Here is a 57,671-nt window from a genome sequence, read left to right on the forward strand (position 1 = left end):
AGCGAGCAACACAGAGCAGGATGCGTTTAGATGAACCCGTAGGGCAGCGCTTGTAGTGCATTTCTACTGTGTTGTTACATGCTTATGTAGAATAACTACACCACACATGTGCCGCCTTGTATAAATACACTACAAGCTGCTGCAGAAACGAACAACAAAGGTCAACAGACCCTAGTAACCGGCGGCTTGGCCATCCTTTCTGGATTCGGAAGCGCCATAATAAACGCCGCTTTGCGGGTCTTTGAGAATCGCCTGATAGCCACCATAGGGCCCCACGGCTTCTTGCAGAGTATGGCCTTTTTTCATTAATTCACGGCGCGTTTCCATGCTAAAACCGGACTCCAGGGACACTACACCACCATCTGTCATGATCTCATCGGTGGGCTGAGTTGAGCCCGAGTGCAGAATACGCGGCGCATCCCCCGCCTCTTGCAGATTCATACCAAAATCAATCATGTTGATCAGGATCTGCGCATGCATTTGCGGCTGCGTCGCACCGCCCATCACCCCATAACTCATATAAGGTTTACCGTCTTTGGTGACAAACGCCGGGATAATGGTGTGAAAGGGCCGCTTACCGGGCTCATACTGATTGAAGTGCCCCTCTTTAAGGGAGAACAACTCACCACGGTTTTGCAGCACAAAGCCGAGTTTTTCCGGGGTCATACCCGAGCCCATACCGCGGTAATTACTTTGGATCAGCGACACCATGTTGCCGTACTTATCCGCCGTGGTCAGATAGATGGTATCTCCTTCCACCGGTCCGGCATGGTCACGCTTGGCCGCCTTATTGGGGTCGATGAGTTTGCGACGCTCGGCGGCATACTCCTTGGAAATCAAACGCTGCACCGGAATATCGTTAAAGGCGGGATCGGCGTAGTACTTGGCCCTATCGGCAAAGGCGAGCTTTTTGGCCTCAACAAAGGTGTGAATATACTCGGGGCTGTCAAAGCCCATGGCGGCAAGATCATAGTCTTCGAGGATATTCAGGATCTGCTGGGCGGCGATACCCTGGCCATTGGGCGGTAACTCCCACAGGGTGTGTCCGCGATAGGTGGTGGCCACCGGCTCAACCCATTCGCTGGTGTGGGCCGCTAGGTCTTGATAGCGGATATAGCCGCCATTTTCCTGCATATAACGGTCGATTTCCTTGGCGATATCGCCCTTGTAAAAGGCATCGCGACCACCTTCTGCCAGTTGCTTGTAGGTGTTGGCCAGCGCCGGGTTTTTAAATATCTCCCCCTTTTTCGGCATCGCGCCGTCGGCCATAAAGACCTCTTTAAAACCCGGATATTCGCCCCGAGCACCGACACTACGCTGCATGTAATAGGCGATCAACTCGCTGACGGGAAAGCCCTTTTCGGCATACTCGATGCTGGGCTTTAAAATTTGCGCCATGGGCAGTGAGCCAAACTTTTCGTGTAACTCAAACCAACCATCAACGGCACCGGGAACTGACACCGGCAGCGGTCCATAGGCAGGGATCTTCCCCTCGTCCTTGGTTATTTTCTTAAGCTCTTCAAAGCTCAAACCAAGCGGTGAGCGACCCGAGGCATTCAAGCCATGCAGCTTGCCGTCCTCGGCGGAATAAACAATGGCAAAGAGATCACCGCCAATACCACAGCCGGTAGGCTCAACCAAACCCAGCATGGCATTGGCGGCGATGGCCGCGTCAATGGCATTGCCGCCCTGGCGCAAGATATTCAGCGCAACCTGGGTGGCTAAAGGCTGAGAGGTGGCGGCCATGGCCTCGCTGGCAATGACTTCGGAGCGGGTGGCAAATTCCTTGCCGGTAATGCGGTCGTGGGCAAGCGTGGCTGGTGGTGCCAGTAGACTCAGCGAAATCCCTGCTAGAAAAAAACCTCGTTTTATTCGCTTCATAATTCTCTACTCTTTGCTTTTATTTATTAGATAACAAAGTTAGTAGATAAATAACGACCAAGGCAATGGGTTTGCGTTAACGGGGGAAACAAGTGCGATAAAAAACAAAGGCGCCGCCCCATTACCCTTGCCCTTATTTGGCGAGGATAACAAGACTGGCGCCTTGGCAGTAATTAGCCGAACCTACCAGATCTTAACGCGATCTTCCGGCTTAATGTACATTTCGTCGCTTTCTTTCACGTCGAATGCCTTATAGAACTCAGGCATATTTGGCAGCACACCGATAACACGGTAGTGACTTGGTGAGTGCGAGTCCGTCATCAGGCGGTTGCGCAGCTCTTCATCACGGTACTTACGACGCCAGATCTGCGCCCACCCCATAAAGAAGCGTTGATCGCCGGTGTAACCATCCAGAACCGGGGCTTCTTCGCCACCCAGTGATAACTGGTAGGCTTTATAGGCTACGGTTAGGCCGCCTAGGTCACCGATGTTCTCGCCCAGCGTCAGCTGGCCGTTCACATTAGCGTCTTCAAACGGGGCATATTCGTTGTACTGCGATACCAGTTGCTGACCACGCTCCTGGAACTGCGCCAAATCTTGCTCGCTCCACCAGTTACGCAGGTTACCGTCACCATCGTATTTTGAACCCTGATCGTCGAAGCCATGACCTAGCTCGTGGCCAATTACCGCACCGATGGCGCCGTAGTTCACCGCGTCGTCCGCTTCCAGGTTAAAGAATGGCGGTTGCAGGATGGCCGCAGGGAACACGATTTCGTTGTTCACCGGGTTGTAGTAAGCATTCACCGTTTGTGGTGTCATAAACCACTCGCTGCGATCCACCGGCTTGCCCAGCTTGTTACGCATATCATCGTATGCCCACTCACTGTGACGAATAAAGTTACCCGCCAGGTCGTCCGCTTTGACCTCTAACGCCGAGTAGTCTTTCCACTTGTCTGGGTAACCAATCTTAGGCGTAAACTTGTTCAGCTTCTCTTTTGCTGCCACTTTGGTTTCGGCACTCATCCACTCAAGACCGTCGATGGCTTGGTCGAAACCTTTGATCAGGTTGGCAACCAACTCTTCCATGCGTGCTTTTGCTTCAGGTGGGAAGTTATCTTTAACGTACACCTTACCAAGCAGCTCACCCAGTACCGAGTTGGCTGAGTCTACCGCTTTTTTCCAACGCGGTTGCTGCTCTTCAACACCACGTAAGGTGGTGCTGTAGAAAGCAAATTTACGGTCAACAAATTCCTTGCTTAGCTCATCGGCGTAGTTGCTAACAAAATGGAATGTTAGGTAATTCTGCCAAGTAGCCAGGTCGGTTTGCTCATAGATACCACCTAGCTTTTCAAAATAAGAAGGCTGACGTACAACTAAATCTTCGGTGTTGATTTTTGATTGCTTTAAGAACTGGGCAAAGTCGAATGCACCGGTTAGCTCATTGGCTTCGGCAACCGTCATCTTGTTGTATGACTTGGTGGCATCGCGGCTTTCTACTCGGCTCCACTGCGCCGTAGCCAGCTCGGTTTCAAGAGCAAGAATACCCTTTGCCGCTTGGTCTGCGTTTTCAACGCCGGCCTTGGTTAGCATGTCCGTGATATAAGCCAAGTATTGCGTGCGGATGGTAGAGAACTTCTCGTCATCTTTAAGGTAGTAATCACGATCCGGTAAACCTAAGCCCGACTGAGACACATAAAGGGCATACTGGCTTGAGTTCTTGGCATCGTTATTGACATACCAAGCGAACGGCGTGGTGCCGCCCTGAATGCGCAGATCAGCCATCAGCGATACTAGCGCTGATTTATCGGCAACCGTGGCAATCTTTTCCAGGTAAGGCTTCAGCGGAGCGATGCCTTTTTCTTCCAGGGCATCGGTATTCATGTAGCTGCTGTAGAAGGCGCCCAGCTTTTGCTCATCGCTGCCCGCTGCCGCCTTGGTGTTTTTAGCCGCCGCTTCGATCACTTCTTTCAGTGCCGCTTGTGACTGATCGTATAGGGCGGTGAAAGAGCCATAGTTAGACTTGTCGCCCGGAATTTCGGTGCGCTCTAGCCATTTACCATTGATGTGGTAGTAAAAATCATCTTGTGCACGCACGGCTGTATCGATGTTTTCCAGCTCAATACCCGAGCTAAGTTGTTGCACTTGTTTTGTTTGTTCTGCAGCAACGCTTTGCGCCTGAGTTTCGGTCTTTGCACTTTGTGCTTGTTCACTACAACCGGTAAGTCCTAGTGCCAGCGCCGTTGCGGCCGCTGCTAAGGTTACTTTAAACATATTGTTATCCCATTTTTAATTATGAAAGAGGTGATCCCCAACTAGCCCATATTAAACCTATGGGCGCAGAGCGAGAAACGCAGTTTGTAACAATTTATGAACATAGTTTTTCTAGGATGGCCTGGTTTGCTTTGGGGAAGGCATAACGCTGTAAATCGCTGAGTGCCACCCACTCCCCCTGCTGGCCTTCGGCACCATGAGGCTCACCACTAAAGTCGCTGACCTTATGGATATCCAGGCGCACCTGCTTATCTCCATAGTCATGCTCAATCAGCATAAAGGAGTCGCTGCTGTGCACCTCAATGGCGACTTCTTCCAACAGCTCTCTGGCCAAGGCCGCCGTTGTGGTTTCACCGGCTTCGATTTTACCGCCAGGAAACTCCCACAAGCCGCCTTGGTGTTTGTCGTCCGGGCGTTTACATATGTAGGTTTGCGCGCCGCGAAGAATAATGCCTACGGCAACATTGACCACTTTCTGACTCATTAACTGCTCCATAAAAAAAGCGGCATAGGCCGCTTTTTATTTAACTAAGAGAATGCTTAGCTTAGTTTGCCACAGCATTGCTTGTATTTCATACCCGAGCCACATGGACAAGGCGAATTACGACCCACCTTAGGCTCGACGCGCGCCGATACCGGAGCAGGCGCTTCACCACCAACCTGCTCGGCTTCAGCGTGTTGATACTGACGCGGCGCTTCTTCAGACTTGCGATGTTGTTCTTCAACTCGTTCAACATCTTCCTCGGCACGTACCTGAACCTTGCTTAGGATGTTTACTACATCTGTTTTCAGGTTCTCTAGCATGGCTGAGAATAGCTCGAATGATTCACGCTTATATTCTTGCTTCGGATTCTTCTGCGCATAACCACGTAGGTGGATACCCTGACGTAGGTGATCCATGGCAGCCAGGTGATCTTTCCAATGCTGATCCAGGCTTTGCAGCATAACCGCTTTTTCGAACTGGCGAAGCACCTGTGGACCCACCATTTCTTCTTTTGCTTTATATGCGTTAGTTGCTTCTTCGACGATGCGCTCACGCAGTTTTTCTTCAAACAACTTGTTGTCTTCGGCAAGCCATTGCTGGATAGGCAAATCAAGCAGATAGTCTGCTTTCAAGCGATCTTCCAAAGCAGGCACGTCCCACATTTCCGCCAGCGATTGCGGTGGAATATACTGATCGATTACGCCGTTGATCACGTCGTTGCGAATAGCATCTATGGTTTCTGAGATATCACCCTCTTCCAGCAGTTCGTTACGCTGAGCGTATACCACGCGGCGCTGGTCGTTGGCCACATCATCGTACTCAAGCAACTGCTTACGAATATCGAAGTTACGGGCTTCCACCTTACGCTGGGCGTTTTCAATGGCACGGTTAACCCAAGGGTGTTCGATGGCTTCGCCACGTTGCATGCCTAGTTTACGCATCATGTTAGTCATGCGCTCACCGGCGAAGATACGCATCAGGGCATCTTCCATCGACAGATAGAAGCGGCTTGAACCGGCATCACCCTGACGACCCGAACGACCACGTAGCTGGTTATCGATACGACGAGACTCGTGACGCTCGGTACCTATGATGTGCAGACCACCGGCAGCGATGACATCGTCATGACGCTTTTTCCATTGTTCTTTAATTTTTGCGATTTGCTCTTCACTTGGATTATCAAGCTTTTCGGCTTCGCTCTGCCAGTTACCGCCTAGCATGATATCGGTACCACGACCGGCCATGTTGGTGGCGATAGTCACTTTACCCGGTAGACCCGCATCGGCAACGATGTCGGCTTCCTGAGCGTGGAACTTGGCATTCAATACGTTGTGCTGAATTTTCTCTTTACGCAGGAACTGCGACAGGTATTCCGAGCTTTCGATTGAAATAGTACCCACTAGCACCGGCTGACCGCGCTCTTGGCAGTCTTTAATGTCGGCCAAAATCGCTTCGTATTTTTCTTCCTGAGTCAGGTAAACCAGGTCGGCACGATCATCACGGATCATCGGCTTGTTGGTTGGAATAACAACCGTGTCCAGGCCGTAGATAGACTGGAATTCGAACGCTTCGGTGTCCGCCGTACCCGTCATACCAGCTAGCTTGTCGTAAATACGGAAGTAGTTCTGGAAGGTGATTGAAGCCAGAGTTTGGTTTTCGTTCTGGATCTTCACGCCTTCTTTGGCTTCTACCGCTTGGTGCAGGCCTTCAGACCAACGACGGCCTTCCATGGTACGACCCGTGTGTTCATCAACAATGATGATTTCATTGTCTTTAACCACGTAATCGACGTCTTTTTGATACAGTTTGTGCGCACGTAATGCAGCGTACACATGGCTAAGCAGGGTAATGTTACCCGCCGAGTACAGTGAGTCGCCCTCTTCAATCAAGCCGCGCTCGGTAAGAAGCTCTTCAACCTTGATCTGACCGCGCTCGGTCAGGTGAACCTGCTTGCCTTTTTCGTCAATAGTGTAATCACCGTCGCCTTCAACGCCTTCCTCATCTTCTTTTTCCTGCTGTACCAGCTCAGGAACTATCTTGTTGATTTGCGTGTAAAGCTCAGATGAATCTTCCGCAGGACCGGAAATAATCAGCGGCGTACGGGCTTCATCGATAAGGATGGAGTCAACCTCATCCACCACCGCGAAGTTAAGCGGACGCTGCACGCGCTCATCAATACTGAACGCCATGTTGTCGCGCAGGTAGTCGAAGCCAAATTCGTTGTTGGTACCATAGGTAATGTCGGCGCTATAGGCGTCTTTTTTCTGCATTGGCATCATGCCAGGCACATTACAGCCCACGGTTAAGCCCAGGAATTCAAACAGCGGACGGTTGGTTTCGGCGTCACGCTTGGCCAGGTAGTCGTTCACGGTAATTACGTGTACGCCCTTACCCGATAGACCATTAAGGTAGGCTGGTAGGGTTGCGGTCAGGGTTTTACCTTCACCGGTACGCATCTCAGCGATACGGCCTTGGTGCAACACCATGCCGCCTATCATCTGCACATCGAAGTGGCGCATGCCATACACACGCTTTGATGCTTCGCGTACCACCGCGAAGGCTTCTGGTAAGAGGTCATCTAAACTTGTGCCGTTGTCATAACGCTCACGAAATTCAGCGGTTTTTGCTTTTAGTTCTTCATCGCTGAGTGATTCTAGTTGGCCTTCTAAGGCATTGATTAGCGCGACCGTTTTACGTAAGTTTTTAATTGTGCGGTCATTGCGACTACCAAAGATTTTGGTAAATATTTTCGTGATCATGATTTAACCGTTACATTCTCATCTGCGTTAAGCGCTCTGGTTCATCCCCTGGGGTTACCCTTTGGGACACTGCCAAGTCACTTGCGAACTTCGTTTATCCAATTTATACCGCACTCAAGTTACATAAGAGCGACTATTGTGGAGCTATTGAGTGTGACTGCTTGAGCGGTGTACTTTTGAGCGACATCATAACAAACTCAATGAATTGCAGCACCTAATAATACCAATTCCATTAGCACTTCCGGTAACTTGCCTTTACAGCAGAAAGCCTATTAAAAACTAATGGCATTGGTATTATCGCTGGCCTATCATAACGTTCAGAGAAATCTTTGCAAACTTAGCAATATAAAGTGGGTCTAAAGTACAGCAATAGAGACTCAAGCATTGCAATAGAAGTGGTGACGATTCAGTCAAATTCAAGAGGTGGATGCCGTTTATGGCAAAAGATCGCTATGCGCCAAAACAACTTAACGAAGTGCTGGGGCAATTAAACCCGCGGTTCGGCTCGCGCATCGCCAACTATGGCGCCAAAACTCAGGAGCTGGCCTCGCAACAGCAGACTCTGCACCAAGCGGTGGGGGAAAACCTGGCGAAGAAATGCCGGGTAGCCAATATTCGCGACGGCGCCCTGATCATCGAGGCCCATAGCGCCACGGTGGCGATGAAGCTGAACTATATCAAGATGGATATTCTCTCGGCCTTTCGCCAGCAGGGCTTGGTGGATTTATGCCAGGTGAAAATAGTCACCTCTCCCAATGCGGCGCAGCGCGCACCTTTGGCGCAGGCACAAACGCAAGCTAAAAAGGCCAGCCAGGAACCCAGTAACAAGCGCGCCATGAGCGAGCAAACGGCTCACAATTTAGAATTGCTTGCCGAGCATGCACCACCCTCGCTACAGCAAAAATTAATGCGCTTGGCGCAACACGGCAGACAAAAAAAATGACGCTCTAAAGCGTCATTTTTTTATTCGATAGTTTTCTATCTGCAAACTTAAGCCGTATGCAGTGCCAGAGCCGGAGCTGGCATGGTCACTGACTCTTCAAATGTTGCCCATTCCCATGCCGACTCGGTCGCCATGATTTTGCGCAGCAATTTGTTGTTCAGGTCATGACCCGACTTATAAGCGGTAAGCTTACCGAGAATGTTGTGGCCGGTCATAAACATGTCGCCCACACAGTACAAGATCTTATGCTTAACGAACTCGTCCGCATAACGTAAGCCGTTTGGATTTAACACCTTAAACTCGTCAAGAACAACGGCATTATCCATGCTGCCACCTAGAGCCAGGTTATTGGCATGCATATACTCGATGTCTTTCATAAAGCCGAAGGTACGGGCACGACTGATCTCTTCGATAAAGTTCTGTGCCGTAATATCCAGGGCAATGCGCTGGCGACTGTCGTTAATAGCTGGGTGATCAAAGGCGATTTCGAAATCGATATGAAAACCATCATAAGGTTCGATCTCGGCCCACTTATCACCCTCTTCTACGCGTACCTTTTCTTTGATACGAATAAAACGCTTGGCTACATTCTGCTCGGCGATACCGCCTTTTTGTAGCAGATAAATGAATGGCAAGGCACTGCCATCCATAATAGGTACTTCACCGCTATCAAGCTCAACAATCAGGTTGTCGATGCCTAATGCGGCTACCGCAGCAATCAGGTGCTCGGTAGTAGATAAGCGAACGCCGTCTTTATTAGTTAAACAGGTACACAATTGCGTATCGCCCACCGCTTCCGGGGTCGTTTCGAAATCCACAACCGGATCAAGGTCCACGCGACGAAATACTATCCCAGTATTCGCGCTCGCTGGTCGGAGAGTTAAGGAAACCTTCTCACCCTTGTGGAGACCAACACCCGTGGCTTTGACTACTTCTGCAATCGTACGCTGTTTGATCATAGGCTTTCGCTCACTTACTAAACTAAAATTAGACGGCGGATTCTACCACACATCGCACCAGTTAACAAATTAGTTTGTTTTTTAAACTAGTCTGCTTGCTTACGCAGAAACGCCGGGATATCGAAATAATCACCCGATTCTTCCTGCTTCTTCGGTGCAGCGCTGGCCTTGCTCTCTTGGCTAGTCACTACACTTGCCTGACTCGTGGTCGCACTATTACTGCTAAACGATGGCTCATCTACCGGCTTTGACTCTTCAAAGCTGGTTTGAGTTCCTTGGGTAGCAAAGCTTGGCACAAACATAGAAGTGCTTTGTGTGCTCTGCGTTCCTTGGGCGTTCACATCAGAACCCACGGCGCGCTTAAAGCCGTTGTCTACAACACCGAACTGAGGACGACGATCGCCACCTAGACCGGTTGCTACTACGGTTACGCGCAGCTCATCGCTCATTTCCATATCGATGGCAGTACCCACAACCACTGTGGCATTCTCAGAAGCCAGGGCCTTAACATGGTTACCGACGATCTCGAACTCTTCGATAGACAGGTCCATACCCGCGGTAATATTAACCAGGATACCCTTGGCACCGGTTAGATCCACGTCTTCAAGCAGTGGGCTTGAAATAGCCGCTTCCGCCGCCTCTTGTGCACGGTCTGGGCCAGATGCCGAAGCAGAACCCATCATTGCCGTACCCATAGCCGACATAACAGTACGTACGTCGGCGAAGTCGACGTTAATAAGGCCGGCGCGAGTAATTAGCTCGGCAATGCCTTGTACCGCACCGTAAAGTACGTCATTGGCTTTGGCGAAGGCATCAAGCAGGGTCGTGCCCTTACCCAATACTTTCAATAATTTATTGTTAGGAATGGTGATCAGTGAATCAACGATTTCCGCCAGTTCATTAATGCCGTGATCCGCTGCTGCAGCGCGCTTTTTACCTTCGAAATCGAACGGACGCGTTACTACCGCTACGGTCAAAATACCCAGCTCTTTGGCAATGCGAGCGACAACTGGCGCCGCACCTGTGCCCGTACCACCGCCCATACCGGCAGCGATAAAGACCATATCCGCACCTTGCAGGGAGCTTTTAATGGTTTCCGCATCTTCCTCGGCACTCTTCTTACCGATTTCCGGGTTGGCTCCGGCACCTAGACCTGAAGTGATCTGTGTACCTAGTTGCACCGTGACATCAGCCGATGACTTACGTAGTGCCTGCGCATCGGTATTGGCGGTGATAAATTTCACGCCTTCGATGTGCTGCTGCACCATGTGTTCTACGGCATTACCGCCGCCGCCACCAACACCTATTACCTTGATAACAGCTTCTTCGCTGTGCTCTTCCATCATATCAAACATAGTTTACTCTCCGACTTGAGTACTAAAACTCACCTTGGAACCATTTAGTAATACGGCCCCACCAGTTACCCTCGTCTGCTTTCGCTTTTGTTGCGTTGATCGACTGCATGGTCCGACCATATTGTAACAAACCTACGGCGGTTGCAAATGAGGGATCGCTTACATAATCAGTTAATCCCGTTATCCCTAGTGGACTACCGATACGTACCGGCATTTGGAAGATGTCTTCTGCCACTTCCAAAGCACCGGTCATCTTTGCACTGCCGCCGGTAACAACCAATCCAGCAGCAATTTGATCTTCAAAACCGGAGCGACGAATTTCTTCTAGCGCCAGTTCAAATAATTCTCTAAAGCGCGGCTCAACCACCTCGGATAAGGTGTGGCGCGACATAATACGCGAAGGACGTCCGCCCACGCTAGGTACTTCAATTTGTTCTTCATTACTGGCCATTTGGCTGCTGGCACAGGCGTACTGCACCTTAATGGCTTCGGCATGAGAAATAGGCGTACGGAAAATCTTGGCGATATCGCCGGTTACCTGGTTACCCGCCACCGGGATCACCGCAGAATGACGTAAAGCGCCATTGATATAGATGGTGATATCCATGGTGCCACCACCTATATCCAGTACCGCCACGCCCAGCTCTTTTTCGTCTTCGGTCAATACCGAATAGCAAGACGCCAGGGCATTGAAGATCAGCTGATCAACCTGCAGGCCACAACGCTCGACACATTTTTCAATGTTCTTCGCCATGTCGTTGGAACAGGTGATGATATGGGCCTTGGCTTCCATACGCACACCGCTCATGCCGAGTGGGTTCTTAATGCCCTCTTGCATGTCGATGCTGTATTCTTGCGGTAAGGCATGGAGCATTTTGCGCTCCGCAGAAATAGGTACGGAACGAGCAATGTGGATGACGTTGTCTATGTCTTCATCGGTCACTTCGGTGTTGTTAATTGCCACCACACCGGTTTCGTTCTGACATTGAATGTGCTTACCGGAAATACCCAGATACACGGAGCTAATGCGGCAGTCTGCCATCAGCTCGGCTTCGTCTATGGCGCGGCGAATCGACTCGGAAACCAGGTTCAAGTCATTCACGCCACCCTTATCCATACCATGGGATACCTGGCGGCCTACACCAACAATGCTGAGCTTGTTGTCATCGGTGATCTCACCGACCGTAGCCACCACTTTCGAGGTGCCCACATCCAAACCGATAACAAGGTTACGTTCTACTGACTTGGTCATACCTTACTCTTTTGTTCTTCTTCCGTTACTGCCAGCGGCTTAAATTGCACCGCAAGCCCGGTATCATATCGCAAATCAACGACATCTACCTGTACATCTTGACGTTTTTTCAAGTGTGGGTAGACATCAATAAATCTTTGTACGCGTTTTGCTTTATCATCACGCCCTAAATTAAGGCGAATGCCGTTATCTAACCATAATTGCCAGGCGAAACGCTCTGACAGCGCCAGGCTGGATAATTTCAAACCGTTTACCGCAAACAACTCTTCAAAACGATTAAAGGTCTGCCAGGCTTCCAATTCGCTGCCTTCGGGGCCGAACAAGCTAGGCAAGGAGTCCTTTATGCCCTCCTGCGGCGCGGTGAATACCTGCCCCTTGCTATTAAGCAGTTGGTCGTCATTCCAAAGCGCTACCGCCTGATGCTCCACCACATACACCTGCAAGGTATCCGGCCATTGCTTGCGCACCGAGGCGCTGGCAACCCAAGGTAAATCGGTGACTAACTCCTGCACCTGCTTTACATCGAGCTCAAAAAAGCTGTCCAAATCCGCCTGTTTAATGGCGTCGATAATGGCGCGCTCGGCGGTATACTTGGGCTCACCCAACACCTGCAGCTGCTTGAGCTGGGCGTCCTTATCGCGAACCAGCCAGTCGGAGAAGTTGAAGGTCAACTTCAACACCATAAACACCACCAGCAGAAAAAAGCTCAAGCCAAACAGCAGTGACCAATTGGTTCCCTGTTTTAGTCCGCTCAGCTTTTCCCTTAATGTCGCCATTTACAGAGTTTGCTCCAAAATCTTCACTACCAGTGCGGTGAAATCTACGCCCGTGGCCTTGGCCGCCATAGGCACCAAGGATTTCTCCGTCATTCCGGGTACCGTATTGACTTCAAGCAGATAGAACTCACCGTCGGCGCCTTGCATGGCATCCACACGTCCCCAGCCCTTAGCACCCACAAGCGAAAAGGCCTGCTCCGCCATCTCTTGCAACTGCGCCGTTTGCGCTTCGCTTAGATCCGCTGGGCAATAATATTCCGTGGTGCTTGATTGGTACTTGGCCTGATAGTCATAAAAACCGCTCGGCGTGCGCATTTCAATCACAGGCAAGGCCTTATCACTCAAGATAGACACGGTAAATTCGCGGCCGCTTAGCCACTGCTCTACCAAGACCTCGTCGTCAAACTTAAAGGCGGCTTCCAGGGCTTGCGCCAGCTCTTCAGCATTGTTGGCCTCGGCCATGCCGATACTCGAACCTTCGTGCGAAGGTTTTACCATCACATGGCCCAGCTGCGCCATAATCTCAGCACAATCAAAGCCTTGGCTTTGCGACACTACTTTATAAGGAGCGGTGCGCAGGCCAGCCACCTGAAACAGGTGCTTACAGCGGATTTTATCCATCGCCAGGGCCGAACCCAGTACGCTTGAACCTGTGTAGGGCAAGCCCATAAATTCCAATGCCCCTTGCAGGGTGCCATCTTCACCACCGCGACCATGCAGGGCGATAAAGACACGGTCAAAACCCTCTTGTGCAAGCTCATGCAGAGGGCGCTCAGCCGGGTCAAACTGGTGCGCATCGACACCAGCCTCAACCAAAGCCGCGTGCACGGCTGCGCCTGATTTAAGCGATACTTCGCGCTCGGCAGATGACCCACCTAGTAAAACTGCTACTTTGCCAAATGCCTGACTCATGAGGATACCTGCTGTAACTTTTCAATCTGTAATTCGGTTGCGGCCAGCTTTTTCACCAGCTGACCTATGTTGCCCGCACCTTGGGTGATCACCAGATCATCATCGGCCAAGGTGGTGGCTAATACGCTTGCTAACTCGTTGTTGTCGGCCACATGCAAGGGCTCCTTACCGCGCTGGCGCAGACTGCGACACAGGCTTTTCGAGTCGGCACCGACAATCGGCTCTTCACCGGCGGCATAGACATCAAGCAAAATAAGCTGGTCGACGTCGCCCAATACCTTAACGAAGTCTTCGTACAGGTCGCGGGTGCGGCTATAACGGTGCGGCTGATAAATCATCACCAGGCGCTTTTGTGGCCAGCCATCGCGGGCGGCCTTAATGGTGGCGGCAACTTCGCTGGGATGGTGACCATAATCATCCACCAGCATCACCTTACCACGCTCATTGGTAAACTCGCCGTAGTGCTGGAAGCGACGGCCTATGCCTTCGAACTTCTCCAGCGCTTGTAAAATCGCGGTGTCACCTATGCCCTCATCTTTGGCCACGGCAATGGCCGCGGTGGCATTCAGGGCATTGTGTCTACCCGGCATATTCAGGGTCACCTCAAGGCGCTCACCCTGCTTCGAAGTCACGGTAAAGGAGCAGGTGCTGGCATCCTGGCTGAAATCAGCCATACGATAGTCCGCATCTTCATGCTCACCATAAGTGATCACCTGACGGGAAAAGCGCGGGATCAGCTCACGAGCCACAGGTGAGTCGATACAAACCACGGCCAAACCATAAAACGGCAGGTTATGAATAAACTCCACATAGGTGTCCTTCATCTTCTCCAGACTGCCCTCATAGGTGTCCATGTGATCTTCTTCGATATTAGTGATCACAGACACCATGGGCTGCAGATGCAAGAAGGAGGCATCACTTTCATCCGCTTCGGCAATTAAGAAACGACTCGAACCCACTCGGGCATTACTGCCGGCGCTATTAAGCAAACCGCCGATAATAAAGGTGGGATCCAGCTTAGCCTCGGCAAAAATACTGGCGACCAAACTGGTGGTGGTGGTTTTACCATGGGTGCCGGCAATGGCAATACCATGGCGAAAACGCATCAGCTCGGCTAACATCTCCGCGCGACGCACAATAGGAATACGGGCGTTGCGGGCGGCGATGATCTCTGGGTTCTGTTCATTGATGGCGGTAGAAACCACCACCACGGAGGCGTCTTTTACATTATTCTGATCATGGCCGATAAACACCTCGGCACCGGCTTTAATCAAACGCTCCGTCATCGCACTTTGGGCGATATCCGAGCCGGTAATACGATAGCCTTCGTAGGCGAGAACTTCGGCAATACCACCCATACCGGCACCACCTATGCCGACAAAATGAATGGTTTCAACACGGCGCATCGCCGGTCGTTGCCCTTGTTGTTGCGTGCCCTGCTGTTGGGCTGTGCCTGTTGTTACTGTCATTAACTATACTGCTCACATTGTTTTGCAACCGCTGCGGTCGCATCGAGTTTGGCCAGCGCCTTAGCGCGCTTACCCATCTCGGTAATTAATTGGGGCTGCTGAAAATACGGCGCTAGCGCCTCAACCACGGCGGTTTGATAAAAATCGCCTTGCTGCATACACAAGGCTGCATCGCCACCCACCAAATACTGGGCATTGGCGGTTTGATGGTCGTCCACGGCATGTGGAAATGGCACAAACAGGGCCATGCGTCCGGCCGCCGCTACTTCGCTCACGGTCAGCGCGCCAGCGCGACAAATAACCAAGTCAGCCCAGGCATAGGCGGCATCCATATCATCGATAAAGTCGCTCACCTTGGCCTCAAGCTGTTGCGCCTGATATTGCTCCTGCACCTTACTGGAGCGGCCCTTGCCGGTTTGGTGCCACACAGCTAATTCATGCTTTGTCGCCAGTTCGGCAAACACCGTTGGCAAGGTATCATTTAACACCTGTGCTCCCAACGAGCCACCCACCACCAGAATATTGATTGGCGAGCTGACCTCAACCGGGGCAATATTCATCAGCGACTGACGTACCGGGTTACCCACCACCTGAAAATCACTTTGTGGCAGAGCACCGGGAAAGGCACCCAAACAGCTGTTAGCCAGCTTGGCCAAAAGCTTGTTACTCATGCCGGCCACAGCATTTTGCTCATGGATCACTAGGGGGATCCCTAAGCTTTTCGCCGCCAGGCCCACAGGCCCGGTAACATAGCCACCCATGGCCAACACGGCCGCCGGACGACGTTGCTTTAAAATCTTACGTGCCGCAAAAAAGGCCTTGATGATCATCAAGGGTGCTTGGAAGAGACGTTTTAAGCCATTGCCACGCACGCCCTGAGCACGAATAAAATCGATTTCTATGTCGTGCTTAGGCACCACATCCGCTTCCATTCTGTCGTCCGTGCCAATCCAGGAGACCTGCCAATCCTGCTCGCGCAGGTATTGGGCCACGGCGATGCCGGGAAAAATATGTCCGCCTGTGCCACCGGCAACCACTACCAGGGATTTATTCATACTGCCTCCTGTACTGCTGCGGGGCTAGGTACAACACGACGATGACCCCGGCCGTGACCTCTGGAGGTCGCCTGCTTGGTCGCCATCTTGGTTTCAAAGTCGATACGGAATAACACCCCGGCGGCAATGGCCATCACCAACAAGCTGGAGCCACCGTAAGAGATAAAGGGTAAGGTCAGTCCCTTGGTGGGTAAGATCCCGGCGCTGGCGCCGACATTAACCATGGACTGGAACGCAAACCAAATACCAATTCCCAGAGCTAAATAGCCCTCATATTCTTTATTGGCCTTAAGCGCACGCTGACCAATAAGCAAGGCTCTAAATACCAGGGTGCCCAGTAGCACCAGGACGGTAAATACACCGACAAAACCCAGCTCTTCGGCCACCACGGCAAAAATAAAGTCGTTATGGGCGTGTGGCATATATTGAAGCTTCTGTACGCTGTTACCCAGGCCCTGACCAAACCAGCCACCCTGACCGTAGGCCATCAGCGACTGTACTAATTGATAACCTTTACCAAAGGGGTCGTCCCAAGGCTCTAGAAATCCCACAACACGGGCCCAACGATAGGGTTCAAATACGATTAGGGCGATCACCAGACCTATACCAGAAAGCATCAGGACAAAGAACTGCCACAACTTGGCACCGGCCAGAAACAGCAGGCCAACCGTGGTCACAAACATTACTACTACGGTACCAAGATCCGGCTGCAATAGAATCAAACCTGCGTACAGAACAAAGACGCTAATGGGCTTCACAAAGCCTTTAATATTCTCCTGCACCTCGTCGCGCTTACGTACCAGGTAACCTGCGAGGTAACTAAAGAAGAACAGCTTGGCCACTTCCGAGGCCTGAATATTGATGGGACCTAGTGGGATCCAGCGCTTCGAACCATTGATTTCACTACCCAAGACCAATACCGCAACCAAGAGGCCTAGGCCTACAAACAAGAGATAAGTATTGGCTACCTTCCACCACTGCATTTTCAAACTGGTTGCCAGGGTAAACAAGAACAGTGCCATCCCCATAAACACGGCCTGGCGCACCATAATATGATACGGATTGTCGAACAGGCGCTCGCCTTCAGGCATGGAGGCGCTGGTCACCATGACAAAACCAATTCCCACTAAACACAGCAGGGTATAAAGCAAGGGCACATCGTATAGCTGACCCGAGGGCTTCAGATGCAGTAGATCTTTAATGCGATCCCAGCTCATGTCTCCCCCTCATGCACTTGTTGTGCAAAGTCGTTACCGCGCACCATGTAATTGGCATACATGTCTAGGCTGGCACAGGCTGGCGCCAGTAAAACTATGTCGCCATCACGGGCGCAGGCCTTGGCGCAACGTACCGCTTCGGCCATGTCACCGACCTGATGACTACCGGGCTTGAGCGCGGCAATGGCAGCGCCATCTTTACCCAGGCAAATCAGCTCAGCGACCTGATTGAGTAACGGCTCTTGCAAGGGCGTTAAATCGGCGCCCTTGGCATCGCCACCGGCAATTAAAATCAAGCGTCCCGGTTCATCGGCAAAGCCGTTAATCGCGGCTATGGTAGCCCCCACGTTGGTGGCCTTGGAATCGTTGAAGTAGCGCACCCCGTTTAGGGTATCTACATACTGACAGCGATGATCTAAACCTGGGAATTCCTGCAGCGCCCGCTCATACACACCGGCGTCAAAGGCAAAGGAATGACACATGGCCATCACAGCCAATACATTCAAACGGTTGTGACTGCCTGGCAGTAAGCTGCTGGCGCAGGGCAAAATAGGCTGCTGACGAAAGGCAAAGTAGGCTTGACCCTGGTGCATCATAATATGGTAGTCGCCCTGCTCTAACCCAAAGCTGATACGCTCGGCGTTATTGCTCTGCAGCGGCGCCGTGTCGGCGTCTTCACTATTGAAAACGGCCAGCTCACAGCCCTGATAGATACGCTGTTTGGCATCGATATAGTCGCCCATATCCTCGTATCTATCCATATGATCTTCACACAGATTCAAAATACAGGCGCTTTTGGCCGCCAGGCTGGAGGTGGTCTCCAGCTGGAAGCTAGATAATTCTAAAACATAGGCATCGGCGTCCAGGGCCAGTAAATCCAGCACCGCGGTGCCGATATTACCGCCCAAGCCTATATGCAGGCCGCCGCGCTCAAGTACCTTGGCGAGCAAGGAAACCACGGTTGACTTGCCGTTTGAGCCGGTTACCGCCAGCACAGGCTTGGTATTGATACGGGCAAACAACTCGACATCACCTATCACTTCTACGCCGGCGGCAATGGCTTGCTGCACATCGGGGGTGGCTAATGCCAGTCCAGGGCCGATCAAGATTAAGTCGAAGGATGTCAGGTCGGCTTCTGCTAAGGGGCCAAAACGCTGCTCCAGATGCGGCACATGAGAGTCTAACCACAACTGAGTAGGCACCTGCTGACGCGAGTCGACAAGCACTGGCGCCAATTTATGAGCATGCAAAAAACGCACTGTGCCCAGACCGGAAACCCCCAGCCCAAGCACCGCGATACGTTTATTTTTAAGCGTCTTTAAATAGCCCATTTACCTGATCTTCAATGTTGCCAATCCAGCAAGTACCAGCACGATGGAAATAATCCAAAAGCGCACGATCACGCGCGGCTCCGGCCAGCCCTTTAATTCATAATGATGGTGAATAGGTGCCATGCGGAAAATCCGCTCGCCCCGTAACTTGTATGAGCCCACCTGCAAGATCACAGACACCGCCTCCATCACGAAGACACCGCCCATAATCACTAGCACCAGTTCCTGACGTACCAGCACGGCGATAATGCCAAGCGCACCGCCTAGAGCCAATGAGCCCACATCGCCCATAAAGACCTGCGCCGGGTAGGTGTTAAACCACAAGAAGCCCAGGCCGGCACCAACGATGGCGGTACAGACCACAACCAACTCACTGGTCAGTGGCAAATGTGGCAGGTGCAGATAGCTTGAGAAATTCGCATGCCCGGTCACATAGGCCATGATGGCCAGCGCCGACGCCACTAAAATGGTTGGCACTATGGCCAGGCCATCAAGACCATCGGTGAGGTTTACGGCATTGGACGTACCCACCACCACAAAATAGGTCATGATGATGTAGAAAAGCCCAAGCTGTGGCATCACATCCTTAAAGAAGGGCACGATCAATGCGGTTTCCGCCGCCTGTTGTGAGCTGGCATACAGGGCAAAGGCTACGATCAGGGCAATCACCGACTGCCAGAAGTATTTCCATTTGGCAATCAGACCCTTAGGGTCTTTGCGTATGACTTTACGATAATCATCGATAAAGCCGACAACGCCCAGAGAGCCAATCACAAACAAGGTGGCCCACACATATTTATTGCTTAAGTCGGCCCATAACAGGGTGCTGACAAAAATGGCGCCCAAAATAAGCAAACCACCCATGGTAGGGGTACCCGACTTGCTTAAATGAGACTGAGGACCGTCGTCACGTACGGTTTGACCAATCTGCATGCGCTGCAGGGCGGCGATCAGCTTAGGGCCAAAATACAAAGACAGCATCAGCGCCGTCAGAATTCCCAGGATGGCTCTGAGCGTTAAATAAGAAAATACATTAAACCCGCTGTAAAACTGGGTTAGGTATTCAGCCAGCCACACTAACATTACTTCTCTCCCTCGCCGGCTAACTGTTTGCCATGCGCCACTAAATCTTCCACTAAAAGCTCCATGCGAGAACTGCGCGATCCCTTCACGACTACCGTTATTTTTTGTTGTGTCTGTCGTAAGTCCTTCAGCATTTGCTCAAGAAGTTGGTCGCGCCCAGAAAAGTGGCGTCCGGCTTGTTCATAGACATCACTGGCGTAACGGCTTAATACGCCCAGAGAATAGACGGCTTCAATGCCCTTTTGCTTGGCATATTCACCTACTTGTTGATGGTATTGTCGTGCACCTTCGCCGAGCTCATTCATATCGCCGAGGGCCAATACCCGGAAACCTGGCACTTGCGCCAATAAATCAATGGCCGCTTGTACCGATCTCACGTTGGCATTGTAAGTATCATCAATGACTGTAAGCTGACTTGTTACCTCGATAATGTTCACTCGTCCTTTGACCTGCGCCATATTGGCAAGGCCGCTGGCCACATCAGCCAGGCTGCAGCCCAGGCTGCTGGTTAATGCCGCGGCGATAAGCACATTAGTGACATTGTGCTGACCCGGCATGGCCAGAGTCACGGCAACACGCTCATCCTTATTGCAAAGCATAAAGGAAGCACGAGCCAAGGCATCCAGGGTCACCTCTTCGGCCCACACATCCAGATGTTCTTTGGTTGAAAACTGTTTTACCTGGCGAGTACCCAGACCGTCGAGCCATTGTTGTTTAAACTCGCTGTCGGCATTGATCACCGCCACGCCATCCTCGGCCAAACCAGAGAAGATTTCGCCCTTGGCGGTGGCCACCCCCTGCAGGGAGCCAAATCCTTCCAGATGCGCTTCGGCCACATTACAGACCACGGCCACATCCGGCTTGGTCAACGCCGTGGTATAAGCGATTTCGCCAAGGTGATTAGCACCGAGTTCAATCACAGCATATTGATGTTGTGGCTCAAGGCGTAACAAGGTCAGTGGCACGCCAATATCGTTATTGAAGTTACCCTTAGTAGCCAGCACCGGGCCTTTTTGCGCCAAAATGGCGGCACACATTTCTTTAACCGTGGTTTTACCCACGCTGCCAGTGATAGCGATGGTTTTCGGGGCTACCTCGGCTTTGACCGCGGCGCCTATCTGTCCAAGGGCTATACGAGTGTCGGACACCACCAGCTGAGGCAAGTGAGTTTCCACCGGGTGCGCTACGATCACCGCCACCGCGCCTTGGCGCTCGGCAACATCGATAAAGTTGTGGCCATCAAAGTTAGGGCCTTGCAGCGCTAAAAACACCTCGCCGTCGCATAAGGTGCGGGTATCTGTATTGATATTGCTCAGGCTGCTGTTGCTACCCTGATAGCTAATACCTAAGGTCTTAGCTAGCCAATCTAAGTCCATACTGATCATGATGTTGCTCCTTGTGCCAATAACTGCTGCACCAAGGTGCGATCACAAAACGGCAATACCTGATCGCCGATAATCTGGTAATCCTCATGGCCCTTACCGGCGATAAGCACTATATCGCCTGGCTGCGCCTGAGTAATGGCCAAGGCAATGGCCTTGGCGCGGTCAATTTCATACTGCACATCGACGTTAGCGCTAAAACCGGCGCGGATATCATCGAGGATGGCTTGCGGGTCTTCACTGCGCGGATTGTCACTGGTGACCACGATACGGTCGGCGTACTTTTGCGCCGCCTTGGCCATCAATGGACGCTTGCCCTTGTCGCGGTCGCCACCACAGCCGAATACGCAGGTGACCTTACCATGGGCATGCTGATGTAGCGCCTGCAGGGCCAACTCGATAGCATCCGGGGTATGAGCATAATCGACCACGCAGGTCAGGCCATTAGCGGCGCTATAGGCCTGCATACGACCTGCAATAGGTTGCAGCTGCTTGCACGCCGCCAACAACTGCTCCAAGGGGTAACCCAGCCCCAGCAAGGTGGCCAACGCGGCACCCAGGTTATAGAGGTTAAACTCGCCAAACAGCGGTAAGGTGACTTCGCCCTCGCCCCAGCTGCTGTCGATATGCGCCTTTAAGCCGTGAGGCAGGAATTCCACCTTGCTGAAATACAGGTAACGGCCATGGGTTGGCGGCAGCGTTTTACGGCCGTACACCACCAACTCGGGGAAGTCGTATTTTTCCAACCAGGTCTGCGCCACCGCATCATCCTGATTAAGTACCACCAGCTCGGCATCACAGTCACGCATCAGGATCAGCTTGGCATCGCCGTAGCTTTGCATATCGCCATGATAGTCCAGGTGGTCGCGAGATAGGTTAGTAAACACCGCGGCCTTAAAACGGCTGTTGGCAACTCGGCCCTGGATCAGGCCATGAGACGATACCTCCATCGCCACCAGCTGTTTTTGCTGCTCTTTTAGCTGAGCAAAAATCTGTTGTAACTCAACGCTAGACGGCGTGGTATTAGCCAGCTCGTTAAGATTATCCAGCTCACCCCAGCCCAAGGTACCGATAATGGCACTGGGATGTTGGCAATGCTGTGCCAGAGTAGCGATCATCGCCGTGGTCGAGGACTTACCATTGGTGCCGGTCACCCCGACCAAATCAAAGGCGTGACTGGGCTGACCATAAAAGCTCGCCGCCAGCTCGCTCAAACGCAGACTGAGACGTTCAATAACGATAATGCGCTCATCGTCGCAATTAAGTTCACAGCGACTGTCGGCAATCACCGCACTGGCACCCTGGGCGAGCGCTTGCTCGGCAAACTGACCACCGTCGAGTTGATGACCTTTGATGGCCACAAACACATCGCCACGTTGAACGCGGCGACTATCTAATTGTAATTCGTTGACCAAGCCTATCTCGGTATCGATTCCCCAAGGGGCGAGTACTTCGCGAAGATTACGCATCTCCACCTCCCTTTACTGCTAGGTTGGCTACCGGTTCTAAATCGGGCGCCACGTTAAGGATACGCAGCGCATTGGAAATTATTTCGGCAAAGGCCGGACCCGCGGTGGCACCGCCATAATACACATCGCCACCGGGTTCATTGACCATAACCACTACGGCCAGGCGCGGGTCGCTTACCGGACCGACGCCGGCAAAATAGCCGACATATTCGTCGCCGTAACCACCAGCGACCGCTTTCTTAGAAGTACCTGTCTTCGCTGCGACGCGATAACCATCGACCTTCACCTTGTTCGCTGTGCCGCCTTTCTCAAATACGCTTTCCATCATTTCGACAACGGCTTTGGCATCTTGTTCTTGAAAAACGCGCTCTCCGGGTAAGGGTTCTTCTTGTTTTAATATGGTCAGTGGACGTGAAATGCCGCCGGCACCTAAGGTCGCATAAAAACGCGCCAACTGGGCCGTGCTTACCGAGATGGCATATCCGAACGACAAGGTGGCAATTTCAAAATCAGACCAGCGACGGTTAGGATAAAACAGGCCGCTGCTTTCGCCTATCATGCCGGTGCCGGTGTCGCTGCCAAAGCCTACGCGCTCGAACAGGCCGACAAAGTAGTCTTTAGGCAGGTCTTGTGAGATCTTCGCCACACCCATGTTACTTGAAACCTTAAGGATCTCGCGCAGCGACATCTCGCCACGGTTACGGGTGTCTTGTACCAGACTGCCACCGACGCGCATCCAACCCGGGTAGGTGTCTATGGTGTCGTTGGCGTCAATATTGCCATAATCCAAACCGGCCAGGATAGTCAGTGGCTTAATGGTTGAACCCGGCTCAAATAAATCGGTAATGGCGCGGTTACGACGTTTGTGCGGCGCCGCATCTTCTAAATTATTGGGGTTAAACGAAGGACTGTTAACCATGGCGAGGATCTCGCCGGTTTTAACATCCACCACCATGGCGGAGCCTGATGTGGCCTTGTAGGTCAACACCGCAGATTTAAGCGCTTTGTAAGCAATAACCTGGATACGCTGGTCGATAGACAGCTGAATATCTTCCGGTTCCACGCGCTGACGCTCGTCCAGAACGGCAACTTCGCGGCCACGGGCATCCTTACGAATAGTGCGGCGCCCTTCTGTGCCGGTCAGCGCTTCGTCATAGAGCTTTTCAATGCCTTCGATGCCCTGACCGTCGATATTGGTAAAACCAAGCACATGGGCGGTGACTTCACCGGCGGGATAATAGCGTTTGGATTCGTCAAGCAGGTGCACGCCCGGTAGATTCAACTCATTGATATAGTTGGCCACAGCGGGTGTTACCTGACGTTTTAAATAGATAAAGCGACGGTCTTTATCGCCGATTAAGCGGGTGTCGACATTGGTGCGTTCTAAGCGCAGCACATCGGCCAGCTCACGCCAGCGCATATCTTGCTTGTAAAAGGCGGCTTTAAGATCGGCCAGATGCTCTGGACGGTCGAGAATATCCTGCGGATCTTCCCCTTGCTTTTTCGCGCGCTTAACCACCTTGCTTTGCAGGTACTTGTCAATGGCTTTAGGGTCGGCATAAACACTGACCACGGGCACACTTACCGCCAGCTCTTTGCCCTGACGGTCGAAGATCATGCCGCGCTGCACATGCAACTTTTCTACCCGCACGGTGCGCTTGGCATTTTCGCTGCGCGCCTTATCCGGCTCGATCACCTGCAAATAGGCGGCGCGGGCCACCAAAGTCACAAAAACCAGCAGCACAGCAGCGCATACCAGCACAAAGCGCCAGGTAATTAAATTGTTTGCATTGCTTTTGCGTTTCGCTGCTCTCATGGCACTATCACCACTTCTTCATCTTCCTGGTTGGTCTTTTCATATTCAGCTGCTCGGTGGCAATTTGCTCTATCCGTGCATGCTGAGAATAAAATTCTTCTTCTACCAATAAATAACGCCAATTCAGGTCAAGCTCGTCACGTTCTTGCAGCAGCTTGTCTTGAGCAATCAGCTGCGCCCGTGATAAGTGCGTCACCTGGACTATAGCTAACGCACTGAACAGAATAGAAAAAAGCAGCCCCAACGTTAGCTTGTTGTCAATCAATCCCCGTATTATCTCGACGAAGAGGTTTGGTTGGCGTTTTACTGGTTGTTGGCTCATCCCAATCTCTCGGCTACACGAAGGACAGAGCTGCGCGCACGGCTATTGCGAGCGATCTCTTCATCGCTCGGCTTAATGGCTTTGCCTACTGCCTTTAACGTCAGTTCTTTATTTAATTGTGCATCGGTTAATGGCAGACCTCTAGGCACAGCCTCTCCCTTGCTCTGCTTCTTGATAAATTGTTTTACGATTCGGTCTTCCAAAGAATGGAAGGAAATTACCACCAGGCGACCACCGGGCTTAAGCACCGACAAGGATGCCTGCAGCGCGGTTTGAATCTCTTCCAGTTCGCTGTTGATATAAATTCGAATGGCCTGGAAGGTACGTGTGGCCGGATGCTTGTGTTTGTCTTTCACCGGCACCGCCTCGTCAATTAACTGCGCCAATTGCGCCGTGGAGTTAATCTCGGTATGTGCTCTGGTTTCGATGATCTTGGTGGCGATGCGACGGGCGAATTTCTCTTCGCCGTACTTTTTAAACACAAACACCATGTCTTCTAATTCGGCCTCGGCCAACCATTGGGCGGCACTGCGCCCCTGGCTTGGGTCCATGCGCATATCCAATGGACCGTCTTTCATAAAGCTGAAGCCGCGTCCGGCATCATCCAGCTGCGGCGAAGAAACGCCGATATCCAGCAGGATACCGTCGACCTGACCTGTGATCCCAGCCGCCTCGGCGACCTCATCAAGACGCGAAAAGCGACTATGGGCAATGCTAAAACGAGGATCATCGGCAAAGCGCTTGGCGGCGGCAATGGCCGTAGGGTCCTGATCTATGGCCTGCAAGCGGCCCTTTTCTCCCAAACGGGCAAGAATCTCGCTGGAGTGGCCGCCACGGCCAAAGGTACCATCGATGTAAATGCCGTCTGGCTTAATTGCTAAGGCATCAATGGTTTCCGTCATCAGTACGGAGATGTGTTGAAATTCTTCGCTCATGCGTGTGCTCGCGCCCTGTAGAGTTAGAATGAAAAATCGCCGAGATCTTCATCCTGATCAAAATCTTGTTCTAATTCGATGGCAATATCTTTGGCCATCCGCTCTTGCCACAACGTCTCATCCCAGATTTCAAACTTGTTCGATTGCCCTACCAAAACGATTTTCTTATCGAGCTTTGCATAATCGCGCAAATGCGGCGCCAGCAACACACGGCCATTCTTATCAAGCTGATAATCCATGGCGTTACCCAGCACCAAGCGCTGCATGCGTTTGGCCCGTTCTTTCATATTCGAGAGGGCGGCGAGACGCTGTTCAACGATTTGCCATTCACTGAGGGAGTAGAGCAACAAACAGGGGTCGCCAATATTGATGGTGCATATAATTTCGCCGCCATTATCCGCAAGCAGCTGATTACGATACTTGGTTGGTATCGCAAACCGGCCCTTGTCATCAAGGCTGAGTGTGCTTGTGCCGCGAAACATGAGTTAAAAATGCCGTCCGTTTGTTGCTTGTTATTGTTTGCGGGTTATAGATCCATAAAGATCCACTTATACCCACAATTTCCCACTGAACTACAGTCTAGGGCTTGACAAGGCTTTTTGTCAAGCAATGAAAGTGTGGAAAATGGCGTCTAACCCTAGATAAAATGCGGCTTTAAGGGAAGTCCCTGAATTAGGTGGAAAAAAGTGGAGCGGATGATTACAGAGGCATCTTTCGTTCACTTTTTATTCAAGTTTGACACCGAAAAGTTCAGGCTGTCCGCCCTCTAGAGCGGATAAAAGCTAGGTATTTTGTATTAACAATTGAGCGTTTAAAAGACAAAAAACGGCTGTTGTTAGCCGCCATTTCTGCCCTCAAAGTGCCTTTATAAGGGACGGAATTGAATGTAAATAATTTTACTCTCACTGGAGCAAGCGGATAAAAAACAGGCAAGAAAATGTCGCGCCGGACAGTTACGACACGACATAGGTTATCACACGCCTAAGCGAAAAAGCGGCGGTTATGAGGGCGGGTAAAGTCTAGTCTGGGTCCCTTAGGCACCACGCGTGTGGGGTTAATTTGGCCATGGCTAAAATAATAATGACGCTTTATATGGTTGAAGTCTGTAGTGTCGGCCACACCCGGGTGCTGATACAGCTCACGCACATATTGAGATAAGTTCGGATAACTCTCTATGCTGCGCAGATTGCACTTAAAGTGGCCGAAGTACACGGCATCAAAGCGGATCAAGGTGGTAAATAAACGCCAGTCCGCCTCGGTGAGCCTGTTGCCCACCAAGTAGCGCTGTTTACTCAAGCGCAGCTCTAGGTGGTCCAGGGCCTTAAACAAAGCATCAAAGGCTTGCTCATAGGCTCGCTGCGTGGTTGCAAACCCAGCGCGATAAACGCCATTATTGATATTTTCGTAAACAAAGGCGTTGATCTCGTCTATTTCACTGCGCAACTCTTGCGGATAAAAATCCTGTTCGTCCCCGGTCAGGGCGTTAAACGCCGAGTTAAACATGCGTATGATTTCCGCCGATTCATTGCTGACAATGCGGTTGGTTTGTTTGTCCCACAGTACGGGAACGGTCACCCGACCGCTATAATCGGCTTTATTACGCGTGTAGATCTGGTGCATAAACTCACTGGCAAACAATGCATCGCCGCTGCTGCCCTCTCCTTGATTGAAGGTCCAACCGTTTGAGAGCATATCCGGGCTGACCACGGACACACCTATGTAGTTCTCCAGGCCCTTAAGTTTGCGAAATATCAGGGTGCGATGGGCCCAAGGACAGGCCAGAGATACATATAAATGATAGCGCCCCTTTTGTGCCTTAAATCCCGCCTCGCCACTTGGGCCCGCTTCACCTTCGGCCGTGACCCAGTTACGCAACTGAGCCGCTTCACGATTAAATTCACCCTGACTCGATTCGGTGTCATACCATTGATCTCGCCATTGACCTTGTACTAATAATCCCATGCTGCTCTCCTATTCAATTGTGCCAAAACGACCGGCCTGATAATCACGCACCGCTTGCATCAACTCTTCTTGCGTGGTCATCACGAAGGGCCCCATATGGGCGATCGGCTGCTTCAAAGGTTCACCGGCCAAGATCAACGCGCCACCTCCGTGCTCCGAGCTAAGAGCAATGTCACTGCCCGGCTCAAGGATCAAGAGATCACCCGCCTTATATTGGCCCTGCGCCAGGCTGCCCGTATGGATATAGACCATCACCTTAGACTGATGTAGCGGCGCTATATCCAGCCGCCCGCCCGGTTGCAACTCCACATCGGCCAACGCCGCATCTGCCGCCAGATTATTAAGCGGCGACTCGGCAATTTGCTCTGCCACTTGCCAGCTACCACCAAGTGCACGCAAGCGGGCACCAGTGTCATTTTTAATGACCGGCAAGGGTGTAGGAGTAGAATCCTGGTAGCGAGGCGGACGCATTTTCTCGGTACTCGGCATATTGATCCAGATTTGAAAACCATGCAGGCCCTCACTTTCGGCCAAGGGCATTTCACTGTGTATGACCCCACGACCCGTACTCATCCACTGCACATCGCCACTGCGAATGGCCTTTTGATTACCCAGGTGATCCCTGTGCTCAAAGCCGCCTTTTATCAGATAGGTAAAGGTTTCGATGCCGCGGTGAGGATGCGGCGGAAAGCCCCCCATATAATCTTTGCGATCATCGGACTTAAGCTCATCTAACATAAGAAACGGATCAAGATAACGCCCATCAAAACCGGCCACGCGGCGAATATTAACGCCGTCACCATCCTGTGTCGGCAAGGCCTGTAAAACATGTAAAACCTTCATTGAGTCTCTCCAAAGTTCTGTTACAGCCAGTTTAGTGTGCGTTTTTGTGAATTGTAATGCGAGAAATCAGCATGGAGGGTGCTAATTTTTAGCATTCAAATTTAGCTGCCGCACAGGCAAGAGTAATCAGTTGTAACTGCCCCGCTCAAAGCGGCTCACCAGGTTAAAAAGCGTGCCCACAATTGACAATTTGTAACCTAAGTTTGCCATACCCGTGTCGGCCGTTGACAGGCCAAGGCCCTAAGGCTGATAATCCCCTCGCCTTAAGTGAACGTTCGTTTTGTTATGAGATTAAAAGACGATAATAAAAAGCAAGCCATCTATCGCGCCGCCATGAGCGTGGTTACCGAGCAAGGGCTCGCCGGTGCATCCATGTCGAAAATTGGCCGAGCGGCCGGCGTATCGGCATCAACCTTATATGTTTATTTTGAAAATAAGGAAGACATGCTGAACAAGCTGTATGTGATGCTCAAGGAAGAATCGGCAAATGCCTATTTCGGCGACGTGAATAACGACACCTCGGTAAAGAGCGTTTTTTGCCAATATATTCGCAATATGTTTGCTTTTTTTATCGCTAATCCCATTATGTTTTCTTTTCAGGAGCAATTTAAAAATTCGCCCAATGTAAGTGCCCAAGCGCGTGCACGGGGCCTAGAGTGCGATGCACCTTTACATGAACTCTACACCCGGGCGGTAACTGAAGGATTGGTAGTCAGTTACCCGAAACCGGTTGTGCATGCACTGACCATAGCCCCCATCACCTACCTGATCCAGGCTCATCTGAACCGGGAAATCGAGGTGGATGCGCAATTGCTCGAGGCGACGGTCGATATGGCATGGCGGGCGGTAAGCCGCTAACTCTATTTAGAGCCAAATACACAAGCAGGTAATACACACCTGTTTTTTTACACCCTTTAAAAGAACGAACATTCGATTAATTAAATTAAATTGCTTACCAAGTCATCGAAAAGTTTTTAACCGTGGAGACACAGAAGTATGAAGATTCAATATTTAGCACCTATCGCCTTTCTAGCCAGTGGCAGTGCCTTCGCCGATTTAGGTGAGGCGGGCTGGAGTGGCGACGTATCCTTTATGGCCAGTGCCCGCAGCCACAAAAGTAACCTCTACAGCGGTGATGATGAGGTCAAAAATGGCACCTTGAATAGCAAGGGCAACAAAGAAGACGACGTAGTTGCCTTCCCTATCGGGTCGGTCAAATACACCTTTGGCGATACCAATAACCAGCAATTTTTTATTAACGGCGAAACCCGTGATGGTGTGCGCACCGGGTTATTCTCCGTGGCCTTAGGTTACCGCGTGGAAGTGGGCGAGAAATCCACCCTGGCCGTGGCTCTGATCCCCAACGTGATCGCCGATGAAGTATGGCGCGACCCCTATATGACCGACGAGCGCCGCCACGACACAGATATGGGTGATGACGCGGTGCGCATTACTTATAACAACATTCTCGATACCAACTTTTACGCCCAATTAACCGGTTTTAGCCGCGAGGTTGACGATGAGGATTCGGGCCTCAACAGCTACTCGGCGTTTCAAGACCAGCTAGAGCGTGAAGGCGACGGTTACTACCTCGAAGCCGGTTATGTGTTTGATCTAGGCCCACAGTCAAAATTCAAACTAGGCGCCAACTATAACGATTTCGATGCCGATGGCGATGCCATGTCTCTTGATGGTTACGGCGTAGAGCTAACCTACACCGCGGTATTCGGTAATCACTCTTTGGCCCTGTCAGCACGCTACCGCAGTACGGAAAACGATGAAATGAACCCCATTTTCAATCAGGTACAAGAAGACGATCGGTACTCGGCCATCCTGGCTTACAGCTACGACAAAATTGAGGGCTGGGACAATTGGTCAATTGTCGCCTCCGGTGGTACACGTCGCACCGACTCCAATATTGAGTTTTACGATGAAACCGAAAACTTTGCCGCCATGGGTCTGCGCTACCGTTTTTAAAGCTAAGAGCGATGCACAAGGACGTGATTTAAAGCGAGCTAGATGCTCGCTTTTTTCATTTTTATAGCGCCAAAACCTAGTGCTGATCTTGCCTATTTCGCCAAAACCTAAGGCCCGGCTCACACTTAGTCATTTTCCTCACTAAACTCATACTAGAAAAGCGAGTTATTTTGTGAGTTTATTTTATGGCTAAAATTACATTTCATGGCGCGGCGCAAGAAGTAACAGGCTCATGTCATCTGCTCTCCACACCGGCTCTTGGTGAAGTGTTACTCGATTGCGGCATGTTGCAAGGCATGAGAGGCAAACATAAGGTATCCAAAAAGCAGTTTACCTTTAATCCCAAGAGCATAGATGCCGTTATTTTATCCCATGCCCATTTAGACCATTCCGGCCGTTTACCCTCTTTAGTTCATGATGGCTTTGAAGGCCCCATCTATTGCACCGAAGCAACCTCACAGTTACTCCCTGTGATGCTTTTAGACGCCCTGGGTCTGTATGAAAACGATCTGATGCGGGAAAACCGCAGGTTAATGCGCAAGGGCAAGCCAGAAATTGAGCCTCTGTATTCTAAAGCCGACGTCTTAAAGGTGTTCGATTTACTTAAGCCCATCGCTTATAAAGAAAAGAAACAATTAGGGGATGGGGCCTTACTGTGCTTCTACGATGCCGGACATATTCTCGGCTCGGCCATTGTGGAATTAAAATTCGATGATGAGGGTCTACAAAAAACCTTGGTTTTCTCTGGGGATTTAGGCAACAAGGACACCCTGCTGATGAATGATCCCACCTTGCTTGAACATGCCGATATAGTTCTTATGGAAGGCACCTATGGCGATCGGGAGCATAAGTCACTCGGCGATACCCTAACCCAGTTTAAAGAGGTATTACACCAAGCGTTTGAAAATGGCGGTAATGTGATGATCCCAGCCTTTGCCGTGGGCCGTACCCAGGAGCTATTGCTGTATCTGGGTAAATTGCAGATGGCCGGTGAACTGGATAACTGGCAAATCTTTTTAGACAGTCCGATGGCGATAGAGGTCACGCAAATTTACGATCAGTGGCTGCCTACCTTGGATTGTGAAGGGGTTAAACCCTTATGCACGGGGGAGCAAACCCTGCTGAAAAACTTTCTTTCCACCCTGCATTTAATGGTGAGCGCCGAAGAATCCATGTCCATTAATAAGATCAGCAAGGGCGCGCTTATAATTGCCGGTAGCGGCATGTGTACCGGCGGGCGTATTACCCACCACTTTAAGCACCGTATTTGGGACAGTCGCAACACCTTAATTTTTGTTGGTTTTCAGGCCTACGGTACGCTCGGGCGCATACTGGTTGAAGGTGCGCAGCACATTAAACTCTTTGGTGACGATTTTATTGTTAAGGCCAATGTAGAAACCCTGGGCGGCTTTTCTGCTCATGCCGGACAAAGGGAACTGATTAACTGGGTCGCCAATTTTAAAAGCTTTCCCAAGGTGGTGTTGGTCCATGGCGAACCGGATGCCCTCACGGCACTGTCAGAAAAACTGCTACAAGAGCACAATATTAAAGCCGAGATACCCATTTTAGGACAAAGCATCGAGTTTTAATGGGGTTGTAATTTGTCGAACTAAGGTGAGATCCCAAAAGCCGCCTGAATAATCAGGCGGCCATGGAATTTGTTGAGTCAGCGTATAAGCCGGGTTCTGTTCTTTCCCGAGGGAAAGCGATAATCATTCGTCTAGGCCTAAGATCGCTCTTAGGCTCAAGCAACCTACCCGGTTCCGATGTGGGCCACACCATAAGGAACCCTATTTGGTCTTGCTCCGGGTGGAGTTTACCCTGCTGCCAACTGTTACCAGCGGCCCGGTGCGCTCTTACCGCACCCTTTCACCCTTACCGGTCCCGAAGGACTTAGGCGGTCTTCTCTCTGCTGCACTTGTCGTAGGCTCGCGCCCCCCAGCCGTTAGCTGGCACCCTGCCCTGTGGAGCCCGGACTTTCCTCCCCCTGATCATTTTCGTCACAGGCAGCGATTATCTAGCCGACTCGGGCGCTATTATACCTATTTACGCCTAACTAGCCAGCACGATCACTCCTGCTCCAGCATGCTTTTATAGAGGGCATTTTTCTTAAGGCCAAAATAATCGGCGGCAACGCCACAGGCTTTTTTAAGCGGCATATCCGCTTTTAACAGTTCGATAAGGCGAATGGCCTCAGGGTCAATATCTGTTTTGTCCGCCACCTTGCCCGGCAGCATAAGCACTATTTCCCCTTTTTGACGAGCCGGATCTTCTTCTAAGAAGGCGATCAGCTCAACCACAGTGCCGCTGAAAAAGGTTTCAAAGCTTTTGGTCAGCTCCTTGGCCAGTACAACCTGCTGTTGCTCACCCAAAGCCTGCTGTAAATCGTCCAAGCTGGCCATAATCCTGTGCGTGCTCTCATACATTATGCTAGTGATACCCGTGCTATGAGCTTGCTCATAGAACTCTTGGCGAGCCTTGCTCTTAGCTGGTAAAAAGCCAACGAACTGGAATTTATCCGTGGGTAATCCAGAGCAGCTTACCGCGGCAATGGCGGCGCAGGCACCTGGAATAGGCGTGACCCGAGCACCTCTGGCGCGACACAGACTCACTAGGGCATAGCCTGGATCGCTAATAAGCGGCGTGCCGGCATCGCTAACCAAGGCGACATTCAGCCCCTCTTCAAGCCACTGCAGAATTTGCTGTGCTTTTTGCTTTTCATTATGGTCGTGCAGAGCCATAGTGCGCTTACTGATCCCCAAATGCGATAACAGCTTAGCGGTATGACGGGTGTCTTCAGCCGCGATTAAGTCGACCTCGGCTAGGGTTTTGATTGCACGCTGGCTGATGTCATCTAAATTACCTATGGGCGTGGCAACTATATATAAGGTGCCGGCGTTTGTGTGGGGATGATGGGTTGAAATATCCGCATTGGACATTGAGCTCTCCTGCATCAGTCAGTAAGATAAGCGAATCACACTATGGCCAATTGGAACACAAAGACTGTGCGACTCAAATCGATTGCTGGTTTAGTGCTATTGTCAGGCTTATCCGCCTGCAGCACAACACAAAAGCCCCAAGAAAATATAAATACCACGACAAATATCATCGCCCCGGCCGAACCCGAGGTTTTGTCGGCTCAGCAGCTCTATAGTCAGGCGCTGGAATTAAAGGGTGACCAGCAGCGATTTAAACTGGTGGCAGCACAGAAGCAAGCCCTTGCCGAGCAAGATTGGCAAACCTTGCAGGATGTCAGCGATACCCTGCTAAAGAAGCATCCACGCTGGCATACACAAGCCTTACTGGTCCGTGCCTATGCACAAATAAAACTAGGCAATCCGAATAACGCCTTACGCGAAAGTGCCTCGGTGCAAGCTCAGCTCAGCACCCCAGAGCATTTTTATTGGCATCAATTGGTGCAGGGAGCAACCTACGCCTATATGCGTTTAAATAATCAGGCCGTGCCTTTTTTACTACGCGCTTCGGAAAGTGCCGACCGTTACGGTATTGATGACGCCGAAGTTAACCCGCTGCTGTGGCAAAGCCTGCAAGGACTTACCACTGAACAACTGCAAGGCTTTAACAACGGCTCCAGTATCCAGCAAGGCTGGATACAGCTGGCGCTTATTAAACAGCTTTATCTTGGCCAACCGGTGGAATTACACAGCGCTTCCAATAATTGGCAGCGTCGTAATCCAGATCACCCAGCCAGCTTTGCCCTGGATGAGAAAGTTGCCCAGCTAATGCAGGTCGAACCTTATAAGGTTGCCAACCTTGGCGTTTTTCTTCCTCTCAGTGGTGGTAACCGCACCCTGGGGGAAGCGGTTAAAAACGGCGTGATTGCGGCGTTGGACAAGCATAAATTTAATGATGTGTATTTTATTGATGCCAATCTTAGCAACGAAGAAATTCAAGCGGCCATCAGTGCTAATAATATCGACTTCGCCATAGGCCCGCTGTTAAAGGGCAATATCAATCGCTTTGAACAACAGGCGCTGCTCGAAGGCATCCCCAGCATCTACCTAAACCGCAGCGATTACCTGCGCCAGTCATCGCAGCACTTTTATTTTGCCTTGGCGCCGGAGCACGAGCTGGATCAAGCCCTGCAACACTTTATGGCTCAAGGCTTTAAAAAGCCGCTGATTTTGGCCAGCAATGATCGCTCGGGCACGCGTTTAAGTGAATACTTCAGCACTCAATGGCTGCGTTATAACGAGCAGGCTCCCTTGGTGGGCTTGTTCGATGACAATAAGGCCATGGAGCAGGTGATAAGCGATATCCTTGAAGTTGGCCAAAGTGAAGCCCGCATCGAGCTCATTGAAAGCCTGTTTAAGCAAAAGGTGGAAAGCGAAACCCGCTCACGCCGTGATATCGACGTGATCTACCTGCTTGCCGATGCCACACAAACACGCTTGTTAAAACCTTATTTAGATGTCAATGTCAGCACCTTTGTCGATCGCATTCCCCTGTATGCCAGCTCTAAGAGTCATAGCACGCAAATAGACAGCAGCGACAAGCGCGACCTGAACGGCTTATACTTTACCGAGCTGCCCTGGATGCTGCCGACGACAGGCGTAAATAATATGACCAACCGTCAGCTTAAAGAAACTGTGCAAGGGCTGTGGCCAAATCAGGCCGATATAGAGCAACGCCTGTTTGCCATGGGCTATGATGCTATCACTGTTATTCCAGAGCTGCGCCAGTTAAGCATGCTACCGGGTAAAAGCCTGCCAGGATTAACAGGACAATTAAGCGTAAACAGCGAGGGCGAGGTGGTACGTCACCTGGCTTGGGCTCATTATCAGTCGCGGCAAATCGCCCCGGTGAATCTTGAGCATATCAGCCCAACGCCACTGTTAAGGCAAGAGTTAAAGCAGGACCCAGAGCAACAGCCGCAAGAGGAATCAAGCGATGTTTTGGCTACCGAAGGAATGGCGCAACACTAGAGCAAAAGGACAACACTACGAGCTGCTGGCCGAGGACTATTTAAAGAAGCAGGGCCTGACGCCGGTCGCTCGTAATTATAATTGTCGCTACGGCGAGTTAGACCTGATCATGAAAGAAGGGCTAACCTGGGTGTTTGTCGAGGTTAAGTTTCGCCGCCAAGCTGGCTTTGGTGGTGCACTCAATGCCTTAACGGAGCAAAAAAGGCAGCGACTAAGGCGCACCATAGCCCATTATGTACAAAAGCATAACTTGGCGCACTGTATACTCCGCGCCGACTATGTGGCCATTGAAGGCCAGTCGGCACCCCAATTTCACTGGATAAAAAACGTACTATAAATGCAGGAACAAATTAAAGAGCTTTTTACCGAAAGCATCCAAGCGCAAATTGCCGCCGGAGAGGTATTACCCGGAGTTTTGGAATCGGCGTCACTTAGCATTGCCCAAGCACTGATCAATGGCAATAAACTGCTTTGCTGTGGCGCTTCCAGCTGCCATATGCTGAGCGATCATTTTGCCGCCTTGCTGGTAAACTTTTTCGAAACAGAACGCCCTTGTTTGCCAGCCATTTCCTTATCACCACAGGCATTAAACCTAAGCTCACAACCCAGTACTAACCGCAGCCGAGATATTTTTGCTAGGCAGATACGAGCGCTGGGTGAGCAAGGTGACCTGCTGCTGGTACTCGCCATTAACGGTAATGAAAAAACGGTGATCAGCGCCGTTGAAGCCGCCTTAACCAAGGATATGACGGTGATCGCCTTAGTTGGCGATGATGGAGGCGAATTAGCCGGATTACTGAGCGCTAATGACGTGGAAATTCGCATCCCCGCCAAGCGGCCAAGTCGTATTTTAGAATCACACCTTGTCAATCTGCACTGCCTTAGTGAGCTTGTTGACATGACGCTGTTTCCTCAGGGAGAAAACTAAATGAATAATAAGAGTCTTATCGCAGTTCTCGTTGGCACCTTATTGCTGCAAGGCTGTGCCGCCGCCGTAGTCGCCGGTACTGCAGGTGCAGTCACCGCTGCCAATGATCGCCGCACCATAGGCAGCCAGATAGACGATAACAATATAGAAATTAAAGCCACTTTAGCCATCAAGGAGCGCATCGGCCAACGAGATGATGCCAATGTCACAGTGGTAAGCTATAACGGCATCGTCTTGCTACTCGGCCAGGTGCCCAGCGAGCAGATGAAGTCACAGGCCCAAAGTGCCGCCGAGGGTGCCGATGGCTTACGTCGCCTGCATAACCAGTTGCGCCTGGGCTCACCGACCAGCATCAGTACACAAAGCCACGACGCCTGGCTCACCTCTAAGGTGAAAACTCAGCTCTTAGCGGCAGACGATGTCAGTGGTAACAATATTAAGGTGGTCACAGAAAATGCCGAGGTCTTCTTAATGGGTCTGGTTAGCAAAACCGAAGCCGAACGTGCGGTGCAAATTGCCCGTAATATCTCCGGTGTTGAGCGCGTGATCAAGGTGTTCGAGTACATCTAATAGCCTCTAAAATATTCGCCATATTAAAGGCCACTGCAAAGTGGCCTTTTTCATGTCTAACGCTTTATAGCAGGCATAAAAAAAGCCACTCTGATGAGTGGCTTTTTACTAAGCTGTGAGGTTTACAGCGTACTCTCTACCATGATCTTCGGCGTTACGAAGATAAGCAGTTCACGCTTCTCGTTACGCTCACTGGTTGAGCGGAACAGGGCGCCTAGGTAAGGAACGTCGCCCAGTAGCGGTACCTTACGAGCTGAGTTGATGATCTGCTGCTGGTAAATACCACCTAGCACCACGGTTTGACCGTTTTCAACCAGCACCTGAGTCTCGATACGTTGAGTATCGATAGCTACCGCCGGACCCGTTGCCGTGTCTACGGTGTCGCCTCGGGTATCCTGCGTGATAGCCAGGTCAAGGATAACCTTGTTATCAGGAGTGATATGCGGAGTAACCTCCAGGCTTAGCACTGCCTTTTTAAAGGTAACCGTTGTTGCACCACTTGAAGCCGACTGCACATATGGGATTTCAGTACCCTGTTCGATGCGCGCCTTTTTCTGGTTTGCTGTAGTGATACGCGGGCTGGCGATGATCTCACCCTTGTTCTCTTGCTCCAGAGCAGATAACTCAAGGTCAATCAATTGGCCATTTGCTAACTTAGCCACGTGCATACCAATGCTACCCGCAGGATTAGCAATTGGTAGGTTAACGTTTAGGCGGTCACCGAGGCTTGGAGTGCCATTGTAAGCAATGTCGTTTGCACCGATTAGGTTACCCGATACACCTGTTACTGTACCCGTTGCCCCAGGAAATGACGTACCATTTCCCCAGCCGCCATTACCATCACTGAAGCCCCAACGAATACCCAGGTCTTCTTGGATATTATCGCGTACCGTTACCATACGTGACTCGATAACAACCTGCTTCACCGCTACGTCTAGGGTCTCAACCATACGGCGCACGTTTTCGATGCTCTTGGCCGTATCCTTGATTAATAAGGTGTTGGTACGGGCATCAACCGACACGCTACCACGGTTAGATAGAATGCTGTTTACATCGGTTTGCAGTAGGTCAGCAAATTCCTGTGCCTTGGCATAGTTAAGCTGAATATACTCGCTGTATAGCGGCTCCAGGTCTTCAACTTGCTGCTTGGCTTTTAACTCTTTCGCTTCACGAGCAGCCAATTCTTCGGTTGGAGCAACCATCAGAATCGAACCTTCCATACGCTTATCCAGGCCTTTTACTCGTAGTACGATATCAAGGGCTTGGTCCCAAGGAACACCGTCTAAACGTAGGGTGATATTACCTGAAACCGAATCGCTCACTACTAGGTTGAAACCATTGTAGTCGGCGATGATCTGCAATACCGCACGGATAGAGATATCCTGGAAGTTCAATGACATAGGGCGACCTTGGTAGTCTTTGCCATTGCCAAGAAAGCTGCGCTTCGACTCATCTTTTTCCAAGGTAATGGTAAAGATGTTGTCAAGTTGCTGATAGTTATAATCGAATGCGTCTGTGGTGTCGATTTCGATGCGGCTGTTAGAACCTTCTTTAAAGGTTTCTACCATGCTCACCACGGTACCGAAGTCCATAACATCCAATTGATACAGCAGGTCGTCAATGATATCCGTATTGTGGAATTCAACAACTACCTTGCCCGCTTGTTCTTGTACGTCGATAGCGGCCATGTTTTCTTGTAAGAATACCAATACGCGCGCTTCACCCTTTTCGCCGCGACGGAAATCCAAGGCTTGAATACGGTTGATGTAGTTAGCACCTTCGTTTTCTTCAGCAATGGTTTGCGATGCGTCTTGTACTGGGTTATCGGAAACGTGTAAATAGAACAGGTTTTTATCTATACGCGTCTGATAAATCTTCAGGCGATCTAGGAATACAGTTACCTTAAAGCCGTCATTAACGAACTCGCTGGTTACCTTCTCTACGCCGGCCTTATTGATCAGTACTTCTTCAAGGCTTTGCTCATAATCAGCCTCATCAAAGAAAAGCTCAATACGCGCTGGCTCACTGAATACCTGAATTTGCGGTTCGATATAGATTTCTTCATCGAATACAAACTCGACCTCAGTTTCACCTTCCAGCAATGGGTTATAACGAACGTCGTACAACAAGGGTACGGCGGTCGCAAAACTCGACATAAACAGGGTAGCTACTGCGAGTACCAAAGAATAGATACGATTCATTTTGAATGCGTTATTTTGCATTGTGCTGTTACCTTGATTTTTATGAACTGGAATCATCACCTGCCTCCAACATTTCTAGCTTGGTCAGGCGTTCTTTCCAACATCCTGCTCCATCAGGGATTAACTCTAATAATTCTATGTAGTTATTGCGTACCTGAGTCACTTTGCCGTGATACAAGCCAACATAATTGCCTTTTGAAATACGGTGCAATGTTGCGTCCGATGCCTTGACCAGAGCCCAAGTTGCAGGCCCTGAACCGAGTGTGCCTTTCATTGACAGGTTATCTAAAGGATAACGCTCCAAAGGCTCTTTCTTACGCTGTGGATCCGGGTGTAAACAGTTTTGCACCTGGATCAACTTATCCTGAATCAGCTCAGGTTTAGGCGCCACAAACGGGCTACGTAAGTCTGATGCGCTGTAGGCAAAATGCTCAAACTGGGCAATTTCAGGAATTGGCTCCACCTTGGGCTGCGTACTGGCTTTTACTCGGTTGATAAACTCTCTTTGCTCGGTCGTGTCATCAAAACACCCACTCACTAACAGTGTTAACGAGGCGACTGCGAGGAGTTTTTTCATTATTCATCCCCCTCATAACGGTAAGTCTTAGCGACCACACTAAACACTAGCTGGTCATCACCTGTAGCTTCGATGTCAAAGTCGTGCAAGCTGATAATACGTGGTAGCTGCGCTACCTTACCTACGAATTCACCAAACTCGTGGTAGCTTCCTTCAACCTCAATCTTGATGGGTAGCTCGGTGTAGAATTCTTTTTTAATCTCCGGCAACCAACCAATTTTAACAAAGGTCAGGCCACTGGTTGTTCCTACATAAGAAAGGTCATCCAGTAATCCGGGAGTTTCATTCGAAGTCGGCAGCTTTTTCAATAGCTGGGAGAATTTCTCTTCCATCTCTTGCATCTGCTGCTTGTAAAGTTCCAAACGACTGGCTTTGGAATACTTCACTCGGTAGCTGTCGCGCAATTCAACTTCTTTCTTTTGCACGCTTTCAAAGCCACTGACTTTATCTTCCACCAGAAGTTTATAGCTAAAGAACAAGACTAAACCGGCGGCTAATAGACAGACCAAGCCCTTTACCAAGGCTGGCCATTCGCCTATGTTATCGAGCTCCAGCTCACCCCACTCGATATCACTAAAGGCTTTAAAACCTGAACTCATTGTTGCACCTCGCCAATCTCACCGAAGGACTTCACACTGAATTGCATATTGAAATCACTCAACAAACGAGCTTCTTCTTCCCCGGCAACAATGCCTCGTAGGGATGCTCTTTCTAGTAGGTATGAGCCTTCAACTTGACGAATCATGGTTGATAAGCGGTTATTGGACTCACTCTTACCCGATATCTGAATTGCATCACCGCGACGTTCTAAGGTCGTAAAGTAAACGCCAGAAGGAACGATTTTCGCCACTTCATCCATAATGCGGGTACCCAGGTTACGGTTACTCTGTAGCTCTTCAATCAGGCGCATACGCTGTTGCAAGCTTTCTTTTTTCTTATCAAGCTCACGAATTTCGGCGATACGCTGATCCAGCACTTGAATTTCCCGTACTAAAAAGTTGTTACGCACATTCTGACCATCGATCATGGCGCCGTAGACTTGGCTAAGCGCAAACATGGAAGCAAAGGCAATCACAATCACCGCCACCAAGATGGTGACGAAATTTTGCTGCGCTTCCTTTCGTGCGGCTTCACGCCAAGGCAATAAATTTATATGTGGCATGCTGAGAAGCTCCTCAATGCAAGACCCGTGGCGACGGCGAATTGGGCCTTATGCTTGCTGATCAGCTCCTGATCAACACGCGAACCAATTTCCATATGGGCAAAGGGGTCAACAACAACGGTATGAATACCCAGTTCATCGACAAGCAACCTATCCAGGCCATCGATCATGGTCGTACCGCCAGACAAGACAATGTAATCCACTTGTTCTTTACCACTGGTGGTCAAAAACATTTGCACCGCGCGACGAACCTGCTGCAACAAAGAAGTTTGGAACGGAGCCAATACCTCAAAGGTGTAGTTAGGCGGTAAGTCGCCCGTGCATTTAGCACGTTCGGCTTCATCAAAGTTTTTGTTGTAGTAGGAGACTATGGTGTTGGTGTATTGCTCACCACCAAATACCTGGTCACGGGTATAGATGGTCTCACCTTTTTGCACCACGCTGACCAAGGTCATCATCGCACCGATATCAACCAAAGCCACCACCTTGTCTTTGGCATCTTCTGGCAATGCCCCGTAGGCCACATCCAGACTCCTGCTTAAAGCATAGGTTTCCACATCAACCACCTTGGGTGTGAAACCACCGGCCTCAACCGCTCCGGAACGCGCTTCCACGCTTTCCGTACGCGCTGCCGATAGCAACACATTGACCTTTGACGGGTCGGCTTCGTTGATGTCGAGCTTTTCGAAATCAATGCTGACCTCATCCAGGGGATAAGGGATTAAGCTATCCGCCTCGATTTCGATCTGCGATTCCAGTTCAGCATCACTTAATGACACGTCCATAAAGATCACCTTGGTAATCACCGTCTGACCAGACACAGCAACAACGGCATGACTGACAGACTTTGGAATGCGTCTTCTGAGTTTTGCGATTACGCGGCCAATCGCCTCAATATCTTGTATGTTACGCTCGGCCATAGCCCCTTTGGGCATAGGTTCGATCGCAACAGCATCGAGACGATAACCCTGATCCTGCTGTGTTAATAACACTGCTTTAACAGAGTGTGAGCCGATGTCGATGCCCACCATGGCGGGCACTGACTTTTTGAGAAGTCGATTTAACATAAGAGCAACGTGAAACCTTTTTTTATAATTATAATAGACTTATAAATTATTGATGAAAAAATTTTATTCACTTTCTAATCAAGATATACTAGCAACCTCTGCGCTCAATTGGGAGTCCAAATAGGGAATTATCCGTGAAAATATTCAAAAAATTTTTACAAATCCTTTGCATATGTGGCCTCCTGGGCTGTATTACTCTGGTTGCTTTATACCTTTACGTGAAGCCTGACATCCCCAGCGTAGCGGTATTAAAAGATGTAAAGTTACAAACACCAATGCAAGTTTTTACGCGGGATGGCAAACTGATCAACCAGTTTGGTGAGAAGCGGCGAATCCCTGTAAAAATCAACGACGTCCCGGAACCACTCCTAAAAGCATTCCTGGCTACCGAAGATAATCGTTTTTATGAACACTACGGTATCGACCCTATAGGTATAGTACGTAGTGCTTTAGTACTAATATCCACCGGCGAAAAGCGCCAGGGAGCCAGTACTATTACAATGCAATTGGCTCGAAACTTCTTTTTAACTCGCGAAAAAGCATATATTCGAAAAGTTAAAGAAATATTTATCGCCATTCACATTGAACAATTATTAAGCAAAGATGAAATTTTCGAGCTTTATCTTAATAAAATAGAATTAGGAAACCGCGCTTTTGGTATTGGTGCGGCAGCCCAAGTTTATTATGGTAAGTCGCTCGATGAATTAACTCTAGCACAAATGGCGATGATTGCAGGTTTACCTAAAGCACCTTCGGCATTAAACCCTATTCGTAATCCAGAACGAGCAAAAGCACGCCGTAATGTGGTGCTCTCACGCATGTTGGATGAAGGTTATATCAGCACTTCTGAATATCAGGAAGCAACAAGTGCTCCGATCACTGCCACCTTCCATGGTGCCGAGATAGAACTCTATGCGCCTTATATTTCCGAAATGGCCCGTGCAGAGCTGGTTGCCATGTACGGCACCGAGCAGGCTTATAATTCCGGCATCAAGGTATATACCTCGGTAGAATCGACCATGCAGGCGGCGGCACAAACCGCGTTAAGGGATAACCTTTATGCCTATGATATGCGACACGGTTATCGCGGCCCAGTTGCTTACCTGTGGCAAAATGACAGTGAAGAAGCTGTTGCCGAACAAGAGTTAGCGCAATACCTAAAAGGGGTGAATACACAGGCCGATCTTCATGCCGGTGTCGTCATGTCTGTTGAAGAGCAGGCTATAACGGTACTGACCAAAGACAGTGAGCACCTCACCATAGATTGGGAAGGTCTGAAATGGGCACGTACCTATATCACTCAGTCACGCCAGAGCTTTGCCCCCAAGACCGCCGCCGATATCTTGAACCCTGGGGCGCAAATTTGGTATCGCTTCGATAAAAATGACCAGCCTTTACTGGCACAAATTCCCGATGCGTCCAGCGCCTTGGTATCTATCGACCCTAAAGATGGCCGCATCAAAGCCATAGTTGGCGGCTACAGTTTTGAACAAAGCCAGTACAACCGTGCCGTACAGGCCAAGCGTCAGGTCGGTTCAAATATCAAACCCTTTATTTATTCCGCGGCGCTGGAGCATGGCTATTCACTGGCAACCATAATCAATGATGCGCCAATCAACCATTGGGATAAAAGTCAGGGGGTTGCCTGGCGTCCAAAAAACAGCCCGGAAAAATATGTAGGGCCAATTCGCGTACGTCGCGCCCTGGCTCAATCTAAAAACGTGGTCTCGGTACGTCTGATCCGCGGTGTAGGTGTCGACACCACAGCCGATCACCTGCTTAAATTCGGCTTTAAGGACGAAGATATTCCACACAATGAAACCCTGGCCCTGGGTAGCGCCTCGTTAACACCGCTGGAATTAGCACGTGGTATGAGCGCCTTCGCCAATGGCGGTCACTTGGTGGAACCCTACTTTATTAGCTCCATAGTCACCAGCGAAGATGAAGTGCTTTATCAGGCCCAGCCTTTGCTTGCCTGTAGCAATGAACAAAGACGCAAAAATGAAGTGTTGGCCGAGTTTGCTGAGCTTGAAAAATTGATCGCTGAGGAAACCAACACAGATACACAATTAGCAATCGACCCGCAAATCGATGAACTAGAGCAACAGCAAGAGCAAACCATGCCTAGCTGTGCGCCACGGGTGATCTCAGAGCAGAATGCCTTTTTGATTGCCGATGCCATGAATAGCGCCATTTGGGGTGGCGGCAGTTGGCAGCATGGCACCGGCTGGAACGGCACGGGTTGGCGTGCCACCGATTTAAAACGTCGTGATTTATCAGGTAAAACCGGTACCACCAACAACTCGGTAGATACCTGGTTTAGCGGCTTCAATGCCAATGTTATGACCACAATTTGGGTTGGCTTCGATAACCCGGGTAACCCATTAGGGCGAACCAGCTACAACAATAATCTCGACCGCGGTCAGATTTTTGGTGCCGAGTCCGGCGCCAAGACTTCACAACCGGGCTGGATCGACTTTATGCGTGTGGCCCTGGAAGATCAGCCCTATGCGGCGATTGAGCCACCTGAAGGCTTAGAGTCGGTACGTATCGACTTGAAGACCGGACTGCTTAGCCATAACAATGATCATACCAGCCGCTTCGAGTACTTTATTAAAGGCACGGCACCGACCCGTTACGCGGAAAAGGCTCCGCCCGTGCTATTTGAAACTCAAACATCAGGCGATAAACCCCTGCCCTCTGAGGATGAATTGTTCTAACCAAAAAATAAAAAAGCCAGCAAATGCTGGCTTTTTTATTTCTCAACCTGAGTTGGCGTTAGCTTAACTTACTAGCAAGCCAATATAGATCTGAGTGTACTCCCGCGGCGGTCACTTCCTTGCCCGCTCCCGGCCCTTGAATAACCAAGGCATTATCCTGGTACCAGTTGCTGTTAACGACAAAGATATTGTCACCTGGCTGCAAACCCGCCAAAGGATCGCTTGTCGGCACTGCCACCAGTCCTACCTTGGCCTCGACTTTCCCCTGTTCAATACGCAAATCGGCGTTGTAGCGCAGAACCTTCTGCTCCGCTGCGGCTTGCTGCGCCCGCGTCGCCACAAATTCATCGAGCACATCTAAGTTAGTCTGGCACTCCTGCCAACTGCCAGCGGCCAGCTGAGTTGGCATTAAGGCGCTAAGCTCAATATCATCCAGTTCCAGCTCTAAGCCCAGTTCACGGGCGAGTATCAATAGCTTACGCTGTACATCGCGCCCGGATAAGTCTTCACGGGGATCCGGCTCGGTAAAGCCAAGCTCCTGCGCCTTAAGCAAGAGCTGAGAAAAAGACTCGCTGCCATCATATTGGCTGCACAGCCAGGACAAGGTGCCGGAAAAAACGCCCTGTACTCGGGTCACCCGGTCGCCACTATTTTGCAGATCAGCCAGGGCAAAGTTAATGGGTAATCCCGCGCCAACGCTGGTGTTATAACGCCACTGCAAATTACGCTGAGCCAGATCCTGCTTCAAACTCTGATACCAGGAAAAGGGAGCGGTACCGGCATATTTATTGGCGCTGATCAAATGGCAATCGGCCTTGGCAAATTGCGGATAAAGCTGACTAAAGGCCTCACTGGCGGTGATATCGATCACCACCTTATGTTCATAGTCTAGCTGCGCCAGACGCGATAACAGTTCATCCTTGGTATAGGGCTGAGCACCTTGCTCCCAGGCTGTTTGCCATTGCTCGGTATCTAGACCGCAAGGGTCAAAAAGCAGGGTTTCACTGCGCACTAAGGCCACCACCCTGACATCGATATGCTGACGTAAACGCGCCAATTGCTGGGTAAATTGCGCCACAAATACCTCACCAACATTACCCAAACCGGCCACCACCACGGCCAACTGCCGCTGAGCGCCAAGCAAACGCTGATGTAAATAGCTCAAGCTATCGGCTCCGATTTCTTCATCGGTTAACTGTAAGCAGTAACCTTCACCCACATGCGTAAAACGGCCATTTAGATTAAGCTCTCTCAAACCCTGCTCTACCTGCTGCTGGCATTTTTCCAGCTCTCGCTGCGGTGCAACCAGGGCGAAACCGTTAACATTGGACTCCAGCAATTGGGCACGCTCACCAAAGTGATGCAATAACTCAGCACTGTGCTGCTGCGGTACCACCAGATGCCACACACCTTTCACATCACAGTCGATAAGGCTGATCTGTAGTTGACGCCGTAGCAGCTCCAGCTCACCCTGCTCTAAGTGAACAAGCTTAATAACGTCTTGCTGCGCCAAGGTGGTAATAAAGTGCTTATGCTTACACCCCCCCTCGCGCACCACTTCGGTACCTAGGGCATCGCTATCATAAGAGCTGCGCACCGCCAGTTTGATATTGGTGCCATGCAGGGGAGACAAGGTCTTGGCATGTAAAACCGGGTTACCCAGAGCCGCCAATAATTGCGCTTGGGCGCGGCAGATTTTATGGTACTTCTGCGCGCTTGCAACCTTTCTCGGGTCGGTGCTAAACACCCCTTGAGTATCCGTCCAGATACAGACCTCATCGACATCCATATAACGGGCAAATAAAGTGGCACTGTAATCACTGCCATTGCGTCCCAAGGTCACCGTCTGACCTTGTTGATCGGCGGCAATAAAGCCGGTGATCACATTAATCTTATCCGCGCCAATAAGGCGCTGACATTGTTGCTCATTCACACGATGCAACAACTGCCCTTGTTGAGCGCAGAGTAGTTGGCGTGCATCTAACGCCTGTGCCTCTACGCCGAGTTGCTGCAAATAGCTGGATAACAAACGCGCCGACCAGAGTTCACCATGAGCCAGCAGCGCTGCCTCTTGCAAGTTTCCTTGCTCAAATCCTAGCCATACATTCGTTAATTCTTGTTCCAGCTGAGTTAACACCTGAGCTTTGCGCTCGCCGCTTAGCAGCTCCTGGATCAGCTCCTGCTGGTGATTGCGCAACAGGCTTATCACATCCATACCGCTATGCTGATCTTGCTGCTCGAATGTCTGCCAGAGCTTAACCAGGGTGTCCGTGGTTTTACCAGCGGCAGACACCACCACTATGTCACCGACCTGACTATGAGCGAGAACAATATTAGCAACCGCATGATAACGCGCCGCACTGCTTAGGCTAGAGCCACCAAATTTATGTACTACCTTGGCCATTTTATCTGCTCCAGCCTAGCTCTGATGAAGTTGTGCAAAAGCACGTTCAAGGTCGGCGATCAAATCTTCCTGATCTTCAATACCCACAGAAATACGAATAAGGGTGTCACCCACGCCCGCCGCTAAGCGTGCTTCCTTGTCCATGCCCGCATGAGTCATGGTCGCCGGATGACAAATTAGGCTTTCAACACCACCCAAGGACTCGGCCAGGGTAAATTGCTGCACTGAGGTGAGGAACTTGGCGCTGTCTTTTAGTTCGCCTTTGATATCAAAGCTCACCATGCCGCCAAAACCACTTTGCTGCGCTTTAGCTAATTGGTGCTGTGAGTGACTTGCCAAACCAGGATAGTAAACCTTTTCTACCTCAGGGTGTTGCTGCAAGTATTCGGCGATAGCCTGGGCGTTTTCCTCATGCTGACGCAAACGCACTTTCAGAGTACGTAACCCGCGCAGAATCAGGTAACTGTCAAAAGGCGCACCGGTAATACCAATATTATTGGCCCACCAGGCCAGCTCTTCGCCAAGCTCAGGAGTTTTACAAACCACAGCGCCACCGACCACATCCGAGTGGCCGTTGATATACTTGGTTGTTGAATGCACCACGATATCGCAGCCCAGCAATAATGGGTTTTGCAGCGCAGGTGACAAGAAGGTGTTATCCGCTGCCACCAAAGCACCCACTTGAGCTGCGGCCGCGCATACGGCCTTAATATCGGTCAGGCGCAATATTGGGTTACTAGGGGTTTCAATCCATACCAATTTAGGTTTGGCATCGATAAGCTGCTGATAACACTCGGCAGTGGTGAAGTCCACCACCTTCACTTTTAATAAACCGCGCTTGGCCAAGGAGGTAAATAATCGGTAGCTGCCGCCATAACAATCATGGGGGATCACCAAGGTATCTTCGGGCGTCAGCAACTGTGTTACCAGGTGCACCGCCGCCATGCCGGTAGCGGTAATGATGCCACGAGCGCCGCCTTCAAGCTCGGCCAAAGCCTCTGCGAGAATATCGCGATTGGGATTACCGCTGCGGCCATAGTCGTACTGACGTTTGGTATCAAAATCGGCAAAAGAATAGGTAGTGGATAAATAAATTGGGGGCACAACTGCACCATGATGTTGGTCGGCTTCAATGCCGTGGCGCACCGCTATGGTTTGTTTACTTAACTTAGGCATAGTGCCTCCAATCAGAAATGGATGTTTAGACGTCCAAAAGGTTAAAATATCCAAATATAGAAGTCAAAACATTTATACGTCTAAATAGCTATATGAGGAATATTTGACTATCCTTTCCAACACGATAGAATTTCGCCCTTATTGATGCCTAAGTGACCAAAGAACAAGACGCAAATTATGGCCAAGTGGAATGGTGAGTATATTCACCCTTATGCGGAACACGGTAAGAAAGCCCAACAGGTAAAAAAAATTACCGTTTCAATCCCGCTCAACGTTTTAAAAGTATTAACAGATGAACGCACTCGACGCCAGGTGAACAACCTGCGTCATGCCACCAACAGTGAATTGCTCTGCGAAGCATTTTTACATGCTTTTACCGGACAACCGCTGCCTGGCGATGAAGACTTACGTAAGGATAATCCGGAGAAGGTGCCGCAAGAAGTGCGTAAGATCATGGCGGAAATGGGCTTAGAGATCCCAGAGATCGGTGATGATTGATTTTCCAAACACATAAAAAAAGCCCCAAGCAAAACTTGGGGCTTTTTTTTGGCGACAAGGAAATTACTTATCGCTCATATAATCCTCTGGCAGCTCGATTTGCGCTACACCAGTTGCTACTGCGGCTTCGGCTACCGCCTTAGCAACGCGAGGCAATAAACGCGGATCCATTGGCTTAGGAATAATGTACTGCGGGCCAAACTCCAGCTCGGTCACACCTGATGCGGTCAATACCTCTTGTGGTACCGGCTCTTTAGCTATACTACGAATAGCTTCAACAGCGGCAATCTTCATTTCATCATTAATAGCCGTTGCGCGCACATCCAGGGCGCCGCGGAAGATAAACGGGAAGCACAGAACGTTATTTACCTGGTTCGGGTAATCAGAGCGACCGGTTGCCATGATCAAATCTTGACGGGCAGCGTGCGCCACTTCTGGCTTAATTTCAGGATCTGGGTTTGAACAGGCAAATACCACTGGCTTGTCGGCCATCAGCTTTAACTCGTCCGCAGAAAGTAGATCTGGACCAGATACACCCACGAATACATCGGCATCGGCGATCACGTCTTGCAGAGTGCGTTTATCCGTGTTGTTTGCGAACATTTGCTTATATTCGTTCAGGTCGTCACGACGAGTGTGGATCACACCTTTACGGTCAAGCATATAGATGTGCTCGCGCTGGGCACCACATTTAATCAACAGCTCCATACAGGCCACAGCCGCTGCACCAGCACCTAAACAAACGATCAAGGCATCGTTGATATCTTTACCCTGAATCTCAAGAGCATTAAGCATGCCCGCCGCAGTTACAATGGCGGTACCATGTTGGTCATCGTGGAATACAGGTATATTACAACGCTCGATCAGCGCTTTTTCAATTTCAAAACACTCAGGTGCCTTGATATCTTCAAGGTTAATACCGCCAAAGGTATCGGCAATATTTTCAACCGTGTTGATAAAGTCTTCCGTGGTGCGGTGTTTAACTTCGATATCGATTGAATCAAGGCCGGCAAAGCGCTTGAACAATAAGGCTTTACCTTCCATTACAGGTTTTGTTGCCAACGGACCTAAATTACCCAAGCCTAAAATTGCCGTGCCGTTAGAAATAACCGCAACCATATTGCCTTTCGCAGTGTATTTATAGGCATTGTTGGCATCGGCGGCAATTTCGCGCACCGGCTCAGCCACACCTGGGCTGTAGGCCAAAGCTAGGTCATTGACCGTTTCCGCACTTTTAGTCAGCTCAACGCTGATTTTGCCTGGAACGGGATAAGCGTGATAATCAAGAGCTTGTTGACGAAAGTCTGACATGAAAAAGTATCCTGCTAGAAATATTGGTGAGAGATCAGGTATCAGGCAACAATACTGCTTTTCCGGCTATATTCCAAGTAATATCAGGTCTATCCTGTTACGCGAAATTAAGCGGTTTTAGCATCATTATCCCGGTTAATTATTTTAATTTCCCCTAGCATGAGCGATATTCCCATGCCTTTTTTGGGTCAAAAAAAGCAATAAAAACTGCGTTAATCATAACTAAAGATATAAAAAATGCAATTCATATAACGATAGCGAATAAAAACAAAAAAAATGCAACGATTTAACTGGATTTACCCACACATCTGCATGTTCATGCTTTTTAGCTGCATTATCGCCGCTTTTCATTAATACCTTTACAAAGAGTAAATGCAAAATGGCTTATATCAATACTGGGAATGGACCAGAGTAATTGTGTTAATCAAGCGATCAGAGAGCAAACAGGATAGGATACCAATTCACTTACTTCTAGCGGGCTAAATATCATGCTCACGGCGTTGGAATTTTTCTATGTAGAAGACAGAATTGGTATTGGATAGCTGCCGTAAAAAGTAAGAGGCACAAAAAAAGCACCCTAGGGTGCTTTTTTCTAATAAGCAATGAATTACTTCTTGCTGCTAAGCGCACCGAAACGCTTATTGAAGCGGTCAACACGACCACCTGTGTCAAGAATCTTCTGCTTACCAGTGTAGAAAGGGTGACACTCTGAACATACGTCAAGGTGAATGTCTTTACACAAAGTTGAACGAGTTTCGAACTTGTTGCCACAAGAGCACGTTGCATTGATTGCTTCGTACTTAGGGTGGATACCTTCTTTCATGGGGATTACCTCTAAATAGGCCGTATCGCTCTCCAAACCCGAAGTTCGGCACCATACGCGTTAGTTTCAATGTGCCAAGACCAATAATATTCGCTCAGCACCCTTAAGGCCGCGTATTTTATTGAACTCCTGTTTAATGTTCAAGCATTAATTGCCGCTATTCACCTTGCCATGAATTTAGTACATTAACAGCATGTCTGATGCTGTGAGTTCACCCTTGTCGTCTTTACCAAGCGCCCTACAAACCGACCTATTGCCAACTCAGGAAGAATGCTATGTGGAAGTGGCAATCAAGGTGCCTCTGCACCGCAGTTTTGACTACCTGGTCGACCCTAAGCTGGCGGCAAGCCTTGAGCCCGGCATGCGGGTTTCTGTGCCCTTTGCTAACCGCCAGGTGACCGCCTTGGTATTGACTCGTAAGGCCAGTACCGAACTACCCAAAAGCAAGGTTAAGGCGGTGCTTGGGGTGCTTGATAGCGCCCCTATTATCGACGCCACTCATATACAATTGCTGAAGTTTACCGCCCGTTATTATCACTACCCCCTAGGTGAGACTATTTTTACCGCTCTTCCTAAGGCGCTGCGCCAGGGCGACGACATAGATAAAACCAGCATTAACTATATTAAGCTTACCGAAAAGGGCCGCGCCTTACCCACCCTAAGGGCGAAAAAACAACAGTCGCTGATGTCGCAGTTAGCACAGTCCGGTAAATCGCCGGTAACCGAGGTAAAAGCCCTGGGCTTTACCAAAGCCACTATCGATGCCCTAGTTAGTAAAGACCTGGCCGAGATAAGCATCGAATTTTCCAGTCATTGGCGGGACAATGAAATAAAGGTAGCAAGCAAGCCACGACTTAACGCCGAGCAGGCGGTGGCCTGCAGCGCCATCAATCAAAGCTCGGGCTTTACCAGCTTTTTACTCGAGGGCGTCACCGGCAGCGGAAAAACCGAGGTGTATCTGCAATGCCTGGAAGAAGTAATAAAACAGGGGAAACAGGCGCTGGTACTGGTGCCGGAAATCGGCCTGACGCCGCAAACGGTTAACCGTTTTCGCCGCCGCTTCCCCGACACCCCGATTATGCTCTGGCACTCGGCACTGACCGATAACGAGCGCCTGCAAACCTGGCGCTTTTGCCAAAAAGGCAGCTGCGCCATAGTCATAGGTACCCGCTCGGCCATTTTTATGCCGTTTTTATCCTTGGGCATGATCATAGTCGATGAGGAGCACGACGCCTCATTCAAACAACAAGACAGCCTGCGTTACCATGCCCGCGATCTGAGCGCCTATCGCGCCCAACAACATAATATTCCGCTGGTTTTAGGCAGTGCCACACCAGCATTGGAAACCCTTCACCGGGCAATTGAGGGCAAATACCACTTGTTGTCATTAACCCAGCGCGCCCAAACCAGCAGCGATAACCACTTTGAGCTTATCGATATCAAGGGCCAATATCTACAGGCGGGTTTAAGCCATGCCAGCCTGGCCTATATGCAAAAAGAGCTAAGCCGCCAAAAGCAGGTCATGGTGTTTCTAAACCGCCGCGGCTTTTCACCTTCGCTTATCTGTCACGAATGTGGCTGGCTTAGCGACTGCCCCCGTTGCAGCACCAGCGCCACCTATCATAAATCCATGCGCCGACTGGTCTGCCACCACTGTGGCGAACAAACGCCGCCACCAATGCAATGCCCGGACTGCGGCAGCACACAGATACACCCGGTAGGCCTGGGCACGGAGCAACTGGAAGAAGCCTTAACGACCCAGTTCCCTGACATTGCCATCAGCCGCATAGACAGGGACTCAACCCGTAAGAAAGGCAGTTTGGAAGAAGAGCTCGAACGTATCAACCAAGGCGGCGCCCGTATTTTAGTGGGCACGCAAATGCTCGCCAAGGGTCACCACTTTGCCGATGTCAGCCTGGTGATTATTCTCGATGTCGATGCCGGACTGCATTCCTGCGATTTTCGCGCCACCGAACATCTGGCACAGTTGCTTACCCAAGTGGCCGGGCGTGCGGGTCGAAGCGGTGAGCCGGGCACAGTCTTATTGCAAACCCACTTTCCCGAGCATCCGCTATTGCAGGATCTGGTTAATAACGGTTATCAACATTTTGCCCGCTACGCCCTGCAGGAACGACAGGAAACTGAGCTGCCACCTTACAGTCATTTGGCCTTATTACGCGCCGAAGCCCACGATTTATCGCTAGTACTTCGTTTTTTAACGGATTTAGTTCCCGCAACCCGCATCCCTAAGATACAATTATTGGGACCGATCCCCGCCCCCATGGAGCGCGTTGCTGGTAAATTTAGATACCAGCTGCATATTCAGGGTGCCGATCGAGGCGCATTACACGCCTTTGTGGCGCAACTTATCGATTACCTAGGTTCGCATAAGCTGGCACAAAAGGTGCGCTGGAACTTAGACATTGACCCTATAGATATGATGTAAAGAGAAGCAACACACAGGTATGGCTCAACACGACTACATAAATCGCAAAAGACCCCAGCGCGGTGCTAAGAAAAAAGCACCGCCGAAAAGGAAGCTGCCTATCTTGCTAATTATCGCCGCCATTATTTTATTCGCGGGCTTTGGCTATGGCCTGTGGTATATCAAGAGTAATGCCGACCCACAAGCCGTGGAACAGGTAAAGCAACCGCCCAAGCAAGAGCCGAAAGCCGTTATAAACAAACCGGAAACACCGGAGTTTATCAATGAGATAAAGCAGGCCGAGATAGAGGTTGAGGTCAAAGAAGTTGAGCAAAAAGGCCCTTACGTTATGCAGTGCGGTTCATTTAGAACCTATGCTCAGGCGGAAACCTTAAAAGCGAAAATTGCCTTCACCGGCCTGGTCGCCGAAATCCGTCATACCGAAGGCACTAACGGTGTCTGGTATAAAGTACGCTTAGGCCCATACGCCACCAAGCGCGGTGCCGAGAGTGATAAAAACAAACTAAAACGCCAAGCCAAAATCATGGGCTGTGGCATCTGGCTGTGGCAATAAGTCTCAGCCCCCCGCAAAAACACAGCCAATCCGCGGGGTTTTCGCCTTATACCAATTCTGTTTAGTATGTGAGCAGATATAGCGCTGGATAAATGATGTGATAACAAGGCGGAATTTTTCTTATGTAGTTATGCGTACATAGAAAAATTCCAACGCCGTGAGCATGATATTTAGCCCGCTAGAAGGCTTAGCTATTTAAGTGAATTGGTATTATACCTTGAAATCCCCGAACCTCGCCCATACTTCCTCGCTATTAGACTCAGCAAAGCCCAGTTTGATTTGGGGCAAAGGATTCACATGACTACGATAGTTTCTGTACGCCGCGAAGGCAAAGTCGTTATTGGCGGCGACGGCCAGGTTTCCCTTGGCAACACGGTAATGAAGGGTAACGCCCGCAAGGTACGCCGTTTGTTTAACGGCAAGGTGATCGCCGGTTTTGCCGGTGGCACAGCAGACGCCTTCACCCTGTTTGAGCGTTTTGAAGCCAAGCTGGAAATGTATCAGGGAAATCTGACCAAGGCAGCGGTGGAAATGGCCAAAGACTGGCGCAGCGACCGTGCTCTCAGACGCCTTGAAGCCCTGTTGGCGGTAGCCGATGAAACAGCCTCACTGATCATTACCGGTAATGGCGACGTGGTACAACCCGAGCACGACCTTATTGCCATCGGCAGCGGCGGCAACTTTGCCCAAGCCGCAGCTATTGCACTGTTAGAGAATACCGAGCTATCAGCACGAGAAATCGTTGAAAAGAGCCTTAAGATAGCCGGTGATATTTGCGTATTCACTAACAACTTCCAAACCATTGAAGAATTGTAATTAAGGAGCAGCCATGTCAGCCATGACTCCCAGAGAAATCGTCCATGAACTTGATCAACACATTATTGGTCAGGCTAATGCCAAAAAGGCCGTCGCCATCGCCCTTAGAAACCGCTGGCGCCGGATGCAGCTTGATGAAGCCCTGCGCCAGGAAGTAACTCCGAAAAACATCCTGATGATAGGCCCAACCGGTGTGGGTAAAACAGAAATTGCCCGCCGTTTGGCCAAGCTTGCCAATGCTCCTTTCTTAAAGGTTGAAGCCACCAAATTCACCGAAGTGGGCTATGTTGGTAAGGAAGTTGAGACGATTATTCGCGATCTGGTCGAAATTGCCTTTAAAATGGTTCGCGACCAACAGGCTAAGAAGCACAGCTTCCGCGCCGAAGAAGCGGCCGAAGAGCGCATTCTTGATACCCTGTTACCACCGGCAAAAGACAGCTGGGGTGAAACACAGCCAAGCGAGAACAACTCAACGCGCCAAGCATTCCGTAAAAAGCTGCGCGAAGGCCAGCTGGATGACAAAGAAATTGAGATCGATATTGCCGAGCAAGGTGCCAATGTTGAGATCATGGCGCCTCCAGGAATGGAAGAGATGACCAATCAGCTACAGAGCATGTTCCAAAACATGTCTGGCGGCAAAACCAAAAAGCGCAAGCTGAAGATCAAGGAAGCCTTTAAGCTCCTGGTTGAAGAAGAAGCGGCGAAATTGGTCAACCTGGAAGATGTGAAAGAGCTGGCCATTGATGCAGTTGAGCAAAACGGCATCGTCTTCCTAGACGAAATCGACAAGATCTGTAAACGTGGTGAGAGCAGTGGTCCGGATGTAAGCCGTGAAGGCGTACAGCGCGATCTGCTACCTCTTATCGAGGGCTCTACGGTGAGCACCAAGTACGGCATGGTAAAAACCGACCATATCCTGTTTATTGCATCGGGTGCATTCCAAATGGCCAGACCGTCGGATCTGATCCCCGAGCTACAAGGTCGTCTGCCGATTCGTGTCGAGCTTGACGCTCTAAGTGCGAACGACTTTAAACGCATTCTCACCGAGCCTCATGCGTCATTAACGGAGCAACAAATCGCCCTGTTAAACACCGAAGAGGTGAGCGTTGAATTTACCGAGGATGCCATTGAAAGCATTGCTCAGGCCGCGTGGCAGGTTAATGAGAAGACCGAAAATATCGGTGCCCGTCGTCTGCATACTGTGATGGAGCGCCTGATGGAGGAGATCTCCTTCGAGGCCAGTGATAAAGCCGGTACAACCCTAATCGTGGATGGCGATTACGTTAACCAGCATCTGGGTAATCTGGTTCAGGATGAAGACTTAAGTCGCTTTATTCTATAAGCGTAGGGGCCTTGCGCCCCTTCTTTGTTTTAAGGGAACAGTATGCTGGTCAAGACGTTACATTATCATCGCCGTACCAAGGTATTGGATATTCATTTTGATAATGGCGAGCAGGTAAGTCTAAGCGCCGAGTTTTTGCGCGTGCACTCGCCCTCTGCCGAGGTGCAGGGGCATCACCAGGGGCCACCAAAGCTGGTAACCAATAAAAAGGCGGTGGCTATCGGTGAAATTGAGGCCATTGGCCACTATGCGGTACGACTGCACTTTGATGATGGCCACCAAAGTGGGCTCTATAGCTTTGGTTACCTTGCCGAGCTTTGCAGCCATGCCGAGCAACTCTGGCAAACCTACCTTGAGCGCTTAAAAGCGGCTAATGCCCAGCGCGATGCCAGCATTGCTATTCGCGTCACTCCCTAAGTGAAAGGCGCGATACACAAGCATTAAAAAAGCCGCATCTGCGGCTTTTTTGTGTTCAGTGAAGAGCAGTAACAAAACTAGTTCGAGCAATAAAGAGCTAGAGCACGCCCTGCCAGAGTTGCTGATTCAGCCTTTGTCTATCCTGCCATTGTCCCGCCATCAGCCAGGAAATAAGTGGCGCCGGATCATGAGGGAAGTTGATGCGCTCTTTTTTATCCATATTAAGCCAATCATCGAGGGCGTCCTGATCCAGAAAATGCATCACATGGGCGCGTTCCATATTTTGCAGAGTCAAGGCATTAGAGTGCTGTTCAAACTGACCGTTAAGAGGTTTCAACAGCAGTTTTTTACCTAGGGTCAGGGCTTCGCTCGACAATTCAAAGCCGGCATTAGCAATAACACCACTGGCACTGGCCAGATCCCGTAAAAAACCCAGCCTGGACGGTTTACGTAAATGGATATGGGCCTCGGATCTATCTTCCGCTTTAGGGTGGTAGCAATAAAACTCCTTGCCCGGGAAGTCCTTGAGATAGGCAATAACCTCATCGAGATCTTCAAAGGGTAGATAAACCAACACCTTGTTATCCACATATTCGCTGTCGACCGGCCCGGCATGCTCAATAAAAGGCGGAATAATGGAGTCATCAAAAGGCTGCCAGTGCACGCCCAGGTAAACATCGGCGGGCGCAAAGTTACGTATCATGGCCTTAGTAAGTATGTTGTCGCCGGTCACAGGCACACTGTTCGAGAGAAACGCGGCCTGATGACTCATGCCCACCACGGGTACCTTTGGCGCTTGGCGGCCCAGGCAGTAACAGGCTCGAAGTCGTTCATCACCAAATCATACTGCTTAAGGTTTAGCTCGCGTATATCTTTAATTAGCTCGCACACCTTGGCATTTTTCAGCGTTTTTAAACCATTTACACGGCCGCGTTCGGTAACAAAGGTTAAGCCTTGACGGGCCTGGAAAGAGCCAAACTCCTGCATATCAAAATATTGGTCGCGACTGCGCCCGGAAAACAAATAATCTACTTCCACACCAGCCTTGGCAAATGCCTTTGCCATCACCCGAGCGCGGGTGGTATGGCCATTCCCTGTGCCTTGTACGCCATAAAGAATCTTCATAAAATCCCTGTGATAAGTAATGCAAATACGGCGCAGCCGTACCCAAGTAACGAGCCTAAAACTATGTCTAACGGGTAATGCACCCCGAGAAACACCCGCGAGCAGGCCACCAGTGTCGCCCAAGCATATAAATAGG

At 50.3% G+C, this 57,671-nt stretch carries 47 protein-coding genes, 1 other RNA gene and 2 pseudogenes (1 of these 50 only partly in view); 15 read left to right on the plus strand and 35 right to left on the minus strand.

The window, feature by feature from the left end; all coding sequences use genetic code 11:
* Positions 1-171 precede the first annotated feature (171 nt).
* From ggt to secA, 4 genes are all read right to left on the minus strand, one after another.
* Entirely contained in the window at positions 172-1,884 is a 1,713-nt protein-coding gene (gene ggt, locus C2M34_RS03285; RefSeq protein ID WP_442792778.1) for a gamma-glutamyltransferase, read from the minus strand.
* 180 nt (positions 1,885-2,064) lie between these two features.
* Positions 2,065-4,152, minus strand: a complete 2,088-nt coding sequence (locus C2M34_RS03290) for a M13 family metallopeptidase (protein ID WP_105258058.1) — start codon at positions 4,150-4,152, stop codon at positions 2,065-2,067.
* 94 nt (positions 4,153-4,246) lie between these two features.
* On the minus strand, positions 4,247-4,636 hold the full coding sequence (gene mutT / locus C2M34_RS03295) for an 8-oxo-dGTP diphosphatase MutT (RefSeq protein WP_105258059.1): 390 nt from the start codon (positions 4,634-4,636) through the stop codon (positions 4,247-4,249).
* 56 nt (positions 4,637-4,692) lie between these two features.
* Positions 4,693-7,395 carry a preprotein translocase subunit SecA gene (gene secA, locus C2M34_RS03300; protein WP_105199374.1) on the minus strand — a complete coding sequence of 901 codons (2,703 nt, stop codon included), beginning with the start codon at positions 7,393-7,395 and terminating at the stop codon, positions 4,693-4,695.
* 436 nt (positions 7,396-7,831) lie between these two features.
* Between secA and C2M34_RS03305 the strand changes: the two genes are divergently transcribed.
* Positions 7,832-8,338: a DUF721 domain-containing protein gene (locus tag C2M34_RS03305; RefSeq protein WP_105199749.1), complete on the plus strand. Its 507-nt coding sequence runs from the start codon at positions 7,832-7,834 to the stop codon at positions 8,336-8,338.
* Positions 8,339-8,385: 47 nt separating this feature from the next.
* Here the strand turns inward: C2M34_RS03305 and lpxC are convergent, their stop codons facing one another.
* The 18 genes and pseudogenes from lpxC to C2M34_RS03395 form a co-directional block, all read right to left on the minus strand.
* Complete coding sequence (gene lpxC / locus C2M34_RS03310) at positions 8,386-9,297, minus strand: UDP-3-O-acyl-N-acetylglucosamine deacetylase (RefSeq protein WP_105258060.1); 912 nt, start codon at positions 9,295-9,297, stop codon at positions 8,386-8,388.
* Positions 9,298-9,383: 86 nt separating this feature from the next.
* Positions 9,384-10,652, minus strand: a complete 1,269-nt coding sequence (gene ftsZ / locus C2M34_RS03315) for a cell division protein FtsZ (protein ID WP_105258061.1) — start codon at positions 10,650-10,652, stop codon at positions 9,384-9,386.
* A 22-nt stretch (positions 10,653-10,674) separates the two neighbouring features.
* The gene (ftsA, locus tag C2M34_RS03320; protein ID WP_105199371.1) at positions 10,675-11,904 is read right to left on the minus strand and encodes a cell division protein FtsA; all 1,230 of its coding nucleotides are present in this window, start codon (positions 11,902-11,904) and stop codon (positions 10,675-10,677) included.
* A complete protein-coding gene (locus tag C2M34_RS03325; protein ID WP_105199370.1) occupies positions 11,901-12,680 on the minus strand; it encodes a cell division protein FtsQ/DivIB in 780 nt (259 codons plus the stop codon). Before C2M34_RS03325 ends, ftsA begins: the two co-directional genes overlap by 4 nt.
* Positions 12,681-13,592, minus strand: a complete 912-nt coding sequence (locus C2M34_RS03330; protein ID WP_105199369.1) for a D-alanine--D-alanine ligase — start codon at positions 13,590-13,592, stop codon at positions 12,681-12,683. It abuts the gene before it with no gap.
* Positions 13,589-15,061, minus strand: a complete 1,473-nt coding sequence (murC, locus tag C2M34_RS03335) for a UDP-N-acetylmuramate--L-alanine ligase (protein WP_105199368.1) — start codon at positions 15,059-15,061, stop codon at positions 13,589-13,591. The genes C2M34_RS03330 and murC overlap by 4 nt, the downstream gene beginning before the upstream one ends.
* A complete protein-coding gene (murG, locus tag C2M34_RS03340) occupies positions 15,061-16,116 on the minus strand; it encodes an undecaprenyldiphospho-muramoylpentapeptide beta-N-acetylglucosaminyltransferase (RefSeq protein WP_105258062.1) in 1,056 nt (351 codons plus the stop codon). Before murG ends, murC begins: the two co-directional genes overlap by 1 nt.
* Positions 16,113-17,333 carry a cell division protein FtsW gene (gene ftsW / locus C2M34_RS03345; RefSeq protein WP_105213441.1) on the minus strand — a complete coding sequence of 407 codons (1,221 nt, stop codon included), beginning with the start codon at positions 17,331-17,333 and terminating at the stop codon, positions 16,113-16,115. Before ftsW ends, murG begins: the two co-directional genes overlap by 4 nt.
* Positions 17,330-18,664 carry a UDP-N-acetylmuramoyl-L-alanine--D-glutamate ligase gene (gene murD / locus C2M34_RS03350; protein WP_105258063.1) on the minus strand — a complete coding sequence of 445 codons (1,335 nt, stop codon included), beginning with the start codon at positions 18,662-18,664 and terminating at the stop codon, positions 17,330-17,332. The genes ftsW and murD overlap by 4 nt, the downstream gene beginning before the upstream one ends.
* A complete protein-coding gene (gene mraY / locus C2M34_RS03355; RefSeq protein WP_105199364.1) occupies positions 18,665-19,747 on the minus strand; it encodes a phospho-N-acetylmuramoyl-pentapeptide-transferase in 1,083 nt (360 codons plus the stop codon).
* Positions 19,747-21,132 carry a UDP-N-acetylmuramoyl-tripeptide--D-alanyl-D-alanine ligase gene (locus C2M34_RS03360; RefSeq protein ID WP_105199363.1) on the minus strand — a complete coding sequence of 462 codons (1,386 nt, stop codon included), beginning with the start codon at positions 21,130-21,132 and terminating at the stop codon, positions 19,747-19,749. Before C2M34_RS03360 ends, mraY begins: the two co-directional genes overlap by 1 nt.
* Positions 21,129-22,598, minus strand: coding sequence for a UDP-N-acetylmuramoyl-L-alanyl-D-glutamate--2,6-diaminopimelate ligase (murE, locus tag C2M34_RS03365; RefSeq protein WP_105258064.1), 1,470 nt, complete (start codon positions 22,596-22,598; stop codon positions 21,129-21,131). The genes C2M34_RS03360 and murE overlap by 4 nt, the downstream gene beginning before the upstream one ends.
* Positions 22,591-24,414, minus strand: a complete 1,824-nt coding sequence (locus C2M34_RS03370; protein WP_105258065.1) for a peptidoglycan D,D-transpeptidase FtsI family protein — start codon at positions 24,412-24,414, stop codon at positions 22,591-22,593. The genes murE and C2M34_RS03370 overlap by 8 nt, the downstream gene beginning before the upstream one ends.
* A pseudogene (ftsL, locus tag C2M34_RS03375) lies at positions 24,411-24,736 on the minus strand (cell division protein FtsL). The gene C2M34_RS03370 and the pseudogene ftsL overlap by 4 nt, the downstream one beginning before the upstream one ends.
* Entirely contained in the window at positions 24,733-25,671 is a 939-nt protein-coding gene (gene rsmH, locus C2M34_RS03380; protein ID WP_105199360.1) for a 16S rRNA (cytosine(1402)-N(4))-methyltransferase RsmH, read from the minus strand. Before rsmH ends, ftsL begins: the two are co-directional and overlap by 4 nt.
* A 23-nt stretch (positions 25,672-25,694) precedes the next feature.
* On the minus strand, positions 25,695-26,153 hold the full coding sequence (gene mraZ, locus C2M34_RS03385) for a division/cell wall cluster transcriptional repressor MraZ (RefSeq protein WP_105213444.1): 459 nt from the start codon (positions 26,151-26,153) through the stop codon (positions 25,695-25,697).
* Between the two features lie 499 nt (positions 26,154-26,652).
* Entirely contained in the window at positions 26,653-27,633 is a 981-nt protein-coding gene (locus tag C2M34_RS03390) for a glutathione S-transferase family protein (RefSeq protein WP_105258066.1), read from the minus strand.
* 9 nt (positions 27,634-27,642) lie between these two features.
* The gene (locus C2M34_RS03395) at positions 27,643-28,476 is read right to left on the minus strand and encodes a pirin family protein (protein WP_105258067.1); all 834 of its coding nucleotides are present in this window, start codon (positions 28,474-28,476) and stop codon (positions 27,643-27,645) included.
* A gap of 285 nt (positions 28,477-28,761) precedes the next feature.
* Here C2M34_RS03395 and C2M34_RS03400 point away from each other — a divergent pair, with 285 nt between their 5' ends.
* The 3 genes from C2M34_RS03400 (at position 28,762) to C2M34_RS03410 (ending at position 32,042) form a co-directional block, all read left to right on the plus strand.
* On the plus strand, positions 28,762-29,334 hold the full coding sequence (locus C2M34_RS03400; protein WP_105258068.1) for a TetR/AcrR family transcriptional regulator: 573 nt from the start codon (positions 28,762-28,764) through the stop codon (positions 29,332-29,334).
* A 138-nt stretch (positions 29,335-29,472) separates the two neighbouring features.
* Positions 29,473-30,453, plus strand: a complete 981-nt coding sequence (locus tag C2M34_RS03405) for a DUF2860 family protein (RefSeq protein WP_105258069.1) — start codon at positions 29,473-29,475, stop codon at positions 30,451-30,453.
* A 185-nt stretch (positions 30,454-30,638) separates the two neighbouring features.
* The gene (locus C2M34_RS03410; protein WP_105258070.1) at positions 30,639-32,042 is read left to right on the plus strand and encodes an MBL fold metallo-hydrolase RNA specificity domain-containing protein; all 1,404 of its coding nucleotides are present in this window, start codon (positions 30,639-30,641) and stop codon (positions 32,040-32,042) included.
* Between the two features lie 69 nt (positions 32,043-32,111).
* Here the strand turns inward: C2M34_RS03410 and rnpB are convergent.
* Together rnpB and rsmI are read right to left on the minus strand one after the other, a co-directional pair.
* Positions 32,112-32,482: RNase P RNA component class A (rnpB, locus tag C2M34_RS03415), an RNA gene on the minus strand.
* A 40-nt stretch (positions 32,483-32,522) separates the two neighbouring features.
* Entirely contained in the window at positions 32,523-33,392 is an 870-nt protein-coding gene (rsmI, locus tag C2M34_RS03420) for a 16S rRNA (cytidine(1402)-2'-O)-methyltransferase (protein WP_105258071.1), read from the minus strand.
* Positions 33,393-33,458: 66 nt separating this feature from the next.
* Here rsmI and C2M34_RS03425 point away from each other — a divergent pair, with 66 nt between their 5' ends.
* The 4 genes from C2M34_RS03425 to dolP are packed head-to-tail and all read left to right on the plus strand — an operon-like array spanning position 33,459 to position 36,897.
* Positions 33,459-35,399, plus strand: coding sequence for a penicillin-binding protein activator (locus C2M34_RS03425; RefSeq protein ID WP_158681384.1), 1,941 nt, complete (start codon positions 33,459-33,461; stop codon positions 35,397-35,399).
* Complete coding sequence (locus C2M34_RS03430) at positions 35,365-35,736, plus strand: YraN family protein (RefSeq protein ID WP_105213452.1); 372 nt, start codon at positions 35,365-35,367, stop codon at positions 35,734-35,736. The genes C2M34_RS03425 and C2M34_RS03430 overlap by 35 nt, the downstream gene beginning before the upstream one ends.
* Positions 35,737-36,327 carry an SIS domain-containing protein gene (locus C2M34_RS03435; protein ID WP_105258073.1) on the plus strand — a complete coding sequence of 197 codons (591 nt, stop codon included), beginning with the start codon at positions 35,737-35,739 and terminating at the stop codon, positions 36,325-36,327.
* Positions 36,328-36,897 carry a division/outer membrane stress-associated lipid-binding lipoprotein gene (gene dolP, locus C2M34_RS03440; RefSeq protein WP_105213454.1) on the plus strand — a complete coding sequence of 190 codons (570 nt, stop codon included), beginning with the start codon at positions 36,328-36,330 and terminating at the stop codon, positions 36,895-36,897.
* Positions 36,898-37,019: 122 nt separating this feature from the next.
* Here dolP and C2M34_RS03445 read toward each other — a convergent pair whose 3' ends face one another.
* From C2M34_RS03445 to C2M34_RS03465, 5 genes are read right to left on the minus strand one after another with little or no spacing between them, the layout of a single operon-like run.
* The gene (locus tag C2M34_RS03445; RefSeq protein ID WP_105258074.1) at positions 37,020-39,155 is read right to left on the minus strand and encodes a type IV pilus secretin PilQ; all 2,136 of its coding nucleotides are present in this window, start codon (positions 39,153-39,155) and stop codon (positions 37,020-37,022) included.
* Positions 39,139-39,675: a pilus assembly protein PilP gene (locus tag C2M34_RS03450; protein ID WP_105199348.1), complete on the minus strand. Its 537-nt coding sequence runs from the start codon at positions 39,673-39,675 to the stop codon at positions 39,139-39,141. Before C2M34_RS03450 ends, C2M34_RS03445 begins: the two co-directional genes overlap by 17 nt.
* Positions 39,675-40,274, minus strand: coding sequence for a type 4a pilus biogenesis protein PilO (locus tag C2M34_RS03455; RefSeq protein WP_105213456.1), 600 nt, complete (start codon positions 40,272-40,274; stop codon positions 39,675-39,677). Before C2M34_RS03455 ends, C2M34_RS03450 begins: the two co-directional genes overlap by 1 nt.
* Positions 40,271-40,837 carry a PilN domain-containing protein gene (locus C2M34_RS03460; RefSeq protein WP_105199346.1) on the minus strand — a complete coding sequence of 189 codons (567 nt, stop codon included), beginning with the start codon at positions 40,835-40,837 and terminating at the stop codon, positions 40,271-40,273. Before C2M34_RS03460 ends, C2M34_RS03455 begins: the two co-directional genes overlap by 4 nt.
* A complete protein-coding gene (locus C2M34_RS03465) occupies positions 40,825-41,904 on the minus strand; it encodes a pilus assembly protein PilM (RefSeq protein ID WP_105213457.1) in 1,080 nt (359 codons plus the stop codon). Before C2M34_RS03465 ends, C2M34_RS03460 begins: the two co-directional genes overlap by 13 nt.
* A gap of 134 nt (positions 41,905-42,038) precedes the next feature.
* Here C2M34_RS03465 and C2M34_RS03470 point away from each other — a divergent pair, with 134 nt between their 5' ends.
* Complete coding sequence (locus tag C2M34_RS03470; RefSeq protein WP_105258075.1) at positions 42,039-44,624, plus strand: penicillin-binding protein 1A; 2,586 nt, start codon at positions 42,039-42,041, stop codon at positions 44,622-44,624.
* A 58-nt stretch (positions 44,625-44,682) separates the two neighbouring features.
* Here the strand turns inward: C2M34_RS03470 and metL are convergent, their stop codons facing one another.
* Together metL and metB are read right to left on the minus strand one after the other, a co-directional pair.
* Entirely contained in the window at positions 44,683-47,028 is a 2,346-nt protein-coding gene (metL, locus tag C2M34_RS03475) for a bifunctional aspartate kinase/homoserine dehydrogenase II (RefSeq protein WP_105258076.1), read from the minus strand.
* A 15-nt stretch (positions 47,029-47,043) separates the two neighbouring features.
* Positions 47,044-48,204, minus strand: coding sequence for a cystathionine gamma-synthase (gene metB / locus C2M34_RS03480; protein ID WP_105258077.1), 1,161 nt, complete (start codon positions 48,202-48,204; stop codon positions 47,044-47,046).
* 177 nt (positions 48,205-48,381) lie between these two features.
* Between metB and metJ the strand changes: the two genes are divergently transcribed.
* Complete coding sequence (gene metJ, locus C2M34_RS03485; protein ID WP_105199341.1) at positions 48,382-48,702, plus strand: met regulon transcriptional regulator MetJ; 321 nt, start codon at positions 48,382-48,384, stop codon at positions 48,700-48,702.
* A gap of 63 nt (positions 48,703-48,765) precedes the next feature.
* Here the strand turns inward: metJ and C2M34_RS03490 are convergent, their stop codons facing one another.
* Positions 48,766-50,013, minus strand: coding sequence for a malic enzyme-like NAD(P)-binding protein (locus C2M34_RS03490; protein WP_105258078.1), 1,248 nt, complete (start codon positions 50,011-50,013; stop codon positions 48,766-48,768).
* Between the two features lie 607 nt (positions 50,014-50,620).
* Positions 50,621-50,836 (minus strand): 50S ribosomal protein L31, encoded by a 216-nt coding sequence (gene rpmE / locus C2M34_RS03495; RefSeq protein WP_105188542.1) that lies wholly within the window; start codon positions 50,834-50,836, stop codon positions 50,621-50,623.
* A gap of 193 nt (positions 50,837-51,029) precedes the next feature.
* Between rpmE and priA the strand changes: the two genes are divergently transcribed.
* The 5 genes from priA to C2M34_RS03520 all read left to right on the plus strand — a co-directional run bounded on the left by priA (position 51,030) and on the right by C2M34_RS03520 (position 56,410).
* The gene (gene priA, locus C2M34_RS03500; protein WP_105258079.1) at positions 51,030-53,282 is read left to right on the plus strand and encodes a primosomal protein N'; all 2,253 of its coding nucleotides are present in this window, start codon (positions 51,030-51,032) and stop codon (positions 53,280-53,282) included.
* A gap of 19 nt (positions 53,283-53,301) precedes the next feature.
* Positions 53,302-53,835, plus strand: coding sequence for an SPOR domain-containing protein (locus C2M34_RS03505; RefSeq protein WP_105258080.1), 534 nt, complete (start codon positions 53,302-53,304; stop codon positions 53,833-53,835).
* Between the two features lie 297 nt (positions 53,836-54,132).
* Entirely contained in the window at positions 54,133-54,651 is a 519-nt protein-coding gene (hslV, locus tag C2M34_RS03510) for an ATP-dependent protease subunit HslV (protein WP_105199337.1), read from the plus strand.
* 13 nt (positions 54,652-54,664) lie between these two features.
* Positions 54,665-55,993 (plus strand): HslU--HslV peptidase ATPase subunit, encoded by a 1,329-nt coding sequence (gene hslU, locus C2M34_RS03515; protein ID WP_105199336.1) that lies wholly within the window; start codon positions 54,665-54,667, stop codon positions 55,991-55,993.
* A 42-nt stretch (positions 55,994-56,035) separates the two neighbouring features.
* Positions 56,036-56,410, plus strand: a complete 375-nt coding sequence (locus tag C2M34_RS03520) for a gamma-butyrobetaine hydroxylase-like domain-containing protein (protein WP_105199335.1) — start codon at positions 56,036-56,038, stop codon at positions 56,408-56,410.
* 97 nt (positions 56,411-56,507) lie between these two features.
* Here the strand turns inward: C2M34_RS03520 and C2M34_RS03525 are convergent.
* A pseudogene (locus C2M34_RS03525) lies at positions 56,508-57,535 on the minus strand (MJ1255/VC2487 family glycosyltransferase).
* Positions 57,532-57,671, minus strand: partial view of a phosphatase PAP2 family protein gene (locus C2M34_RS03530; RefSeq protein WP_105199333.1) — the 3' end only. The gene runs 385 nt beyond the window's last position; 140 of the gene's 525 nt are visible here — the last part of the coding sequence; the start codon falls outside the window, past its right edge; its stop codon occupies positions 57,532-57,534. Before C2M34_RS03530 ends, C2M34_RS03525 begins: the two are co-directional and overlap by 4 nt.

This window comes from Pseudoalteromonas sp. T1lg88 (assembly GCF_002964765.1).
Taxonomy (GTDB): domain Bacteria; phylum Pseudomonadota; class Gammaproteobacteria; order Enterobacterales; family Alteromonadaceae; genus Pseudoalteromonas.

Bases quoted from the DNA above. Each gene is read 5' to 3' on its own strand.
- C2M34_RS03370 (WP_105258065.1), bottom strand. From the start codon at position 24,414: ATGAGAGCAGCGAAACGCAAAAGCAATGCAAACAATTTAATTACCTGG.
- C2M34_RS03400 (WP_105258068.1), top strand. From the start codon at position 28,762: ATGAGATTAAAAGACGATAATAAAAAGCAAGCCATCTATCGCGCCGCC.
- ftsW (WP_105213441.1), bottom strand. From the start codon at position 17,333: ATGAGCTGGGATCGCATTAAAGATCTACTGCATCTGAAGCCCTCGGGT.
- C2M34_RS03435 (WP_105258073.1), top strand. From the start codon at position 35,737: ATGCAGGAACAAATTAAAGAGCTTTTTACCGAAAGCATCCAAGCGCAA.
- C2M34_RS03460 (WP_105199346.1), bottom strand. From the start codon at position 40,837: ATGCCACATATAAATTTATTGCCTTGGCGTGAAGCCGCACGAAAGGAA.
- metB (WP_105258077.1), bottom strand. From the start codon at position 48,204: ATGCCTAAGTTAAGTAAACAAACCATAGCGGTGCGCCACGGCATTGAA.
- mraZ (WP_105213444.1), bottom strand. From the start codon at position 26,153: ATGTTTCGCGGCACAAGCACACTCAGCCTTGATGACAAGGGCCGGTTT.
- C2M34_RS03430 (WP_105213452.1), top strand. From the start codon at position 35,365: ATGTTTTGGCTACCGAAGGAATGGCGCAACACTAGAGCAAAAGGACAA.
- C2M34_RS03450 (WP_105199348.1), bottom strand. From the start codon at position 39,675: ATGAAAAAACTCCTCGCAGTCGCCTCGTTAACACTGTTAGTGAGTGGG.
- hslV (WP_105199337.1), top strand. From the start codon at position 54,133: ATGACTACGATAGTTTCTGTACGCCGCGAAGGCAAAGTCGTTATTGGC.
- C2M34_RS03290 (WP_105258058.1), bottom strand. From the start codon at position 4,152: ATGTTTAAAGTAACCTTAGCAGCGGCCGCAACGGCGCTGGCACTAGGA.
- mraY (WP_105199364.1), bottom strand. From the start codon at position 19,747: ATGTTAGTGTGGCTGGCTGAATACCTAACCCAGTTTTACAGCGGGTTT.
- murD (WP_105258063.1), bottom strand. From the start codon at position 18,664: ATGGGCTATTTAAAGACGCTTAAAAATAAACGTATCGCGGTGCTTGGG.
- rsmI (WP_105258071.1), bottom strand. From the start codon at position 33,392: ATGTCCAATGCGGATATTTCAACCCATCATCCCCACACAAACGCCGGC.
- C2M34_RS03455 (WP_105213456.1), bottom strand. From the start codon at position 40,274: ATGAGTTCAGGTTTTAAAGCCTTTAGTGATATCGAGTGGGGTGAGCTG.
- C2M34_RS03305 (WP_105199749.1), top strand. From the start codon at position 7,832: ATGGCAAAAGATCGCTATGCGCCAAAACAACTTAACGAAGTGCTGGGG.
- secA (WP_105199374.1), bottom strand. From the start codon at position 7,395: ATGATCACGAAAATATTTACCAAAATCTTTGGTAGTCGCAATGACCGC.
- rpmE (WP_105188542.1), bottom strand. From the start codon at position 50,836: ATGAAAGAAGGTATCCACCCTAAGTACGAAGCAATCAATGCAACGTGC.
- C2M34_RS03360 (WP_105199363.1), bottom strand. From the start codon at position 21,132: ATGATCAGTATGGACTTAGATTGGCTAGCTAAGACCTTAGGTATTAGC.
- mutT (WP_105258059.1), bottom strand. From the start codon at position 4,636: ATGAGTCAGAAAGTGGTCAATGTTGCCGTAGGCATTATTCTTCGCGGC.
- C2M34_RS03390 (WP_105258066.1), bottom strand. From the start codon at position 27,633: ATGGGATTATTAGTACAAGGTCAATGGCGAGATCAATGGTATGACACC.
- priA (WP_105258079.1), top strand. From the start codon at position 51,030: ATGTCTGATGCTGTGAGTTCACCCTTGTCGTCTTTACCAAGCGCCCTA.
- lpxC (WP_105258060.1), bottom strand. From the start codon at position 9,297: ATGATCAAACAGCGTACGATTGCAGAAGTAGTCAAAGCCACGGGTGTT.
- murG (WP_105258062.1), bottom strand. From the start codon at position 16,116: ATGAATAAATCCCTGGTAGTGGTTGCCGGTGGCACAGGCGGACATATT.
- C2M34_RS03330 (WP_105199369.1), bottom strand. From the start codon at position 13,592: ATGAGTCAGGCATTTGGCAAAGTAGCAGTTTTACTAGGTGGGTCATCT.
- ftsZ (WP_105258061.1), bottom strand. From the start codon at position 10,652: ATGTTTGATATGATGGAAGAGCACAGCGAAGAAGCTGTTATCAAGGTA.
- C2M34_RS03410 (WP_105258070.1), top strand. From the start codon at position 30,639: ATGGCTAAAATTACATTTCATGGCGCGGCGCAAGAAGTAACAGGCTCA.
- C2M34_RS03405 (WP_105258069.1), top strand. From the start codon at position 29,473: ATGAAGATTCAATATTTAGCACCTATCGCCTTTCTAGCCAGTGGCAGT.
- C2M34_RS03505 (WP_105258080.1), top strand. From the start codon at position 53,302: ATGGCTCAACACGACTACATAAATCGCAAAAGACCCCAGCGCGGTGCT.
- C2M34_RS03395 (WP_105258067.1), bottom strand. From the start codon at position 28,476: ATGAAGGTTTTACATGTTTTACAGGCCTTGCCGACACAGGATGGTGAC.
- C2M34_RS03490 (WP_105258078.1), bottom strand. From the start codon at position 50,013: ATGTCAGACTTTCGTCAACAAGCTCTTGATTATCACGCTTATCCCGTT.
- ftsA (WP_105199371.1), bottom strand. From the start codon at position 11,904: ATGACCAAGTCAGTAGAACGTAACCTTGTTATCGGTTTGGATGTGGGC.
- C2M34_RS03445 (WP_105258074.1), bottom strand. From the start codon at position 39,155: ATGATTCCAGTTCATAAAAATCAAGGTAACAGCACAATGCAAAATAAC.
- hslU (WP_105199336.1), top strand. From the start codon at position 54,665: ATGTCAGCCATGACTCCCAGAGAAATCGTCCATGAACTTGATCAACAC.
- metL (WP_105258076.1), bottom strand. From the start codon at position 47,028: ATGGCCAAGGTAGTACATAAATTTGGTGGCTCTAGCCTAAGCAGTGCG.
- dolP (WP_105213454.1), top strand. From the start codon at position 36,328: ATGAATAATAAGAGTCTTATCGCAGTTCTCGTTGGCACCTTATTGCTG.
- metJ (WP_105199341.1), top strand. From the start codon at position 48,382: ATGGCCAAGTGGAATGGTGAGTATATTCACCCTTATGCGGAACACGGT.
- rsmH (WP_105199360.1), bottom strand. From the start codon at position 25,671: ATGAGCGAAGAATTTCAACACATCTCCGTACTGATGACGGAAACCATT.
- C2M34_RS03520 (WP_105199335.1), top strand. From the start codon at position 56,036: ATGCTGGTCAAGACGTTACATTATCATCGCCGTACCAAGGTATTGGAT.
- murE (WP_105258064.1), bottom strand. From the start codon at position 22,598: ATGCGTAATCTTCGCGAAGTACTCGCCCCTTGGGGAATCGATACCGAG.
- murC (WP_105199368.1), bottom strand. From the start codon at position 15,061: ATGACAGTAACAACAGGCACAGCCCAACAGCAGGGCACGCAACAACAA.
- C2M34_RS03325 (WP_105199370.1), bottom strand. From the start codon at position 12,680: ATGGCGACATTAAGGGAAAAGCTGAGCGGACTAAAACAGGGAACCAAT.
- C2M34_RS03465 (WP_105213457.1), bottom strand. From the start codon at position 41,904: ATGTTAAATCGACTTCTCAAAAAGTCAGTGCCCGCCATGGTGGGCATC.